Source organism: Neoroseomonas eburnea (assembly GCF_018129005.1).
Lineage (GTDB): Bacteria > Pseudomonadota > Alphaproteobacteria > Acetobacterales > Acetobacteraceae > Neoroseomonas > Neoroseomonas eburnea.
On the sequence record NZ_JAAEDL010000002.1, the window covers coordinates 1 to 54,878 of the forward strand.

Sequence of the window (54,878 nt, forward strand, 5' to 3'; positions counted from 1 at the left end):
CAACAGGCCGGACACATGACCGCAGGCAACCCGCTGCATCAGATTGCCATCCACCGCCCTTGAAGCCCGGGGGCCATCCACACATGCTATGTTGCGGCGGTCTGGATCACATCATGATCCTGCTGATCGGCGGGCCGGGCGCCTGCTCGGATCGCCTCCCGGCGCATATGATTCTTGCCAATTTTTGCCAAGCCGGAGTATTGTCTCGGCCATGACCACCATGAACGTTTCCCTGCCGGATGGGCTGAAATCCTTCGTGGATGAGCAGGTCGCCACGCGCGGCTACAGCACTAGCAGCGAGTATGTCCGCGAACTGATCCGCAAGGACCAGGAGCGCGAGCGCCTGCGAGGCCTGTTGCTGGATGGCGCCGCCTCGGCCCCGACGGCGCCCGCGGATGACGCCTATTTCAACGCGCTCCGCCGCCGCGTTCGCCAACCGCGGGCGTGACCGCCAAGCCGGTCATTCCGCGGGAGGCCGCACAGCGGGACATCGACCAAGCCACCGCCCACTACGCGGCGGAGGCGGGCGAGCCGGTCGCGTTGGCCTTCATTGACGCGTTGGAGCAGGCCTTCCGGCGGATCGCGCAGCATCCGGCGGTGGGCTCGCCACGCTTTGCCTTCGAGCTGCGGCTGGAAGGCCTCCGCGCCTGGCCGCTGCGGCGCTACCCGTATCTGGTGTTCTACGTCGAGCGGGAGGACCACCTCGACGTCTGGCGTGTGCTGCATGCGCAGCGCGACATTCCAGCCTGGATGCAGGAGCCCGAAGGGCTGTAGCTCCTGGTCTACCCTGATCCAGGACCACAGTATGGCCTGGCGTTGTCGTCGCGTGCCGCGGCGACATCGGCAAAGATGCGATCATCGCCTTCCAGCACGGCGGCCTCGCCGGTTGTCTCCTGCCAGCGCCGCACGATGACATCGGCATAGGCGGGATCGATCTCCAACAGCACGGCGCGCCGCCCCGTGCGCTCCGCCGCGATCATGGTGGTGCCCGACCCGCCGAAGCAGTCCAGCACCGTGTCGCGCGGCTTGCTGCTGTTGCGAATGGCGCGCTCGACCAGCGCCACCGGCTTCATGGTCGGATGCAGGTCGTTCCGAGCCGGCTTGTCGAAGTGCCAGACATTCCCCTGGTCGCGCGCGCCGCACCAGTAGTGCTGCGCGCCGGCCTTCCAGCCGTAGAGCATCGCCTCGAACTGCTGATGGTAATCGGCGCGGCCGAGGGCGAAGGTGTTCTTTGCCCAGATGATCGTGCTCGACCACTTCCCGCCGGCCTCCTGCCAGACGCGGTGCAGCGTCGGCCATTCGGAGGAGGACATGCAGACGTAGCAGGCGCCCTTCGTGACCGAGAGCAGGTTGGCCAGTGCAGGGCGGAGGAACTCGGGAAAGCCACCGCCGAGCGCATCATTGGCGATCGTCATCTTGGCGGCGGTACCGCCCTCATAGGCCACATTGTAGGGTGGATCGACGAAGCCCATGTCGGCCAGGTGGCCGGCGCCGAGGGCGCGCTGCACGTCGGCCAGCTTCGTCGCGTCGCCGCAGAGCAGCCGATGGTCGCCGCACCGCCAGAGGTCGCCGGTGCGGCTCACCGGCACCACCGGCGGCGGCGGGGCGGCGTCGGCATCATCGCCGAGCCCCGCGTCGGCAGCCGCCAGCAGCCGGTCGAGCTCCATGCCGGAGAAGCCGAGCACGTCCAGGTCGACCACCGCCTCGTCTCGGATGCGAGCGATCTCGGCGGCCAGCAGCGCTTCGTCCCAGCCGGAGTTCAGGGCGATCTGATTGTCGGCCAGGCGCAGGGCTCGCGCCTGCGCGGGAGAGAGGTGGCCGAGCCGCAGCACCGGCACGGAGGCGAGCCCGAGCTGCTTCGCCGCCATGACGCGGCCATGGCCGGCGATCAGCACGCCCTCGGCATCGACCAGCACCGGGTTTACGAAACCGAATTCGGCGATGGAGGCGGCGATCTGCGCCACCTGCGCCGGGGAATGCGTGCGCGCGTTCTCGGCGTAGGGGACCAGCGCTGCAACCGGCAGAGTCGAGACGACAAGGTCAGGCTGCATCGGCGGTGACCTCCGTCCGCGCCGCGGCCACGGCATCGTAATCGCGGCCGTCGTCCACCAGCGTCACCGGCAGGTCGGGATGCAGTATCCGCCAGCGGGCGATCGCCAGATCCACATACGCAGGCGCCAGTTCGATGGCGCGCACGCGGCGGCCGGTGCGCTGGCCAGCAAGGATGGTGGTGCCGCTGCCGCCGAAGGGCTCGAACACGACCTCGCCCTCATCGGTGTAGGTCCGCATCAGGAACTCGGGCAGCACCACGGGGAACACCGCGGGGTGCTCCGTCTCGATGCCGCGGCCCTTGTGGCGGGTCAGGCGCAGCACGTTGTCGGGGATCCGGAAGTCCTGCACCGGCAGGCCGGCGTGCTGGTACTCGGAGATCGTGCCATCGGCTGCGCGCAGCCCGCTGCCCTTGTTCGGCGTGCCGGCCCATTTGCAGGGCACGATCTTGTTCGCCTGACGGGCCTGGCGGTTGAAGTGGAAGACCAGCTCGAAGGCGGGGGCGAGGCGGCCGTTCCAGTCGCCCGGCAGGCCGGGCCCCTGGTCCCACGTGTACAGCCCGAAGCGGCGCCAGCCGCGGGCACGCATCCAGTCGAGCCAGCCAGCCCAATAGGGCTGCCATTCATTGTCGCGATGGATCAGCCCGAGGTTCACCAGCACCTGACCGTCCGGCCGCATGGCCGCGTCGAGATGCTGGAACACACCCTGCATCAGGGCATCCCAATCGGTACCGCCGCCGGTCGTGTAGTCCCGCTGGTTGCCGTAGGGCGGGGAGGTGAACAGCAGCGCCGCACGGTCGTCGCCCATCACGCGCGCCACGGTGGCGGCGTCCGTGCTGTCGCCGCAGAGCAGGCGATGGTCGCCCAACAGCCAGAGGTCGCCGGGACGCGTGACGGCCCGGCGCGGCGGCTCCGGTTCGGCGTCAGCGGGATCCTCCGCCGGCCCTTCATCCGTCACCGCCGCCCCAGACCCGCCGCCCCCCTCGGCGGGATCCGCGGACGGAGCCTCGGGCGCGTCGCCGTCGGACACGGCATCTCCAGCCGCCACGAGGATGTCCGCGAGCTCATCCGCCGAAAAGCCGAGCGCGCCGAGGTCGATGTCCGGCACCGCCTGCACCGCGGCTAGCGCATCGCGCAGCAGCGCCTGGTCCCAGGTCGCATTCTCCGCGATGCGATTGTCGGCGAGCCGCAGCGCCTCCTTCTGCGCTGCGGACAGGTGCCGCAGTACGATCACCGGCACCTTGGCCATGCCGAGCGCGGACGCCGCCTCGAGGCGACCATGGCCGGCGATCAGCACGCCCGCCTCGTCCACCAGCAGCGGGTTAGTGAAGCCGAAGGCCAGCATGCTGGCCTTGATCTGCTCGAGCTGCGCGGCGCTGTGGATGCGCGCGTTGCCGGCATGCGGGCGCAGCTCCGCCACCGGGCGCAGCAGGATCTTCGCCGCCATCCAGGGGAGCGTCATGATGCCGTCCGGTTTGCAGGTGGTTTGCAGGGCCGCGGTGCGGCGTCGGTTTGCAGCTAACGATCTGAAGCCGCGCGGAAAGGCTGCAAACCGCAACCCATATTTCCGGCCTGGCGCTAGCGATCTTGCGCGCTTCCGCCCCCCGCATATGCCGGGCCCGGGAAGGACCCTGCGGCTCGCGAGCCACTGTCTCGATGGAGCGACGCTGTGGCTGGCGAGCCGCGGTGCAGAAGGCTGCACCCGCAATTCGTCATCGTGGGGAGAGTCTACGAGATGCGGATTCCGCTCCGCCAGCGGGTGAATTGTAACAGCGCGCTCAGCCCGCTCTGCACCCTACGCAGAGGTCTGGAGCAGCACGCCACGCCGGCTCTTCTCTGGTGCGAACACGACACCTCCGCGCTCGAAGAAACGTTGGAGCGCGGCAAGGGTGATCGCCGGCAGCATGGTGTGGCCCGCCTCGAACATCCCCAGGTCCATCACAGGAATGCGCGCGACGAACGCCACCTCAGCCGTGTCCAGATCCAGCAGCGCGCGTGCCTCGCGGCACAGCAGCGGCGTCAGGACAGGTTCCATACCGACCGCGACCTCCCTCGTGCCCGATATCAGCCCTTCGCAGCCTTGCGCTTGGCCTTCTTCAGCCCGCCGAGCGCAGCCGCCTTCAGCGCGGGGCTCGCCTTGAACTTCACCGTCGCGCCCGCCTTCACGGCGACCTTCTCGCCCGTGCGCGGATTCAGCGCCGTCCGCTTGGCCGTCTCACGCACAGCGAAGGAGCCGAAGTCGGGGATGGTGAACCGCCCGCTGCTGACGATCTCGGCGCGGATCGCCTCGATGATGTCTCCCGCCAGCTTCGCGGAAGCGACGCCTGACAGCTCCGACGATTTCGCAATCACATCGGTCAGGAACTTCTTCGACATAGACTGGCATCTCCCTGAATGCTCTCCCGCCATAGCGGAGCCTACGCGGCCTGTCAGCCATCCAGCACTCGGTGGTTACAGCGCCTCGCGCGCCCGCTGCACCGCATCCCGCGTAGCGACCAGCGCGGCCAGGGCGATGCCCGCCTGCTTCACCGCGGCGGCTTCGTCGGGATCGACGTAGGACACCTGCTCCTCGGCATCGACGACACCGGAGGCCAGTTGCTCGTGCAACTCGTCGAGCCGGGTCTTGACGTCAGCCGGATCCGCATCCGCCTCACCAAGCCATTCGCCGACGATGATCTCGACCTCGCGGGCCATGCGGGTGGGCTGGACCCCACGCGCCGCCATGGTCTGCAGACGCACCAGCGCCGCATCGAGAGGGCGCATCGCCGCCCGCTGCCGTGCTGCCATGACTGTCCTCCTTCGTGAGCACGGATTCTCTATCATGTTCTTGTATTGTTCTCATAGGGGCGATATGGGTCCGCATGCCCGATGGCGAGCCGCCCCGCCTCCCTCCGCCGTGGCTGAGCGTCTCGACGCTGGCCGCCGCGCGGGCTGCGCGGCGACCTCCCGATCCCTTCACCAGGGTCGACACCAGCAAGGCGGTGCACGACGCCATCCTTGCCCATCATCCGGCCCTGCCATTCACGCTGATCGGCGAGGCCGCCGCCTTCGTGCTCGGCATGGAGTGACCGGTCAGGCGGCCCGCTGCCGCGGCACGAGGCCGTAGACCACCGCCAGCACGCCGAGCGCCGCCACCAACATGCCCTGGGCCTGCGCATGCCCAACGCTCCGCCCGCCCCAGCCCTGACGCAGCGCCCATTCGCGCACGGAGCATTCCAGTCCCACCACGTGCCAGGCGCAGGAACCGGCTGCGCTCTCGAAGCCGCCCAGCGCCACCATGGCATGCGCGACCTGCTCGCGTGCGGCGACCTGGCGATCAGTGAGGGAATCGCCAGAACCGCCGGGAATGCGGATCAGTGGCATAGCGCGCAGCTGATCCAGGGCCGCGACGCGGAACTGTCGGCGGAACACGGCGCCGGCGTCGTGCATCTCCTGCGTAATAGTGCCGTTGGCGAGCATCTGGCCGAGGGTGTCGACCGTGCGGCGGTGCACCACCGGCAGGCCAGTCTCGGGATCCGCCTCGCGCATCGGCTCTCCCACCGGGCCATGCTGCAGCCGCCACTTCGAGGGCATGGCCAGATCCTCGCCCTTGGGCTTCGCGGCCCTCGTCCTGCGCTTACCGGCCATGGCTGTTCTCCCCGTTGCGTCGGCCCCAGCGCCGGTTGGCTTCGTTGGTGATCGCCTGGCGCAGCCAGGGATCCGGGACGTCGTCCACAGGAATGGCGGCGACGCCGTGCCGATGCCACGCGGCGGCGCGCATGGCGTTGACCTCGGTGTCGTTCGTCGGGCTGCGCGTGCCGCGGTTGAGGCAGGAGCGGGGCGCCAGCGGTGCACCGTGCATGCTCATGCGCGGCCTCCCGTGGGCTCGGTCGCCCAGAGCAGCAGGGCAATGGCATCGGCCTCGTTGTCATCGGCAGGCAGAAAGCCGCGGGCTCGGATGGCCGCAATCATCGCCGCCTTGTCGGCATTGCCCTTGCCGGTGGCGTAGCGCTTGATCGTGCCGACCGGGACGCCCTCGTAGGGGACCTCGTGTTCCTCGCACCAGGCGGTCAGCGTGCCGAGGAAGCCGCCGTAGACATGGGCCGCGTCGGTGCCGGCGTGGCGGCGCACCTCCTCGAAGACCAGGCGGCGAATGCCGTGGGCGCGCACGGCGATCTCGACCAGCCAGTCGGTGAAGCGGAGATAGCGCATGCCGCCCCCCTCGAAGCGGCCGGGGCGGAAGGTCTGGGTGCCCGAGAGGATCGTGCTGTCGCCCATGCGCAGCGCCCAGCCCACGGTCGTGCCGAGATCGATGGCGAGGACAGTGTTCCCGGTCTGCCGCAGCGGCGGATCGATGTCGGGCGGCAGGCTTGCATTGGCGGTGGGCGCGGCGAGAGTCGTGAAAGCCATGATGGTCTCCGAAAGGGGATGATCCTGGTGAGGGCGGCGACGGCGCGGTTCTTGGCGGAGCTCGCCGTCGCTGCCCGGCTGGGATGGATGGGATCGATCCAGGGGGAGGTGGATCGCGGCCCCGTGTCCTCCGGACGAGGTGTGGTGTGCGCGCGCCATTGAGGCGCGCACGCACACCCCCGTAGGGGGTGGATGAGGCACCTAACTCCTCCCACTGCGCCAACCCTCTGAATTTGCTCGCAAAAACAGGAGTTAGGAGGAGTGAGGGAGGAGTTAGGGACCTAACTCCTCCGCGGCGCCAAGACATTGATTTCATGGCGAAGTTTTCCGGGAGGAGTGAGGAGTTAGGCCTAACTCCTCAGGAGTTAGGTCGTCCAAGACCCCTTCCGGGTAGACCCAGACCTCGGGGTTTTCGACGTCCAGCGCGTTGCCGGTCTGGGCGCATTTGAAGTGGCTGGGCAGCACCGGCTGCGCCGTGTTGGTGATCTCGCCGGTGGTCGGATCGACGCTCTCGACGCCGCCCCCAAGGGTCATGCCCTCGACGCAGAGGTAGCCGAAGCGCGAGCGCACGGCGGGGAAGCCGAATGCGCTGCCGTCGCGGCGGAACTTCACGAATCCCTTGGTGGCGAGCACGCTCAAGCGTTCGCGGATGGTGTGCTTGCTACCGAGGCCAGCCTTGTTCTCGAATGCCTCGGCGAACTGCATCATCGGGTACAGGCGCCCCTCGCTGGCCTCATCCAGCAGGATCCCGAGGATGACGTCGTGTTTGCGCAGACGCTCCGCATCGAGCTTGCGGCCGATCTCCTTGCGCACGAGCCGCTCGTCGCGGCGGTTGAGCTCGACCCAGCGCCCGGCGGCCTTGTCGATCAGCAGTGGTGAGAGCGCAGGCCCGTTGCGGAGCTCGACATGCAGTTCGCGCGGCGTCTCCTCCTCGTCCGGCCGGAACAGGATCATCCCCGAGGTGTAGAAGCCGCGCAGCGCGCTGGCGCCGGAAAGCGACAGGAAGGGATCGTCCTTGACCTGCTGCTTGCTCAGTTTCTTCGTATGGTGGGCGAGAATGATGCCGGCCTCGGGCGCGACCTGGTCGCGCAGCGCCTCGACGCGGCTCTGCAGGAAGAAAAGCATCGCCGCATTGTCGTTCTCGCCCTCGCCGCCCGGACCGCCATCGAAGAGATTGCGGATCGGGTCGATGCAGATCACGTCCGGCGGGGCGTCCGTGAAGGCCTGGCGGATAGCGGCGGCGACGAGGGGCACACCCTGCTCGTCGAGCAGCATGCGCAGCTTCGGGGTGACGACGAGGGTGTTCCGGGCACGGGCGACGACGTCGCGGTCGAGCCGGAGCTGCTGCAGACGCTCGCGCAGATAGTGGTACTGGATCTCAGCCTGCAGATAGAAGACCCGCAGCGGCCGCGGCGCGGTGAAGCGCAGGAAGGGCGCGCCGGCAGCGGCGTGGACCAGCAGGCTGATCAGGAAGTCAGATTTTCCGACCTTTGGCGCGCCGCCGAGGACCAGCATGCCGCCCGGCGTGAGCACGCGCGGACCGATCAGGTCGTCCGGCATGGGCGAGGTGTCGTCGAGCAGCGCACCGAGGGTGTGGGCCGGGACGGCAGCGGGTGATGCGCCGTCGGCGCGCAGTAGCGGCGGCCCGTTGCGATCGACGTGGAGCGCCCAGAGCGCGTCGGCCTCGGCCTTGAGCCGATCGAGCGGCCAAGCCGGACGGAGACAGGCGGCGTTGTAGCCGCAGATGGCCTCCCAGCCTTGGTCGGGCGTCTGCCGCCCCTCATGCACCTGGCGGATGAAGTGGCCGATGGCGGCACTCGCGCCCTGGAAGCGCGTCCAACCGTCCTGCGCGCCCTCACGCACTGGCGTGGTGAGGATGGCGTCGAGACCAGGCCGTTCGCCCTGGGGCGACGCCTGGTGGAGCGCATGCCCCGGCAGGTAGGGCATGGCGGCCACGGCTTCCGCGAACTCAGCCAGATCCACCTCCCGCTGCGGATCGTGCTGGCGGATGGCGACCACGCGCTCGACGCCGCCCTTACGATAGAGTGTGCCGGGGACACGGATCGGCTGGTGGGCGGAGCGGAAATGCGGATCGCCGCCGACCTTCTCGGCCATCTCCCCGCGCAGGGCGCAGAGCCGGACGAGATCCTGCCCCTCGGCCGGTTCCGTCAGCCGCCACCAGGCATGCAGCTTGGCGGCACCCTCGGCCGTGCGGCCGCCGCTCTCCACCAGCAAGGTGGGTGCGCCGACATGCTGGATGAGATGCGCGAGCTTCGCCTCGACGTCGCCAGTGTCGAGATCCACGACGACGGCCTGCATCTGCCGCACATGCTCAGCGCGGGCCTGGCCGTGCTCGGCCACCGTGCCGGGGATGACATAGACCGCCGTGCCCTCGCGTGCCGCCCAGGCGGCATAGGTGCCGAGCAGCTGCGCGGCGGAGGCATCCGCCAGGATCCAGATATTGTGCGGCCTGGTGTCGATCCCCTGGCCCTGGTCAACGAAGCCGCGGACCGGGATCAGCCCATCGCAATAGCCGAACACCACCTCGAGGAAGGTGGCGATGGCGCCGTGATTGATCGCCGCCCCGTCCTCCTCCCAGGGGAGGCTCGGCGCGTCGTTGAAATCGCCCCAGGCGCTCATGCCGGCTGCGCCCAGCAGCGCTCGGCCCAAGGGCAGAAGCGGCATTCGTGGAAGTCGCGGCTGGTGGCAATCCGCGGCAGCAAGTCGCCGGCGTCGCAGGCCCTGAGCACCCGCACCGCGCGGTCCGACATGCGCTGCGCCAGCGCGGCGTCGAAGGGCACCAGCTCATGGTGCAGCTCGGCGGTATCCTTGTTGATGGCTGTGAACAGCGCGGGATGGTCGGCGGCGCCAGGGACGGCGGCATCCATATAGGCCTGGTAGACCGCGATCTGCGCTGCGTAGATCGGCTTGGCGATGGCGACGCCCTTGCTCGACGTCTCCCGCCATGCCTTGGCGTTCATGGTCTTACATTCCCACAGCGCGGGGAAGGCCAGGCCGGGGACCGCGGGCCCGCCGGCGAGGATGCCATCGACATGGCCGCGGATGCGTCCGCCCGCGACCGCGAAGCCGAACTGCTCGCCATCCGGGCGGTTGCCGCGGCGGGTGTAGAGATCGAAGCCGGCGGCGCGCAGCCAATCGACCGCGACATCCTCCAGCGCGTGGCCGATGCCGAAGATGCGCAGGATCCGCCCGTCGAATTCCGCACCCTCATCCTTCGGGGCCTGCAGGAATTCGAACTGCAGGGCGCGCTCGCAGGCGTGGCCGAGACGGGAGCCGCCGAGATAGCTGCGTGGCGGGGTGGCTCCATTCCTCGCTACCAGCGCGGCGTCGATCGCGGCATTGACGTGCAGCGCGGTCTGCCCGCGGCTGTTGAAGTCGAGCATCAGAGGGACAGCTCCTCGATGGTCTGGCCGCGGGCAATCGCCTGCATCGCCTCCTGGAAGGCGCCGACCGCAACCTCGATCAACGTCAGCACTTGCGGCCCGGTGAGGTCCTGGAGCCGCGTGCCCCAGCCGATCTCAGCCATGATCTCGCCCAGGGGGCGCAGCGCGGCCCGCATGGCGGCCTGCTCTTGCTCGGTGAGGTCAACCACGGCGGACGACCTCCCCGCCAGGCGTGACCAGAAAGTCTGGCAGGCGATGCAGCAGAAGCAGGCCGAGAGTCGCGGCGCACTGCGCCGTGACGGGTCGAACCAGCCAAAGCCATGCGCCGGGCGGGAGCAGACGGCGCAGGGCGATTCCGGCGCGCTGATCATGGCTCATGCGGCCTGCCTCAGCGCCGCGGGCTGGGCGCTGCGCACGAGATGCTGAATGGCCTGGCGGTTGAACTTGAAGGTCAGCAGCGCCGAGGCCTGGTAGCGGGTCATGCCGAGATCGGCGCGGGCCGTAGGCGGCAAGTGCGCGAGCTGCCGCTCGGTCGGCGGCTCGCGGAGCCAGCGCCGGCTCTTATGGGCGCTCTCGTCGCTCTCGTGGGTGTTCAGCCAGTCGTCCGCTGCGGCAAGCGCCACCAGCCTCTCGCCGATGGACAGCAGGCGGGGCCGCTCCTCCTTGGCGCCGCCGACGGCGTGCCAGGCCCCGTCCAGAAAGAAGATGCCGGCCCAGCCGTTAAACCCATTGGCCAGCAGCGCCGCGTCGTCGCCGAACAGATCGCACCACTGGAAGGCCGAGCGCCGGAGAAGATCGATTTCCGTCATGATGAAGTCGGAGATCGGCGCCGTGTCCCGGCCGCGGGGCTCGAAGGCATGGCCGCAGATCGGGCACTCCATCACCGCGATCGGCACCTCGGCCTCGCAGGAGGGGCACGTCTTGGTGGGCGGCTCGCCCTCGCCGGGCCGGCTGTCGAGGTCGACGTCCTGCTCCAGGCAGCCATGGATCTGCGAGGAGGTGCCGAAGTCGAGCACGATGCAGTCGCGCTTGACGATACCAGGATGCTCGCTCGGATCGACGGTGCGCAGCCCGCGCCCGACCATCTGGATCATGGTACATTTGAAGGAACTGGGCCGGAGCAGCACGACGCAGGAGGTGGGAGGATGGTCCCAGCCCTCGGTCAGCACCGCGACATTCACGACGATGCGCGCCTCGCCCTTTGCGTAGGCGGTCAAGACGGAGCGCCGTTCGCCCTCCGGCATGCCGCCGGTCACCACGACGGTGGGGACGCCGGCGGCGTTGAAGGCGGCGGCGACATGCTCCGCATGGGCGACGGTGGAGCAGAAGGCGACGGTCTGGCGGTCACCGGCTTTCTCCTGCCAGTGCTTCACCACCGCATCGGTGACCGGCACGGTGTCCATGACGCGGGCGACCTCGCCCATGTCGAAATCATCGCCGCTGCGGCGCACGCTGCGCAGTTCGTCCTGCACACCGACGTCGATGATGAAGGTGCGGGGCGGCACCAGGTGGCCGGAGGCGATCAGCTCGCCGAGCCGGATCTGGTCGGCGACGTTGGAGAAGACGTGGCGCAGCCCGACCTTGTCGCCACGGTTCGGCGTGGCGGTGACGCCATAGATCCGGCAGTCCGGATTCCGCTGCAGTGCATGATCGATGATGCGGCGATAGCTGTCTGCGACGGCGTGATGGGCCTCGTCGATCACCAGCAGGTCCAGCGCCGGCATCGCGTCGAGGTTCGCCGCGCGCGTCAGCGTCGGCACCATGGCAAAGGTGACCTGGCCGGCCCATGACTTCTGGCCCGCATCCACGACCGAGGTGGTGATGCCGGGATTCACGCGACGGAACTTCGTCAGGTTCTGCGCCGTCAGCTCATCGCGGTGCGCGAGGATCGCAGCCTTGGCGGCGCCGCCCTCGATGTGCTCGCCCACCGCCGCCGACAGCATGATCGTCTTTCCGGCACCGGTCGGAGCGACGCCGAGGGTGTTGCCATGGGTGTCGAGCGCACGAAGGCTGCGCTCGACGAACTGCCTCTGGCGGGGGCGGAGCATCATGCGGTGGTGCTCCCCTCTCAGCGCGCCCAGGTGGGGCGCGGATCAGCAGAGGCGGCGGGCTGTTGCGCAGGCGCCGGGAAGGCACCCTGGTGCATTGCTGGTGGCGTGCTGGGCGGCTGCGGCGATGCGAGACCCTGCGGCGATCCGGCGTAGGCCGCCGAGGCCGCGTAGCCGCCGGGCGCGGTGTGTTGCCCGATCGCCTGGGCATAGCCCCGGTGATCGGGCGTCACCGCGCCGCGGATCTCGTTCTTGGCCTCGCCGTTGGTGTCGGTGCCGTGATCAATGCGGGCGATGAATTCCAGCCCATCGAGATCCGCGAAGCCGCCGATGCGGCGCGCCGCTTGCGCCTGGGGCGAGACGTCCTTGTCGGAAATGCCGCGCGCCGAGTTCAGCATGCTGCGCACGAAGCTGCGGCCCATGTTGCCCCAGTCCGGACCCTTCGGGCTGTAGAGGCCGATCAGCGTGAAGATCTTGCGCTTGGCGTAGGGGCCCTCCAGCACGGTGAACTCGCCGTTGAGATAGACGGCGCCGGTGCTGCCGCGCGTAGCGAAACCGCCGGTCCAACCCTGGCTCGGATCGTCGAAACCGCCCGGGCGGATGGTGAGGCGGACCTTCGCCAGCGTCCCCTTGGGGATCAGGTTCGGGTTGGACTGGGCGTCGTTGTAGTCGTTCCAGGAAGCCATAAGGGATCTCCTCGGATCAGGCGGTCGGGGTGTTGGCAGGCGCGGGCAGCGCGGGCGTCGGCGCCGGCAGTGCCAGGCGCTCAGCGATCGGACGGGCGGGGCCGCGGATCTTCGCGAAGAGCCGGCCAAGATGCGGCTCCTCGACCATGTCGAGCCGGCCGCTGCGGTCCTTGGCGGGGTATCCCCAAGGATTAAGCGTCTGGCACACGAGTGCGCGGCGGAGCTGGCCGTCCTCGCCCTTGATGGCGGCGAGCGTCAGCACCTCGTCGACGATGCCGGGCAGCTCCAGACCGGTCTTGCTGCCGTCGATCTGCGGCACGAAGAGCTTGCGATTGAAGTCGTCAACCTTCTCGTCGAGGATGCCCACGAAGATCACGTTCTTGCCGCGCGTGTGCTGCAACTGGGTCAGCCACGCGATCATCTCGCGGCCATGCAGCCCATAGGCGCCGCGCAGATCGGGCTTGCCGGTGCGTTCGGCGAAGGCCTCGGGCTGGCCGCGGCACCATTGCAGGCAGAGACGGCCGGCCACGGTGATGCTGTCGATGAACAGCGTCTCGTAGCGATCGAGCGAGGAGGGATCGCCGAACTTCGCGCAGACGCTGGTGTAGTGCGCCTGCGAGTAGGGCTGCTCGTCGCGCAGCGCCGGGTTCGGCCCGCCGATGAAGGCCGCGAGGTCGCGGCATTCCTCCCAGGTGCGCGGGCGGACCGTGTCGCCCGGCCATCCCTCGACGGCAAGGTCACCGGCCTCGAGGTCCCAGAAGAGCGTTGTCGTCGCCAGCAACGTCCACAGCAGACTGGTCTTGCCTTCGCCGCTGCGGCCGAAGATCGCCACCTTGATCATCCGCTCGATGGCGAGCCGCTCATCAGCGGTGATGATGCGCAGCGCCATCAGGAGATCCCTCCGGTGAAGGGGATGGCGACGCCACCGTCGCGCAGCTCGCGCTCGGTGCAGATCGTGAGCCGGTAGGTCGGCTTGCCGGTGCGCACCGTGCGCGCCGGCTCGAAGGCGCTACGGATGCGCTCCGGCCAGGCGGCATAGGCGCGCTCGCCGACCTTGAAGCTGACCTCGACATACTCATCGGGATCCTCGCCGCCGGCGCGGATCTGCTCAGCGAGCGCGGCCAGCCGTTGCTGGTCCCATTCGACCTTCTTTGGAAGGTCGGCGGTGACCTCGACGTTGCCGTCCTGGAAGCGGACGGTGCCGGTGTCTTTGCCGGCAGCGGCACGTGCACCGATGGCGCGCTGCTCGTATCGCATGGCGATGGCGCCCTCGATCCAGTCCAGCGCGCGCTTCGCGTTGTCGAGGCGAGACCGCGCCTCCTCCTGCAACAGGGCGAGATGCTCGGCCGGCAGGTCGATCACCTGGCTGATCGGCAGCAGGCGCATGTCATCGAGAGTGGGGCAGTTACGGCGGGCGGCCTCCATCACGCCGCCTCCCGGCCGAACAGATCGGCCAGCGCGCAGCCGGCGGCGCTGCGGGCGCTCAGGGGCCGTGGCCGGACGATCAGCAGATAGGCGCAGCGCCCTTCGGTGACGCGGCGCTGCACGAGATGGCCGAGACCAGCCTCCGCCATCGCCCAGACGCGCCGCGCGATGGCTTCGAGATCCTCGCGGCGCTCGGGCGGCAGCTCGGAGGCGACCTTGTCGCGATCGCGAGCGAGCAGGCCAATGTGGTAGACGATGGCATCGCCGGGCGTCGCGTCGGCAAAGCGATCGCACAGGCCGTTCTCCGTCATCACGACATCGAGCAGATCCTCAATGCTCGACATGAGTGCGGTCGACAGCAGTTCAGGGGATGTGAAGCGCATCGTGTGGGGCTCCCTTCGACGCGTGGTGCTCACTTTGTTATTTACGGATCTGCGCGAAATCCTTCTCACGGCCCCGATCGCATCGGCGCCGTCGCACGCATGGGTGCTGCCGCCGCAGGACGCACGCCGAGCGCGCGAAGCCAGCAGCGCAGGTCGTGGAGCTCGCGATAGAAGGTGGCGGGAGAGACAGCGCCGGCGTCGCGCGCCGCTGCGACATCACGGTGCAGGATGATCCGCCGCAGCAGCGCTCGCGGTGCCGGCGGCAGATCCTCGCCGACGCGCCCGAACGCGATGCCGATGTCGGGATCCGCCTGTGGCACCGCGAGCGAACTGCGGATGTCGGCAGCGAACTGGCCATCGAGGGACACGCACGCCGGCGGCGATGGCTGCCGCGCCCGATCGATGACGGCACGCCGCGCGAGCACCGCAACGAAGGTGGCCCAGGACGCCCGCGTGGCGTCGAAGCGCTGGCCCGCCTCAAGGATGACCAACAGGATGTCCTGGGTCAGGTCCTCCCGGTCCTCCCGGACCAGGCGACGCTGCCGGGCGAAACGCGCGGCGTGGAAGCGAGCCGCCGCCAGAGCCACGCGGACCTGACGTTCATCCCATTTTTCAGGAAGATGTGCCTGCGATTTCTGTTTCTCTCTCATCCCATGGCCCTTCCGGCTCGGTTGATTGCGATGAGCCGAGATCAGCGCCGCGGTCGGGGGTGCGGCTAGGGCAAGGGGGTGCGCAGGGGTGCGTTGAACGCCCCCGCCGATCATCGCACCCCATAACAACTCAATGCGTTAGCACTCCCCCTCAGTCACTTACGCACCAGGGGGTGCGGGATCGCCGCGATCACCGCACCCCCTCCCGTCGCGACCGCTGGACACCTCCACGGACGGGAACATAAAGTGAACTTACCGTTGCCCGACCATCTCTAAGCCAGGGACCTTGTTCCTATGTCCATCGCGATCGCCTATCCCGCAGCCGCGGCGCTCAGCCCGCGCCAGGACGCGGCTGCCCCAGCCATTCGTACCGTCGCCGCCCAGGTTCGGCGCCAGATCCCGCGCGAGCCCGACAGCCTCTCGCTCACCCTTCCGGCACTGATCGACGCCTGTCGCGCGGTCGAGGTGAACGGGCAGCGCCTGTCTGTGTCCTGGGAACTGGGCCGCGCGCTGCGCGACGAGTTCGGCCACACGGTGCTCGGCCTCTGCGACATCGATGCGCACGAACCGGGCTGGGCCTACATCGCGGTCAATGGACCAATGACAGCCAATCGCCCTGACCTGGCGCTGAGCACGGCGGCGCATGAGCTCGGCCATCTGCTGTTCGACGTGCCGGCCGCGCTGGCCAGGGGAGACCAGCGCTATCACGCGGTGGCCAGTTCACCGCGGGCGCTCGAACGTCAGGGTCGCGGCGCTGAAGCCCGTGCCAACGAGTTCATGGGTGCCCTGCTGGCGCCGCCTCTGCCGCTGCACACCCGGCTGCTGGCCTATGCGCGCAGCGAGGGGCTGCGGCTTTGCCGCGGGCCGCACCAGGGCCGGCCGGCCAGTCCGATCGTCGCGGCCGGCAATCCGCCCGATGTCCTGGCCGGCGTGCTGGCGGCGCTGGCCGGCGATTTCGGTGTGTCCGAGCGGTTCATCGCCGTGCGCCTGTCGCGCTACGGCCTGCTGGAAGGAGGCGTGTGATGGCGTTTGGCGATGTGGTGCGCGCCCGGCGCACGGAACTCGCAATCGGGCTCAACGATCTGGCCGAACGGATGGGGATCTCGCCCGGCTACTGGTCGCGGATCGAGCGCAACCTCGACAAGCCACCGAGCGACGAGGTGGTCCAGCGCGCTGCGGCGATCCTTGGCATTCCGCTCGACGCATTGTTCGTCGAGGCGGAGCGCCTGCCGCCCGACATGCGCAAGGACATGGGCCGCGTCGTGCTGGCCTATCGCCGCCTGCGCAGCATGCGTGCGGGCTGACGGAGGTCGCGATGGCAAACCCGCCGAAGAAGAAGGTCTTCTATCAGATCGACGAGGTGTGCGAGCGGCTCGGGCTGTCGCTGCTCGACATGTCGGTGTTGGTATCCGAGCGGAAGATCCAGCTCTGCACCGCCGTGGCTGGCCTGCTGGTGGAGGACGGCCACCACGAGGTCGCGCTCGATGGCGATGCCGCGCCGATCCCTGATAGCCGCCTTCGTGTTCAGGGCCTCGTCGACCTGAAGCCTGACGATGCGTGGTTCGTTCTGCGGCATGGATCGCAGACGATATTCTGGCTGGCTGCCGAGCCGGGTTGCTATCGGCGCCTGGTCAGCACGAGCGAGGAAGACCGCGGCTACACCGTCATCCGGGACGAGGTCGGCGTGCGCCACGAGGAACTCGCGCGTTTCGCGGCCGCCGAGGAAGCGCTGGATAGCAACGCGCTTGGCCCGAAGGCCGGAGGACGCAGCTCGCAGCCGATTTATGACTGGGATGCGGCTCGGCTCGAGGCGTGCCGGCTGATCTACTTCGAGGGCGTGCCCGACTCCTTCGGCGCCCTGATCCGGCATGTGCAGGGCTGGTTTGCCGAGAAGGGCGGCAGGGTGCCCGACGAGAGCACGATGAAACGTCGGCTGCGCGATGTCTGGGCCATCTTCGGGTCGGAGGCAAAGCGGAAGGCGGCGTGATCGGGGTGCTTCGCGTGGTGCCGTGAGAACGGCACCACCCCAAATCCGTACATAACAGGCAGGACCATGCGTGTTGGATCGCGATGCCCCTGCCGAACCCGACCAATCACCACCTCCCGCCCCACCTACGCGAGGTCTGCGACCTTCTCGCCCGCGGCCTGCTGCGGCTCCGCAGCCGCGCTGCCGAGGAAGCGGCGCGGGGTGCGGCGGACCGGGGAGAGCGGTTGCTACACTTCCCGGCCGCCCAGCGCCTGCATGCGAACCGGACCACCCGGAGAGACGCATGACGCGCGCCACGAAGCCCAAGCCCGCCACCCCGCCGGCGTTCGCCGCCCCCGCCATCCCGCCCGCCGACGTGCTCGGCCGGCTTGCCGCCCTGAAGACCGCCGCCACGCCGGCGCTGAAGCAGCAGTGGCGGGAGCTCTTCGGCACCGAGCCGCCGCCCTACAACCGGCGCTTCCTGGAAAGCCGGCTCGCCTATCGGATCCAGGAACTGGCCTATGGCGGCCTGAAGCCGGAGACGCTGGCTCGGCTAGAGGCACTCGGCGAGCAACTCGATGGCGGGAAGATCGCTGTCCGCCGCATGCGCGGCGACGACAAGCCGATCACCGGCACGCAGCTGATCCGCGAGTACCAGGGCGTCGAGCACGTCGTGACCGTCACGCGCGACGGCTACGACTATTGCGGGCGCCCTTACCAGTCGCTCTCCGCCATCGCCCGCGCCATCACCGGCACGCGGTGGAACGGGCGCGTGTTCTTCGGGCTGCGCCCGAGCCGGAGCGCGGCATGAAGCGCGTCGCGAAGCTGACCGGCGCAATGCCCGCGACCGTGCGGAAGCTCCGCTGCGCGGTCTACACCCGGAAGTCGAGCGAGGAAGGGCTCGACATGGAGTTCAACTCCCTCGACGCCCAGCGCGAAGCGTGTGAGGCGTTTATCGCCAGCCAGCGCGCGGAGGGCTGGGTGCTGGTGCGCGAGCGCTACGACGACGGCGGCATCTCTGGCGGGACGTTGGAACGCCCCGCCTTGAAGCGCCTCGTCGCTGATATCCAGGAGGGGCTGGTGGATGTGGTGGTGGTCTACAAGATCGATCGCTTGAGCCGCTCGCTGGTTGACTTCACCAAGCTCGTCGAGGTGTTCGATGCGAACAATGTTACGTTCGTGTCGGTCACGCAGAGCTTCAACACGACGACCAGCATGGGCCGGCTGACGCTGAATATCCTGCTCAGCTTTGCGCAATTTGAAAGAGAGGTCATCGGCGAGCGCATCCGCGACAAGGTCGCGGCGTCGCGCAAGCGCGGCATGTGGATGGGCGGGTTCGTGCCGCTCGGCTACGACGTGCGCGAGCGGAAGCTGATGGTGAACGACGCCGAGGCCGCGCTAGTGCGGCGGATCTTCCAGGGCTTCGTCGAGACGGAGTCATGCACCAAGCTGGTGCAGGCGCTGCGCGCCGAGGGCGCCACCACGAAGCGGGGCCGGCCGCTGACGAAGAGCGACGTCTACCGGATCCTCAGCAACCGCGTGTACCTCGGCGAGGCGGTGCACAAGGGCACGGCCTATCCCGGCGAGCACGACGCCATCGTCACCCAGGCGCAGTGGGACGCGGTGCACGCCGTCCTGCAGGTCAGCCCGCGGGTGCGGGTCAACCGGACGCGGAACACCACCGCGCCGCTGCTACGCGGGCTGATCTATGACAGCGACGGTCGCGCCATGTCGCCGAGCCACAGCCGCGGGCGGGGCGGGCAGGTGTACCGCTACTATGTCAGCCAGGCGGTGCTGAAGGGCGGCGCGACGGAGCGGCCGGCCATCGCACGGCTGCCGGCCGGCGAGATCGAGGCGGCGGTGGTCGCCCAGGTCCGCGCGCTGCTGCGACAGCCCGAGATGGTGGTCGGCACGTGGCGGGCGGCGCGCGCCACAGCGCCGGACGTGACGGAGCAGGAGGTGCTGTTGGCGCTGGAGCGGATCGAGCCGCTGTGGGACGAGTTGTTCCCCGCCGAACGGGCGCGCATCGTGCGGCTGCTGGTGGACCGGGTCGACGTCCGGGCGGAGGGCGCCGCGGTGCGGCTGCGGCTCGACGGGCTGGGCAGCCTGGTGCGGGACCTCGCTGCGCAGGCGCCCGAGGCCGGGAGGGCGGCGGCATGAGCGAAGCGGCGGCGCAGACCCTCACCGTGCTGATCCCGCTCCGGGCGAAGCCGCGCGGCGGGCGGAAGGCGATGGTCACGCCCGGCGTGCTGGCGCTGGAGCGCCGGCAGGACATCACGCTGATCAAGGCGGTGGCCCGCGCGTTCCGGTGGCGGCGGATGCTGGAGTCCGGCCAGTTCACTACGATCAAGGAGCTCGCCGCGGCCGAGAGGATCAACTCGTCCTACGTTTCGCGGCTGCTGCGGCTGACACTGCTGGCGCCGGACATCGTTGAGGCGATCCTGGACGGGCGGCAGCCGGAGGAGATGACGCTACCGGCGCTGATGGAGCCGTTTCCGGTGGAGTGGGACCGGCAGGCGTGCTCGCCAGGGGAACGCTTGCGGCTCGCACGAGCGCCAGACGTCTGATTTTGGAGCAAAATGGTCAATCTTGCTCGATGGGTCCGGCAGGCACGGATGCAAACGGTCACGGCGAAAGAAGCTCGATCACGCGATCGCCTCCCAACCGGCCGCCTGCCGGCAGGGGGCCACAATGCGCATCGGTCACTTTCGGAAGCAAAGTAACAGTGGGGTTCGTCGCGTGCTTCAAAACCAAAGGCTGATGTTTCAGAGTCTTGTCTGACGGATGCAGCGAACGCGAACCCAAGGTTTTTTGACCCGACATGGCCACACTCGACAAGCATATCCGCCGATATACCTCGATCTCAGCGGTCATCGATATCCTGCGGCGCCGGGAACTCCCATTGCTCGATCCCCAGAATTGGGACGATCGTAACGACCGCTATTTCATGGCTCGTTACAAGGAGAAGAAGGCGCTCGGCGGTCTTTACGCGCTTTGCGCGGCGAGATGCGGCGAGACCTATCACCACTGGCGCGTGTTCACCGGCACCGCGGATGGGGCATGCATCGAGATCAAGCGAGCGCCGCTCGAGAAGGCCTTGAGTAAAATCCCGGGCGTGAGCTTCGCCGAGATGAGGTACCTGCTGCTGAACCATATAGATGCTCTTACGACGGCAGACTTGGACAGTCTGCCGTTTGTGAAGCGGATTGGCTTCGCCGCGGAGGAGGAATATCGAATCGTCTATGAGACGGACGACCCGCAGGGCGCGGCCTATAGCCTCGAGTTTCCCCTCGCATGGATCAGCAGGATATACCTCAATCCGTGGCTGCCCGACCCGCTTTACGAGTCGGTGAAGGAGACGCTCCGCGCGCTGCCAGACTGCGCCAAGCTCTCCATCGTCAAATCCCGGCTTATCGATAGCGCGCGCTGGAAGAATGCGGGCGATAGGGTTATCGGCAAGGGGACGCCGCAGAAGAAGCGTGCGCTCAAGGTCCCGAGCAGTTCGAAGTCATAGGGCTCGGACGGAGTGGCGCCCCACAGATCCTGACCATCCGCTTGCCGTTCGCGGCCCGGAAGCGGGGCAAAGGGAAGCTGGTGCTGACGCCAAGCGGCATGGCGAACCGTGGCACCTCGGCCGCGGACACCACGCTGGTGAAGGCGATCGCGAGGGCGTTCCGATGGCGGCGAATGCTGGAGTCCGGGCGCTTCGGCACCATCAACGAGCTCGCCGCGGCCGAGAAGATCAACTCGTCCTACGTCTCGCGCGTGCTGCGGCTGACGCTGCTGGCGCCCGACCTCGTCGAGGCGATCTTGGACGGGCGGCAGCCGCAGGGGATGACCTTGCCGAGGTTGGTGGAGGACGTGGCGGTGGAGTGGCGCGATCATGCCGAGCGCGTCGACATGCCACGAACGCGCTGAAAACTCTCGCCTTCCTCACCCGCCGCGAGCTCTGCAGCGTTGGGAAAAACAGGGCTGCCCGGGCTCCACAACTCAGTGGCGTCGGCGTGATCGTCATAGAAGGAGGGATCGGTCGTTACCCTCAACTCCGTTCGTCCTGGAAGCAGCAGCCCGTAGCTCTGGCCATCGAGACGCCGAACCTCTGTCCCGGGAGGTAGCAGCGCAGGATCGGAGATTACCCAGTCGAGGTCGTCCAGCGTGAGCGCCGGAACCGGACGCACGGGCTCTTCGAGGTCTGATGCCACGGCAGTGTCGAGGTCGAAGCCCCCGCCCTCGGCCCGCGCCGCGTCGACTGCGCGCTCGACGTCCTCCACCGCCGCGCGTCCATCGCCCGTCAGCACTCGCTCGCCCAACAGGCGCGGCATACGCGCGAGGATGGGCTGCAACCCGCCCACTACGCTTTGGAACAGGCCGATGCGCCGCCTGAGCGCCATGTACACGTCGGCCTCTACCGTATCGGCGTAGTGAAGGTTGACGATGCGGATGCGCTCGAACCGCTGGCCGAGGCGATCAATGCGGCCGATCCGCTGCTCCACCCGCATCGGGTTCCACGGGCTGTCGTAGTTGATGAGGGCGCCGCAGAACTGAAAGTTCAGGCCCTCCGCCGCCGCGTCAGTGCAAAGCAAGATCTCGGCCGCGCCCTCGCGGAAGCGGCGCTTCACCTCGTCGCGTGAGATGACGCGCCACGTCCCGTCCTGCGACTGCACCTCGCCGCCCCGCCCGGAGAAGCACATGATCCGCGAGCCGCCGTCCGCCGACAGTTCACGCCGGAGCAAGTCCATCGTGTCGGTGAACCCGGTGAACACCATCACTTGCTCGAAGCCCTCAGCGCGAAGCGCGGCAATCTCGGCGCGCAACTTTTGCAATTTGGTGTCCGGTGGCAGGCGACGGATCATGGCAAGCAGCCGCTCGATGTCCGACTTCTCCTCTAGCGCCAGCGCCTGCTTGGCGAGGCGCTCCGCCTCGTCCTCCTCGGGCGCGTCGGCCTCGTCCTCGTCCACCTCCTCGTCCAGTTCGGCGGCGAGCAGCGCCCCTGCCTTCGCCGGGTCCGCGATGGAGGCCATGTGCGCTTCCAAGGTGCAGCGGAGCGCGTGGAAGGACGAGGCGAGGCGACGGCGATAGATCGTCATCACGAAGCCGACTGCGCTCCGCTCCTGCGCGGTCGCACCGCGCGCAGCAACGGCGTTGTAGGTGGAGGAGATGTAGTCCTCCACGGCGTCGTAGATGATGCGCTCATCGGCCGAGAGTTCAATGAACTCGTCGCGCACATCGCGGTCCGCGATACGCGTCGAGAGTTTGCCCTGCTTATGGTAACGCCGGAGTAGGTCGCGGGTGTGGCGGCTCACCAGCCGCGCCACCGGGCTGTTGCGCCGCATAAGCGCCACCGCCGCACGTCGCTGGTCGGCCTCCAACTGACGACGTGGGACGCTGGCAGGATCGCGGAGCGCCGCCAGCACCTTGCGGGCACGTAGCGCGCTGGTGAGCCCGAGCGACTGCAAGGCGGCGGGTTCCACCTCGCCAAAGGCACGCTCAGCCGCGCGGAACAGCACCGCCATCCGATCTAGTGCCTCGTGGCTCGGATTGTCCTTCGCCGCGTCCTCGAAGAAGCGGAGGAACGCGCCCTCCGACCATTCGGGTGGCAGGCCGAGAAGTTGAAGCAGGTCCCAGACCTCCACGGGGTGAACCTGCATGGGTGTGGCCGTCAGCAGCACCAGCCCCTGCGTCCGCGCTCTCAACCCGCGCATGAGCCTCAGCAGCGCGTTGGGTCCGCTCTCCTGCGCGCTGCCCGCGCCGCGCCGCCTCGCATGGTGCGCCTCGTCCAGCACGACGAGATCCCACGGGTCGGCGGCCTCCAACACCTCACGCTGGCGCTCTGTCCGGCGCAGCAGATGCGACGAGACGAGGACGAACGGCTCCTTGTGCCAATCGGCGCGGGACACGGCGCGCTCGTGGCCGCCCGCCATCGCCGGGCTCGGGAACCAGCACAACTTGCCACCGTCGTAGATTGGCCAGTTGAGGTTCAACTTCTCCCGCAACTCGATCTGCCACTGCTTGACCACCGCTTTCGGCGCCATCAGCAGGATGCGCTTCGCACGGCCAGCGAGCATGGCCTGACGCATCACCAGCCCGGCTTGAAGCGACTTGCCCAAGCCGACCTCATCCGCGATCAGGAGTCTCGGGGGCCAAGCCCGATACATGCGCTCGAAGGCACGGACCTGATGCGGCCAAGGTGTCACCGTGCTGGTCGCTTCTGCTACGCGCTCGCCACCGACCGGCTGAAGCGGCGCGCGTGCGATAGCCGCCCAGACACGCCGACGCCGATCTACCGGAGGGACCGCCACAGGAGCGGACTCTGGCTCTGGCGCTGCCACCGGCTCGGGCTTTGGCGTCGCCTGCTTCGTCTTTGCCGCCTTCATCGCGGCAGGCAGTTCACCGGGATCTGGCAGGAATCGCAGCAGGTCCTCGCGGGCCGCCTGCGGCACATCCACCACGAGCGCACGCTTCGCCTTGTCGGCCCACAATTTGGCGAAGTGCTCCTCCTCCAGCGCGACACGCGCCGGATCGCCCCACGAGGTGAAGACGTGCAGGCTCTCGAAATTCTGCGTCCACCCCGCCGCCGTCTCGTTGAGGCTGCCGCTGAAGGCGACCTTCTGACCGGTCTTGTCCTCCACGATCCCCGCCTTCTCGTGGAAGATGGCGGTCCCGGAGAGGGGCCTGCGATTGCTGTCGCAGGGCACCGCGACTTTCACCTCCAGCCGCCCCTGTTCAACCAGCCACGCGAGGATCTCCAGACCCTGCCGCGCAGCGTCATCGCCGGGTTCGAGCGGTAGCGCCGTCAGGCGCCGCCCAACGGCTGTGCGCAGCGCCTCGCCCCTCTCAATGGCCGCTACTTCGTCCGGACCGAGCGTGCAGCCGACCACGAGGCGCATGGACCCGTTGTTCAGTGCCAGCCCTTCAATGCCGCGCGCGGCGAGCGCGAGGGCCGTTGCCGAGAAGTAGCCGGTGAGCCGGTCATACCGCTCAGCGCACGACAACAGCGGCACGTAGAGGCCCGCCACAAGGTCGCCGTCCTCCGGCGTGTAGCGGAGCCTCCACTGGAAGTCCGAGAGGACCGGCACGGCTTATGCGGCCTCCTCCGCGAACAGTTTCAACTGCTCGGGCTCAGGCACGCGGTCGGAGAGCGCGAGGCGGCGAAGGTTCTCCAGCGCCTCGAAGTCGCCCGCTGCCGCCGCAAGGTCGCCGTCGAGCGAGAGCCCAGAGAAGGTGCGCGAAGGCGGCAGCACCTCCAGCGCGTAGGTCAGAGCCTGCTGGAAGGCAGGGTCGGTCAGCAGGCCCGCGCGCTCGGCCATTTCCTTCGCTGCCGCCAGCGTCTTGGAACGGGCGGCGTTGGCAATGTGGTGCAGCGCATCCACCATCGCTCGTCCTCCGTCCGGCGAGCCGAGGGCGGCCTTGGCGGCGCGCTTCGCGCTGTCCCACAGGATGAGGTCGCTGCCCTTCTTCTCGGCCAGCGTGCCGACCACCTGCGCGTCGAGGTCCACTCCCACCGCACGGGCAAGGCGCAAGCCTTCGTCGTAAGGGAACTGCGGAGCCTTGAAGGCGTCCCATGCGAGGACGAAGAAACTCGTCAGCGGATCAAGGGCGCCGGGTGCGGACTTCCGAGCCAATTGCTCCAACCGCCACTGCTTCACCTCGCGCCTCGCGGCATCGAGCGCGTCCTCAGGCGTCACGGCGTAGGGGTCGTATTCCTCCTCGAACAGCGCAGTCTGGCGCAAGCGCTTCTTCGCCTCTGGCGTCGGGCGCGGCGTGCCGCGCTTTAAGGGCCAGTGGCGGGAGAACTCCTCCAAGGCGGGACCGAAGCAGGCGAGATAGAGATCGACGCCACCAATTCCTGCCTTCTGGAACTCCTCCACGCGGTGGCGCACGGCGCGAGCAACGAGGGGCTCCACATCCTCCCAATACTCCTGCGCGCTGTCTGCTGGCGCTGCCTCGCGCGGGCGACAGACAAGGAAGATGGTGCTGTTGGCCGCAGATCTATTCCGGATGTGCGTACTGCTCTCGGCCTCGGTGTTGATGGGCCACGAAGCGGTGATGACGAAGCCTGCCTCCATCAGCCCCTTGGTAAGGGCATCCCAAGCGCCAGTTGCCTTGTGGGTGAACATTAGCGTCATGATGCCGTTGGGCTTCAGGACGCGACGGCACTCCTCGAAGATCCGGGCCATGCGTTGCTGATAGTCCCGGCCCGCTAGCGCCTTCGCACCCTTTTGGCCGTCGAACTTGGCCGGGTTAGCGACAGCCTCGTTGTCCTTGTCGGTCAGGCGGCGGGTGAAGAGTTCAGGATAGACCTGCCCTGCGGTGCGCTTGAGCCAGACGTAGAAGAAGTCTGACAACTCCGCATACATGACGTTATCGTAATAAGGGGGGTCCATCACCACGATGTCTACGCTGCCGTCCACGACATGAAGGAGTTGGTCGGCGGAACTGCAGGTGACCGTGACGGGTGGATGCTTCACGGGTGTGCCGGCACCCAACAGCCCCCCATCGTTGACGGTGTCTGGACGAGCAAGTTCGACTAGTTCACCGATGCATTTCTCCACCTGACCGGTCACCCATTGGTAGCCGCTGCTGGTGATGGCGGGCGCCATCTCCGCAAAAGACCACCGAAGAGCAAAGTCATGTCTGGCGAAGGTATGGCCGATTGCCTGCTTCGATGCCTCCCACGTGCTGGCGCGGCTGCTGTAGTCGAGCATCTTATCGAGGCTGAAGGCCAAGTAGACGAACGCCGCTTTGGTTACGTCGTCCAGTCTTCCTGCTGCTCGATGTTCATCGAGCAATTCGCGGAATACCTCAACGCCCGTTCCGTGGCCGAGGAGTTGGCGCGGGTTGAACAGATCGCGCCAACGCCGTATGCCGTATCGCATTGGCTCTGTCGTCTTATTGCCATCCGGCAGAGACTCGCCCGGAACGAAGTCCAGCGCTTCCCACTCGGGCATCTTCTCGGCCAAACGCGCGGCGATTTCGGCGCTGTTGTCGTCCTCCGGACGCGGGGCGCGGTAGCCGCGCTCCCACTTGTCGCGCCCTTTCTTGCCCGCCCTAGTCCGGGTTTCAATCCGGCGCTTGAACACGATGGCAAACAACTGTTCGCCCATCTCACCCTGCAGGGCCTGCGTCTTGATGCTGTCGCCCTCGATGACGCGCTTACAGTCTGGGTAGGGGCAAAGGCCATCTCCACCCGAGACGGTTCCCTCCGATTGCTGCTTTACATCTTCAACAATCTCGAAGGTGCACCGCCTGTCCGGGTCACCGGGGCCAGCACCGCAATGCGTCAGCAACCGAACGCCTGCGCCATCTTGGTCCAACCGCCAGTTAGGAGACAGCGGCACCAATCCTTCGCAATGGGGGCAGCGTATTGTGCGTGCCCAGAGATAGGCCAAGACCTGCGTATCTGTAGACTCTGAGGGATAAACGCCGCGAAGGCGGACCGTGGAGCGCCGGATGAAATCTGCCGCCAGCCGCTGGAACGCAGGCTGAAGTTCCGCGCCGTGGTTCAGCGGGAACTCCACCGTGGCCTTCTCCAACAGCGCGGCGACGGGATTCAAGTCGTTGGCTAAGGTCGAAAGCCCGAGCCGAACCGACTCGAATGGGATAGCGCCACCTCCGGCAGTCGGATCAAGGGCCGTCAGTTCCGGCCCAACTCGATTCTCTCCAAACCAGCGACGATCCTCCGTGTCAGGGCACCAACTGAACGCACGCGCGTAGCCGTAGGGGTTGAGGCCAAGGTTCTCGCCAGTGCGCTTTGCTGCATCAATCCTGCGGCGGACCGCTATCGGATCGCCGTGTATCCCGAGGGCTCGCAAGAAACTCTTCCGGCTTGCATCGGCTGGAAGGGCTGATGCGAGCAAGGCTGCGCGACTAGCAACAAGCGGCCTGCGTGCCCACCACACATGAAGGTAATAAACTGGAGGAAGCGCCTGCAGCGAGCGCCGCTCCCGCGCGCTTTCCTCACCAAGCGCAGCGATGGGCAGCCACCGCTCGATCAGCCGAGTGTCGGAACTACTACCCGCCCGCGCCCCCGACGCCCCCTGCACTCCGTCCATTGTCACCCCCGGTCCAAATCAGCCGCTCAGCGGCGGCCTGTTCTGGGAACGCTATCACGGCTTTGGGTCTGGGCGCAGGAGGGCAGCGCCTCGGTCGCCGCGCCGCCAGACTACAGGGAGGCCCGGAGAACGGTCGGGCAGAGCACAGGGCCATCGGGCGCTAGTGTCCTCCGAGGCAGCCTGCCATTCTACAAGTAACCGGGACGACGAGCACCTCCACATGACCAGCCCACTGCCGCCGACCATCTTCGACCTGTGCGAGCCGCGCGACGACGTGGCCAAGGGGACATCATCGGACGCTGACTTCGCGGCCAACCTCGCTCGCGTCCTGCGCGGCGGTTCGGAAGCACCGAAGGAATATGCTGAGCCAGCACGTTTCTTTGCGAATACGTTTCCCACACGAGGCTTGAAGGACCTGCTTCGGAACGTCTGCGGGCGCCTCTCGGGCAACGGTGGATCGGTCGCTGCCATCTTCCGCCTCGACACCACCTTCGGCGGCGGCAAGACGCACGGCCTGATCGCCCTCGTCCATGCGGCGCGGGGCATGCCCGGCGTGGCGAATCCAGAGGAGTTTGTGGACCCGGACCTGCTGCCCAAGGGCGAGGTCCGAATCGCCGCATTCGACGGGGAAAACGCCGACCCCGCCAATGGCCGCCGCATGGCCCCGGACGTGCTGGCCTACACCCCGTGGGGCGAGATCGCTTACGCGCTGGCTGGGCGCGAGGGCTACGAGCGCGTCCGCCGCTCCGACGAGACCGGGGTGGCGCCGGGGGCGGAGACGCTGGCCGAACTGTTCGGCGGCCAACCCGCCCTCATCCTCATGGATGAGTTGGCGATCTACCTGCGGAAGGTGGCGAACCGGCCGGGCGCGAAGGATCAACTGACGGCGTTTCTCACTGCGCTCTTCACCGCTGTGGAGTCCTCGCCAAAGGCCGCCCTCGTCTACACGCTGGCGGTCGGCAAGGACGGACGCGCGGGTGACGCCTATTCCGACGAGAATCAATTCGTGGCCGACCGCATGGCGGAGGCGATGAGCGTCTCGGCGCGCAAGGCCACGCTGCTCAACCCGACCGAGGACGACGAGACGGTGCAGGTGCTGCTGCGCCGCCTCTTCGCTCGCGTGGACCGGACGCGCGCGCCGGAGGTGGTGGCGGCCTACAAGGAAGCGTGGAGCAAGAATCGCGAGGCGCTGGCCATTGAGGCCGCGAAGCCGAAGACGCTGGAAGACTTCGCCGCCAGTTACCCGCTGCACCCGGAGGTGCTGGAGACGCTGACCGCGAAGACCGCGACGCTGGCTGACTTCCAGCGGGTTCGTGGCATGTTGCGCCTGCTCGGACGCGCGGTGCAGCGCCTTTGGCAGGAGAAGCCCGCCGACGCGCACGCCATCCATCTGCACCACATCGACCCCGGCTTTGAGCCGATCCGCATGGAGATCACCACGCGGCTCGGCCAGACCATGTATGTCCCCGCCATCCGGTCTGACGTGGCGGGTGAAGGCGGGACGCTCGCGCTGGGGCAGGAGATCGACGCGAAGAACCACAAGGGGCTGCCGCCCTTCGCCACCTACGTGGCGCGCACGATCCTGATGCACACGCTGGCCTTCAACGAGGCGCTGAAGGGCTTGTCGCCGGAGCGGCTGCGCTACGCGGTCATCGGCCCCGCTCTTGACCTCGCCTTCGTGGAGGAGGCGCGGAAGGCATTCGTCTCGCAGTCCGCCTACCTTGATGATCGGCCCGGTGTGCCGATGCGATTCTTGGTGGAGGCGAACCTCACCCAGATCATCCGCCGCGAAGAGCAGAACGTTGATCCGGGTGAGGCCCGGTCGCAGTTGAACGACCTGATCAAGGGCATCTTCAAGGGGCAGACCTTGGAGATGGTGCCCTTCCCCTCCGGACCGTGGGAGGTTCCGGACGAGGTGGGCGAAGGGAAGCCGCTGCTCGTGGTGATGTCACCCGACGCGGTCTCGGTCGGGGCGTTAGTGGAGGAGGTGCCCGAACTCATCGGGCGCATCTACGAACGGAAGGGCTCGGACGGCACGGCTTACCGGCTGCTGCGGAACAACGTGCTCTTCGTTGTGGCCGAAGACGGGCGCGTTGACGCGATGCGCGCCAAGATGACGCGCCGCCTCGCGCTGCGGGCTCTGAAGTCGCCTTCGCGGCTTGGGGAACTGGCGGAGCACCAGCAGGCCACGGTGCGCGAGCAAGAGGCGAAATCCGAGGCGGAGGTCGCCATCGCCGTTCAGCAATGCTTCCGACACATCTTCTTCCCGTCCAACCTCCGCATCGGCAGCAGCACCGTGTCGCTGGCGCATACGGCACTGGAGGTCCACGGTGCATCGGAGAAGCCCGGCGCGGGGCAGCAGCAGGTGGTTCGGCAGTTGCGCGAGGCACGGAAACTGCGGACGGCCGAAGACGAGCCAGACGCGCCCGCCTACGTCCGTGACCGGACGCCGCTGCGAAAGGGCCAGATCACCACGGCTGCGCTGCGCGAGCAGTTCAGGCAGGACGCCACGCTGCCGATGCTCGTTGGCGATGACGTTTTCGTTCGCGGCATCCGGCTCGGCGTGGATCGTGGCGAGTTCGTCTACAGGAAGGGTGACCTTCTCTACGGCAAGGGCGATCCGCACACGCCGATCTCTGTCGAGGAGGAGGCCGTCGTGTTCACGATGGCCTACGCGGTGGAGCACAACATCTGGCCGCGCGCCGAGAAGAAGGCGGCGCCCGGCGCGGAGGGGGCGACCGGCGGATCGTCGGGCAGCACGACCTTCACCCAGCCCGAGGGGAAGGGAGGAGGTGCCGCTGAGGGCGGAGGTGCGGCCCCAACGCTGGGCGAGGGTGGAGGCGGGACAACGACCGCTCCGCCGCCTCAACACGAACTCCTGCACGCCGAAGGCGTGCTGAAGGAGGCCCTGAACCGAATCTTCGAGCAGGCGTCTGCACGCAAGGTCGCGGCCATCTCTCGGCTGACAGTGCGCGTATTTGAACCGGCGGATGGCTTCCGTCTGCTCGGCGTCGTCGGCGCCATCCGCAATGCCGAGATCCGCGCGAGCATCAAGGGCGAATTCGAGACGGCGGCCGGAAGCACGGTCGTGGTCGGGTTCGAGGGGGTGCCTCAGGATGCCCTGCCGCTTCGGGACTTCCTCGACCCGCAATTGAAATTGGCGGCCGAGAAGGACGTCACCTTCGTCCTGAGTCTCGGCTACAAGGAGGGCTTGCCCACCTCAGGTGAGGCGCCCGTGAAACTGGTCGAACAGTTGACGCGCTTCGTGACCGGAGCCGCCTATGTTGAGGCCACTGCCGAGCCGAAGCCATGAACATCGCCCGCCTGCCCTCGCGCCAGCCGACTGAGCCCTCCTCCGCGCCACTCTACGAGGCGCGGATCGTCCGCCACGGCGCGGGCGATACCGAGATCGAGGTGTGGCAGTTGCCCTCCGCCGCGAGCCCGCAATTGGCCGCGCCGCGCCGCCTTGCCGGGCTTCGGGGTCGTAACCTCGACCTTGTGGAGCACCGGGTCCTGAAGTCGCTGGCGGCGGCCGGGGTGAAGTTCGCCCCGCTGGCGGGTCGGCGAGAGGCGCGGCCCTTAGGGGAGGACGCGGCGCTGCGGCTCGGCCTTCTGTTCCGGACCCTCGCCCCCATGCGGAACCGCGACTCCATGCGAGCTGTGGCGGAGGGTATCGAGGCGATGGGGCGCGAGGAGGCGGGCTACTGGCTCGGCATGGCCATGCACCGGCGGAACCCCCGCCGAGTCCTAACCGCCCTGCGCTACCTGATGACGGACCCAAGGCAGAAGTAGCCCAGTGACAATTGATCGAATGCGCCGCGGCCGACATGCGCGGTGCGTAGCGGCACTTTTCGGGGTGTTCGCGCACTAAGTACGGATTTCGGGCAAGTGGTGTTCGAACCAAAGCAAATCGCGACCACGCAGAAAGCCACGAACTACCTAACTTTTCAACTTCCGTACTAAATCGGCCAGGTCAACGGGCTCGGAGAGAACACGGCGCCGGAGAGCGATTTTCGGCCGTTTCCGCGTCAAGCCAGTCAACAGGTCTACTCTGAAAACCCCAAGAAACCTGCCAGTCAGCGCGGCGGTCGATCTGTCGGAGAGCGGGACGCCCAATGGAACTGGCGGACAGGGTGGGATTCGAACCCACGATACGCTTTTGACGTATACGCACTTTCCAGGCGCGCGCCTTCGACCGCTCGGCCACCTGTCCGGAGGGCGCGGAACATAGTCAGGGTGCGGCCGCAGGGCAACCCGTCGGCCGCACCCTTTTTCACATCAATCGGCGAACTGTCCCGCCGCCTGGATCAGCGGCCTCCACTTGGCGATTTCCGCCTGCCAGAACGCGCGATGGACCTCCGGCGTGGCGCGCGCAACCGCTACCGGCGCAGTGCCCAGGTCGGCGAATCGCCGGGCGATGCCCGGGTCCTCCAGCGCCTTCACCAGCGCCTGGTTCAGCCGCGCCACGATCGGCGCCGGCGTGCCGCGCGGGGCATAGAGTCCGTGCCACACGCTCACCTCGAAGCCCGGCAGGCCACCCTGGGCGGAGGTCGGCAGGTCGGGCAGCGCGGGGATGCGCTCGGGCGTCGTCACCGCGAAGGCGCGCACGGTGCCGGCGCGGATCTGCTCGGTCGTATTGGTGGTCTGGTCGCACATCACGTCCACCGTGCCGGCGACCAGGTCGTTCATCGCCGGCCCGGTGCCGCGATAGGGCACCGTGGTCATGCGCGTATCGACCGCCTTCATCAGCAGAAGACCGCAGAGATGGCTCGCCGCGCCGATACCCGCATTGGCGTAGTTCAGCCCCTCGCCGCGCTGGCGGATCAGCGCGACCAGTTCCTGCAGCGAATTCGCCTCGATGTTGCGCCGCGCGATGAGCGTCATCGGCACCTCGGTCACCAGGCCGAGCGTCTCGAAGCCATTGACGGCGTCATAGGCGAGACGGCGATAGAGCGTCGGGATCGTCGCCATGCCGATGTGGTGCAGCAGGACGGTGTGGCCATCCGGCCGCGCCAGGGCCGTACGCTGCGCGCCGAGCGTGCCGCCCGCGCCGCCCACATTCTCCACCACCACGGGCTGACCGAGATCGGCACTCATCGCCTGCGCGATCAGGCGCCCGACCGTGTCCGTCGGGCCACCCGCGGCAAAGGGGATGATCATGGTAACCGGGCGCGACGGGAAGGTGCCCTGCGCGAGGGCAGGCGCTCCGAGGCCGGCAATGGCGAGAGTCGCCGCAACGACGCGACGGGTGATCCTGGACATGGCGCCCTCCTGGCTCGACGGACGCGACCGGTCCGCCCTTCGTTGTGATGACAAGTGATCCTGGGGGGCGATGGATCAAGCCAAGCCGAAGGTAAATTCACAGGAGCGTGAGAACAGCAAGAAAACGCCTGTATCGCGGCACGCCGGACGGAGCGGCAACCGCACGGCCCGCCGGCGAGGAGGCCGGCGGCACCGGCCGCGTCAGGCGTCCATCTTGAGCGCGGCGATGAAGGCGCTCTGCGGAATCTCGACCTTGCCGAACTGGCGCATGCGCTTCTTGCCCTCCTTCTGCTTCTCGAGGAGCTTGCGCTTGCGGCTGATGTCGCCGCCGTAGCACTTGGCGGTGACGTCCTTCGACAGGGCGCCGATCGTCTCGCGGGCGATGACGCGCCCGCCGATCGCCGCCTGGATGGGGATCTTGAAGAGCTGACGGGGGATCAGGTCCTTCAGCTTCTCGCAGATCTGCCGGCCGCGACGCTCGGCCTGGCTGCGATGGGCCATGAAGGACAGCGCATCCACCGGCTCGTTGTTCACCAGGATCGAGATCTTCACGAGATCCCCGTCCTCGTACCCGTCCATCTGGTAGTCGAAGGAGGCATAGCCGCGGCTGACGGATTTCAGCCGATCGTAGAAGTCGAAGACCACCTCATTCAGCGGCAGGCGATAGACCAGCATCGCGCGGGTGCCGACATAGGTCAGCTCCACCTGCTGCCCACGCCGCTCGTTGCACAGCGCCAGCACCGGGCCGAGATAATCGTCCGGCAGCATGATGGTCGCCTTGATCCACGGCTCCTCGATGTGGTCGAGCACGCTGCCATCCGGCATGTCGGCCGGGTTGTGCAGTTCGAACATCTCGCCGTTCGTCTTGTGCACCTTGTAGACGACCGAGGGCGCGGTTGCGATCAGGTCGAGGTCGAATTCGCGCGACAGCCGTTCCTGGATGATCTCCAGATGCAGCAGCCCGAGGAAGCCGCAGCGGAAGCCGAAGCCCAGCGCCGCCGAGGTCTCCGTCTCGTAGTGGAAGGACGCGTCGTTCAGCCGCAGCTTGCCGAGCGATTCGCGCAGCTTCTCGAAATCATCGGCATCGACGGGATAGAGGCCGCACCAAACCACGGGGATGGAGGGCTTGAAGCCCGGCAGCGGCTCGGCCGCCGGGTTGCGGTCGTCGGTGATGGTGTCGCCGACATTGGTGTCGGCCACAGTCTTGATGGCGGCGGTGACATAGCCCATCTCGCCGGGCCCGAGGCTGTCGGTCGGCGTCAGCTTGGGCGAGAAGACGCCGACCTGCTCGATGGTGTGCACCGCGCCGTTCGACATCATGCGGATGCGCTGGCCCTTGCGCAGGAAGCCGTCCTTCACCCGCACCAGGATGATCACGCCGAGATAGGCGTCGTACCAGGAATCGACCAGCAGCGCCTTGGTGGTCGCAGCCGGATCGCCCTTGGGCGGCGGCAGGCGCTGCACGATCGCCTCCAGCACGCCCTCGATGTTGAGCCCGGTCTTGGCGCTGATCTCGACCGCGTCGGAGGTGTCCAGCCCGATCACATCCTCGATCTGCTGCTTCACGCGGGCGGGCTCGGCGGCCGGCAGGTCGATCTTGTTGAGCACCGGCACGATCTCGTGCCCCGCGTCGATCGCCTGGTAGACATTGGCGAGCGTCTGCGCCTCGACCCCCTGGGAGGCATCGACGACCAGCAGCGACCCCTCGCAGGCGGCGAGCGACCGCGAGACTTCGTAGGCGAAGTCCACATGGCCCGGCGTGTCCATCAGGTTGAGGACGTAGGTCCTGCCGTCCTTCGCCGGGTAGGTCAGGCGCACGGTCTGCGCCTTGATGGTGATGCCGCGCTCGCGCTCGATCTCCATGTTGTCAAGCACCTGCTCCTTCATCTCGCGCGCGGTCAGCGCCCCGGTCTGCTGGATCAGGCGATCGGCGAGCGTGGACTTCCCATGGTCGATATGGGCGATGATGGAGAAATTGCGGATCAGTTCGAGCGGGGTGTCGGTCATGGGAATCCAGTGGCGGCGAGGCAGTGGCGTGCCCGCATCTCTGCGGGGGGACATAGGGCAGACGGCCCGCAAGTCAAAGCGTCTTGGCGCCCTGGCGCTGGTCCTGGCCGTTCTGGGCTGTGCCGGCGCCGACCGGGGGATCAATCCGGCGCTGGCCCCCGGTGCCCGGAACGACGGCTATGGCCTCGATGAGGTCAATGCCTCGGGCGGACGATCCGATGTGCTGATCTTCGTCGCCTTCTCGGGTGGAGGGAAGCGCTCGGCGGCCTTCGCCCATGGCGCGCTGCGCGGCATGCGGGAGGTGCCGGTCCATCTCGGGGGCCCGCCCTCCAACCTGCTGGCCGAGATCGACCAGATCGCGGGGGTCTCAGGCGGCAGTTTCACCGCGGCGCACTATGCGCTCTATGGCGAACGGTCCTTCCAGACCTTCCCCGGGGAGTTCCTCCACCGGGACATCGCCGCCTATGTCTGGGGCACCTATCTCCTGCCCTGGCAATGGGGCTGGCTGGTGGATCCGGCCGTCGGGACCAATGACCGCATGACGGAGGTCTATGACGCCCTCATGTTCCGCGGCGCGACCTTCCGGGACCTGGTGGCGCGTCGCCGGCCCCGCCTGTCCATCAACGCAACCGACCTCGCCAGCGGATCGGCCTTTCCCTTCCTGCCCCACGCCTTCGACGTGATCTGTTCCGACCTGGCCCAGTTCTCGGTGGCGCGCGCGGTCGCGGCTTCGAACGGGTTTCCGCTGCTGTTCACGCCGATCACGCTGGCGAACCACCGCGGCCCGGATTGCACCGCGCCGCTGCCGGTCAATCTCTCGGTCATGCCGATGCTGGCGGAGTACAATCGCCGCCGGCTGCTCGAGATCGTCGGCCGCATGGCCGATCGCGACAGGACGCCTTGGATCCACCTGCTGGATGGCGGCATCTCGGACAATCTCGCCCTGCGGGTGACGCTGAACTTCGCCATCCTGGGCGGCGTCGACGTGCCGGATTTCGCCGCCCGCATCCGAATGGTGCGGCGCGTCCTGATGATCAGCGTGGATGGCCAGTCCGCGACCGATCCCGCCCTCTCCCGCCAGCGCATGGTCAACGGCCTGGTGCAGATCTTCGACGCCGTCTCGGGCGGGCAGATCGACAACTACAACCTCGAAACCCTCGCCGTGACGGCGGCCGAGGTGAACCGCATGGTGGACCGCCAGCGCGAGAACCGCTGCGGCCACGCCCCGGTCATCGACGGCTGGCCCTGCGACGACGTCGGGGGCCTGCTGGTACATGTCTCCCTGGCCGACCATCCGGACGCGGTGCTGCGGGACCGGCTGCGCCGGATCCCGACCGGCCTGACCCTGCCGCGCGACGATGTGGACCTGCTGGTGGCCGCCGGGGAAACGGTGATCCGCGGCAATCGGGAACTCGCCGCCTTCCTCGCCGGCGATCCCGCTACGGCGGCGGCGCGGCGCGCGCGGGGCCGGCGATGACGCGCGGCACCTCCAGCATCGGCGCCAGCCGCCACATGGCGACCGCGCCGAGCAGGGGTCCTATCCCCAGCAGCGCGAAGCCCGTACCCGGCCCCAGCGCCTGCATCGCGACCGGCAGCAGCCCGATGGTCCCGACGGTCAGCAGGAAGCCCAGCGAGGTCTGCACCGTGAGCATCGTCCCGACATAGTCCGGCGGCGAGAGGGTCACGACGCAGGCCGAGAACTGCGCGGAATCCGCCACCACCGTGAAGCCCCAGAGGAAGGCGAGCCCGAGCGCCAGCGCCGGCCAAGCGGAGGCCGGCCCGATCAGCACCGCGCAGCCGCCGGAGACGACCATGCAGAGCGCGGCGACCCTGGCACGGTTCCACCGGTCCGCCGCGATCCCCGCCAGCACGCAGCCCGCGGCCCCGGCCGCCAGCACCCCGAATACCCAGGCCCCCACATCCGGCCGCCCCAGCACGGAGGCCAGGAAGACCCCGATCCAGGCCCACATCGCATAGAGTTCCCACATGTGCCCCAGGTAGCCGAGGTTCGCGAGGCGCAGCCCCCTGTTCCGCCAGGCCTCCAGCGCCTGGCCCGGCCGGAAGGGCGGGCGCGCCCCGAGCAGCGGCCCGGGGCGGAAGGGCAGGATCAGCACGCCCCCCGCCGCCGCCAGCACCCCTGCCCCGGCATAGGCGCTGCGCCAGTCGAGCGAGCCGACCAGATCCGGCAGCAGGTGCGGCAGGCCCGAGCCGAGCGTCACCGCCCCCACCACGATGCCGATCAGCAGCCCGAGGTCACCCCTCGCCCAGGACGCCGCCAGCTTCATGCCGACCGGATAGACGCCCGCCATCGCCGCGCCGGCGACGCAGCGCAGCACCAGCGCCGCCGCGCCGGCCGGCGCCACCTGCGTCTGCGCCAGCGTCGCGACGGCCGCGAGCAGCGCGCAGCCCAGGAACAGCCGCCGCGCATCCACCCGATCCGCCAGCGACAGCACGGCGCTGACCAGCGTGCCGGCGACGAAGCCGAGCTGCACGCAGGCCGTCAGCCAAGCCGCCCGCCCCGGCGAGATCAGCCCCTGCCCGATCAGCGACGGCACCGCCACGGTGCCGGCAAACCACACCGACAGCACCAGCACGATCGCCGCGGCCAGCAGCGCCAGGTTCAGGCGCTTGGCCGCGGCAGGCGCGTTCATGCCCGCAGCACCGCCCCCGTGGCCTTGGCCACCGCCGCCACCACGCGGTCGGCGATGGCCTCGATCTGCGTGTCGGTCAGCGTCGCCTCGCGCGGCTGGATGGTGACCTGGATGGCCAGGCTCTTCGCCCCGTCCGGCACGCCCTTGCCCTGGTAGAGGTCGAACAGCGCCACGTCGGTGATCAGCGCCTTGTCGGCGCCGCGCGCGGCGCGCAGCACGGCCTCGGCGGCGACCTTGTCCTCGACGATGAAGGCGAAGTCGCGCCGCAGCGGCTGGAAGGCCGGCAGGTCGGGCGCACCCTTCTTCCGGCGCTTGGGCTCGGGCACGGCGTCGAGGAACACCTCAAAGGCCACCGCCGGGCCCGGCAGGTCGAGCGCTTCCATCACCTTCGGGTGGATCTCCCCGAAGGTCGCCAGCACGGTCTTCGGCCCCTGCCGCACCACGCCGGAACGGCCCGGGTGGTAGAAGCGCGGCGCATCGGTCGTCACCTGCAGCGCCGCCATCGGCACGCCGAGCGCGACCAGCACCGCCAGCGCATCGCCCTTCGCGTCCATCGCATCCACGCCGCGCGCAGGGACATCCCAGTGGCGCGGCGTCGATCCATGCCGCACGCCGGCGGCCACCTGCGCCTGTCCGTCCGGCGTGATGTCGCGATATGCGGCGCCGAGTTCGGCCAGCGCCACATCGCCGAAGCCGCGCGCCGCGTTGCGCGCGGCCGCCAGCAGCAGGGAGGCAACCGGAGTGGGGCGCATCTGGTCGAGGTCGGCCGCGATCGGGTTGACCAGCCGCAGCGCCTCCGGCGTGGCGCCGAACAGCGCCGCGGTCTTCGTCTCCATGAAGGCAAAGGTCACGGTCTCGAGCATGCCCCGCGCGGCCAGCACGCGCCGCGCCAGCGCCGCCCGGGACTGCCTCGGCGTGAAGGCCGGCGGCGGGATGACGGCGAGCGCCGGCAGCGAGACCGCCGGCACCGCATCCAGCCCGCCGAGGCGCAGCACTTCCTCCACCAGGTCGGCTTCCGGCTCCACCGCCGCGCAGCCTTCGGCCGCCTTGGCCGCGCGGGCCGGGTCCAGCCCCTCGAACTGCGTCAGCGCGCCGCCGCCGGCACGGTAGGCGGACAGATCGGCCGCGACATCGTTGCGCCAGGACGGCACGGCGACGGTGACGGAGGCCGCATCGCGCGCCTGCACCGCGAAGCCGAGGCGTTCCAGCCGCCCCACCGCCTCATCCGCCGGCAGGTCGAGGCCACCCAGGCCCGCCACGCGCTCGAAGCGCAGCGTCGCCGACCGCTTCCAGGCGGGCTCCGCACCGGCGGTGCTGATCTCGCTCGCCTCGCCGCCGCAGAGCTCGATGATCATGCGCGTCGCCGCCTCCAGCGCATCCGGCAGGAAGGCGGGGTCGAGGCCGCGTTCGAAGCGCGCGCGCGCATCGGTGCGCACGTCGTGGCGACGGCCCGACAGCGCGATCCGCACCGGGTCGAATAGCGCGCATTCGATGAAGCATTCGGTGGTGGTCTCGTCGCAACCCGAATGCGTGCCGCCGATGACGCCGCCGAGCGCCTCGGCCCCGGCCGCATCCGCGATCACGCCGTCCTCCGGCGTCAGCGCATAGTCCTTGCCGTTCAGCGCGGCGAGCGTCTCGCCCTCCCGCGCCATGCGCATGGTCAGGTCCGTGCCCTGCACCTTCGCCACGTCGAAGACGTGCAATGGGCGGCCAAGGTCGAAGGTGAAGAAATTGGTGATGTCGACGAGCGCGCTGATCGGCCGCAGGCCGATCGCCGTGAGGCGGTCCTGCAGCCATTTCGGGCTCGGCCCGTTCTTCACGCCGCGCACGGCACGGCCGAGCACCCAGAGGCAGGCCCTCGGGTCCTCGATCTTCCAGTTCAATGGCGACTTGTAGGCCGGTGCCGCAGCCGGTGCCGACCACGGCTTCAGCCTGCCGAGGCCCGAGGCCGCCAGGTCCCGCGCGACGCCGCGCACGGACAGCGCATCGCCACGGTTCGGCGTGACGCTGATCTCGATGATCGGGTCGTCGAGCCCCGCCCACTTCACGTAGGATTCGCCGAGCGGCGCATCCGCAGGCAGGTCCACGATGCCGGAGTGATCGTCGCCGAGGCCCATCTCGCGGGCCGACAGCATCATCGCTTCCGACTTCACGCCGCGGATCTCGCCGACCTTCAGCGTGACGCCGGTGCCGGGGACGTATTCGCCCGGCAGCGCCGCGACGCCCATCATGCCCGTGCGCGCGTTCGGCGCGCCGCAGACAACGGACCGCTCGACGCCGTCACCCACATCCACGCGCAGGTGGCGCAGGCGGTCGGCATTGGGGTGCTGCACCGCCTCGATGACACGGGCGATGCGGAAGGATGCGAGGGCTGCGCCACGATCCTCGATGCCCTCGACCTCGAGGCCGATGGCGTTCAGGCGACGGGCGATCTCGTCGACGCCGGCATCGGTGTCGAGATGGTCGCGGAGCCAGGACAGGGTGAACTTCATCGGGTCAGCCTCGCATCAAGGGTCCTGGAGGGGCCTTGCCCCTCCAGACCACCCCACCAAAGGCCGAAAGGCCTTCGGAAACCGTCACTTGGCACCGCCCCCGGCGGAACCGCCCAACGGCCAAAAATAGAACGGGGATTCGGGAGAATACTTTCCCCCGACCGGAGGGGTTTGGGGAGGGCGGAGCTCTCCCCAGTCGCGTCAAACCCCCTCATGCAGCGTCGCCGGCGCCAAGGGATCGGCGCCGTAGTGGCGCAGCCAGCGGACATCCGCCTCGTAGAACGGCCGCAGGTCGGGAATGCCGTGCTTGAGCATGGTGATGCGCTCGATGCCCATGCCGAAGGCGAAGCCCTGCCACTCGCGCGGGTCGATGCCGCAATTGGCCAGCACCTTCGGGTGGACCATGCCGGAGCCGAGGATTTCCAGCCAATCGCCGCCCTTGCCGAGCTCGCCGGTCTTGCGCGACCAGCCGATGTCGACCTCCATCGAGGGCTCGGTGAAGGGGAAGTAGGACGACCGGAAGCGCACAGGCAGGTCGGCGATGCCGAAGAAGGCGCGCAGGAAGTCGATCAGGCAGCCCTTGAGATGGCCGAGCGTGATGCCGCGGTCGATCACCAGCCCTTCGACCTGGTGGAACATCGGCGAATGCGTCGCGTCATGGTCGGCGCGGTAGGTGCGGCCCGGCACGATGACGCGGATCGGCGGTTCCTGCGCGATCATGGTGCGGATCTGCACCGGGGAGGTGTGGGTGCGCAGCACCGGGCGGCGGCCGTTCACCTCGGGCAGATAGAAGGTGTCGTGGTCCTGCCGCGCCGGGTGGTGGTCGGGGATGTTGAGCGCGCCGAAATTGAACCAGTCGCCCTCGATGTCCGGCCCCTCGGCGACCTTGAAGCCCATGGCGCCGAACAGGGCCGTCAGCTCTTCCATGGTCCGCGCGATCGGGTGGATGCCGCCATCGGCCGCGGTGCCGGGCGCGAAGGGGCGCGGCGGCAGGGTCACGTCCAGGCGCTCGGCGGCGAGCCGGGCGTCCAGCGCGGCGGCGTCGAGCACCACGCGGCGGGCATCGATCGCGGCCTCGATCGCGGTCTTCAGCCGGTTGAGCGCGGCGCCGCGTTCCTTCCGCTGGTCCGCCGGCACGGCGCCGAGTCCCTTGAGCAGCGCGGTCAGGCTGCCGGACTTGCCCATCACGCCGACGCGCACGGCGTCGAGGGCACGCAGGTCGGCGGCGGCGGCAAGCGCCGCCTCGGTCTCGGCCTGCAGGGAAGCGAGGTCGTCGGTCATGCACCCACTGTCCGGAAAAATGCGAAGGGCCGCGCCCCGGTCGTCCCGGGATGCGGCCCTCTGCTAAACGCTGAAACGACGCAGGGGAACCCCCGCGCCGAGGGGTTCAGGCCAGCTTCGCCTTCGCCTGCTCGACCAGCGCCGCGAAGGCCGCCGGTTCGTCGAAGGCCAGCGCCGCCATCACCTTGCGGTCCATCTCGATCCCCGCCGCCTTGATGCCGGCGATGAAGCGGGAATAGGTCAGGCCGTGCTCACGGACCGCGGCGTTGATACGCTGGATCCAGAGGCCGCGGAACTCGCGCTTCTTGTTGCGGCGGTCGCGGTAGGCATACTGCAGCGCCTTCTCGACGCGCTCGAGCGCGGGGCGATAGGCGGAACCGGAGCGGCCGACATACCCCTCGGCGAGCTTCAGGACCTTCTTGTGACGGGCGTGCTTGGTGACGCCGCGCTTGACACGAGCCATGGTGCGTCCCCTTCCTTACCGATCCAGCCCGTAGGGCAGCCACTGCTTCACGGTATCCCCGTCCTGCTTGTCCAGGACGAACATGCCGCGATTCTGGCGCTTCATCTTGTTGGTCTTGGCCGTGAGCATGTGGCGCTTGTTGCCGGCGCCGGCCTTGACCTTGCCCGTGGCGGTCAGTCGGAAGCGCTTCTTCACGCTCGACTTCGTCTTCATCTTGGACATTTGGCCCTCCTTGGGGTCGGCACGTCCCGCTTCGCTCCCGGAGGCCGGGGCCGCACCATGCGGCGGGGACGCGTGTTCCCGGCCGGGCATGTCCACGGGGCCACGACGCGGGAGGCGGGCGTATAGACCCCTGCCCTGCCCGCTGCAACCCCGGCCCGCCGCAACGGACCCTTTATCCTCCCTGGTGTCTGATGGGCGCTTCCCCTGCCCGAGGCCCGCCCGTGCCGCCAGAGACCGCCGAGACGATCCGCGCCGCCCTCGCCCCCGACTTCGCCGCGCTGCGCGCCTTCATGGACCGCCGCATCGCCGAGCTCAGCGCGGAGGTCGCCGCCTCCGTCCAGCTCGCCGGCATGACCGAGGAGAACCTCGCCACCCGCATCGCGGAGGTGCACAGCCAGATCGCCCGGCTGATCGCCATCCCGGCCTCCGGCGCCCGCAATTCGGGGCTGGAGCTGGAAGCCGTGGTGCAGGCCACGGAAGCCGCCGCCGAGACCATCCTCGAAGCCGCCGAGGCGATCCAGCGATGGTTGGATGACGGCGCCCAGGACACCGCCTCCATCGCCGCCCTGACCGAGCGGGTGAATGCCATTTTCCAGGCCTGCTCCTTCCAGGACCTGACCGGCCAGCGCATCCGCCGCGCCATCCGCCAGTTGCAGCAGGTGGAAACCATGCTCGAAGGCCTGGTGCCCGGCACCGTGGCGCCGGACGTCCCCCGGCTGGAGGTGCGCGGCGCCGCCTCGACCGTGGCTGACCCGGTGGCGGCCGGTCCGGACCTTGCCCAGGCCGAGATCGACCGGCTGCTGAACGGCTGAACGCCGCGCGGGGCAGTCCCGCGCGCGAAGCCCTTGGATCGTGGGGCCCGGCGAGGCATATCCGCTCCGTGATGGTCCCCTTCCGCAAGATGCACGGCCTGGGCAACGACTTCGTCGTGCTCGACGCGCGCGCCGCCAAGCTGCCGGTCACCCCGGCGCGTGCCGCCGCCATCGCCGACCGGCATTTCGGCATCGGCTGCGACCAGTTCATCATCATGGAAAAGCCGCCCGCCGGCGCCGATGTCTTCATGCGCATCCGCAACCCCGACGGCTCGGAGGCGGGGGCCTGCGGCAATGCGACGCGCTGCATCGCCTCCCTGGTCGCGGAGGAACGCGGCGCCGACCGCGTGGTGGTGCGCACCATCGCCGGCGACCTGCCGGTGGAACGCCTGCCCGGCGGCCTCTGGCGCGCCGACATGGGCCCGGCGCGGCTGCGCTGGGACGACGTGCCGCTGGCGCGCAAGGTGGATACGCTGCACCTGCCCCTCGCCCTCGGGCCGGTCTCGGACCCGGCGGCCTGCTCCATGGGCAATCCGCACGCGACCTTCTTCGTCGACGACCTCGATGCCATCCCGGTGGCGGAACTCGGGCCGAAGCTCGAACACGACCCGATCTTCCCGGACCGGGCGAATATCGGCTTCGCGCAGGTGCTCTCGCCCGAGCACCTTCGGCTGGTGATCTGGGAACGCGGCGCGGGGCTGACGCTGGCCTGCGGCTCCGGCGCCTGCGCGGGCATCGTGAACGCGGTGCGCCGCGGCCTGACCGGCCGGCGGGCGACCGTCACCATGCCCGGCGGCGACCTGCAGATGGAATGGCGCCAGACCGACGGCCACGTGCTGATGACCGGTCCCGTCGCCACCGCCTTCACCGGCACGCTCGACCTCGAGGCCTACGGGTCATGACCCCGGACGCCGAAGACCGCCGGGCACAGCAGGCCGCCGCAAACAACGGAAGCCTGGATCATGCCGGTGCGTCCGTCAGCGTCCTCACCTTCGGCTGCCGCCTCAATACATACGAATCCGAGGCGATGCGCGACCTGGCGACGCGCGCCCTGGCGGGTAGCGCCGCGCAGGCCGGCCATGCCGGCGCCATCGTGGTGAACACCTGCGCCGTCACCGCCGAGGCCGAACGCCAGGCCCGCCAGGCGATCCGGAAGGCGCATCGCGACAACCCCGGCGCGCGCATCATCGTCACCGGCTGCGCCGCGCAGATCGCCCCGGAGAAGTGGGCCGCCATCCCCGGCGTGGAGCGCGTCATCGGCAATGCCGACAAGCTGAAGCCCGAGACCTGGGCGGCGCTCGACGCCCCCCCTGCCCCGGTCACCGACATCATGGCGGCGACCGAGACGGCGGCGCATCTGGTGACCGAATTCGCCGGCCGCGCCCGCGCCTTCGTCCAGGTGCAGCAGGGCTGCGACCATCGCTGCACCTTCTGCGTGATCCCCTTCGGCCGCGGTCCGTCGCGTTCCGTGCCGATCGGCGCGATCGTCGAACAGGTGCGCGCGCTCGTTGCCGCCGGCTACCGGGAAGTGGTGCTGACCGGGGTGGACATCACCTCCTATGGGCCGGACCTGCCCGGAAAGCCGAGCCTCGGGCAGATGGTGCGGCGGCTGCTGGCCCTGGTGCCGGAATTGCCCCGGCTGCGGCTCTCCTCGCTCGACCCCGTGGAGGTGGATGAGGACCTCTGGCGCCTGATCGCCGAGGAACCGCGCCTGATGCCGCATCTGCACCTGTCCCTGCAGCACGGCGCGGACCTGATCCTCAAGCGCATGAAGCGGCGGCACCTGCGCGCGGATGCGATCGCGCTGGCCGAACGCGCCCGCCGCCTGCGCCCGGACATGGTGTTCGGCGCCGACCTTATCGCCGGCTTCCCGACCGAGACCGAGGCGCATTTCGCCGAAACGCTCGCGCTGGTGGAGGAGTGCGGCCTCTCCTTCCTGCACGTCTTCCCCTATTCGGAACGGCCGGATACGCCGGCCGCGCGCATGCCGCAGCTTCCGGTGCCGCTGCGCAAGGAACGCGCCGCGCGTCTGCGGGAGGCCGGCGCCCGCGCCGCGGCGCGGCTGTTCACCGCGCGCATCGGCCAGGAGGAAGCGGTCCTGTTCGAGCACGCCGACCGCGGCCATACGGAACACTTCGCGCCCCTGCGCCTCGCGCGCGGCATGGCGAGCCCCGGTGAGATCCGCCGCCTGCGCGTGACCGGCGCCACCCCGGATGCCCTGCTGGCGGAGGCTGCCTGATGGTGCTCAAGAGCCTGTTCAGCCGATTCCGTGGCGGCGACGCGGCGCAGGAGCCGCGCCCGCCCGAACTTCCCATCCCCGGCCCGCCCGAGGCGCCGCCTTCCGGCCCCGAGACCCCGGAGCCAGGCCCGGCCGAGACGCCGCCCTTCATCCCCGAGCCCACGCCCGAGCCGTTCCCGATCGAGATCCCGCCACCGACGGGTCTGGCGAGGGCCGACGGGCCAGCCCGGGCGGCCATCGCCGAAGCGGCAAGCCCGGCGGCCTTTCAGCCGGCGCCGGTCCCGACCCGCGCGGAGGCACCCCTGACGGTCGCGCAGGTGCCGGCGCCCCCGGTCGGCATGCAAGCCCCGCAGCGGCCGCCTGCCGACGCGCAGCCCGCCCCGGCGCCGCCGGAGAACGAAGGGCGCCAGGGCTGGTTCTCCCGCCTCAAGGCCGGGCTGGCGCGCTCCACGGCGAAGCTCACCGACAGCGTCACCGCGCTTTTCACCAAGCGGAAGCTGGACGATGAGGCGCTGGAGGAGCTCGAGGAGACGCTGATCGCCGCCGACCTCGGCGTGGCGGCGTCGCGGCGCATCGTCGAGGGCTTCCGCAGGACGCGCTTCGGCAAGGAAGTGACGGACGAGGAGGTGAAGGCGACGCTCGCCGAGGAGATCGCCGCCATCCTCGCCCCCGTCGCGCAGCCGATGACCATCGAACCCGCCCGCGCTCCGCATGTCGTGCTGGTGGTGGGCGTGAACGGCACCGGCAAGACGACGACCATCGCCAAGCTCGGCCGCCAGTACCGCGACGCCGGGCTGAAGGCCGGCTTCGTCGCCGGCGACACCTTCCGCGCCGCCGCCGTCGAGCAGCTCCAGGTCTGGGCCGAGCGCACCGGCGCGCGCTTCTTCCCGCCGGCCAAGCCGGGCGCCGACGCGGCGGGCCTCGCCTTCGACGCGCTGGGCACCGCGCGGGCCGAGGGCCTCGACGTGCTGCTGGTCGACACCGCCGGCCGCCTGCACAACAAGTCCGCGCTGATGGAGGAATTGCGGAAGGTCATCCGCGTCATCCGCCGCGTGGACGAGACCGCGCCGCATTCCGTGCTGCTGGTGCTCGATGCCACCACCGGCCAGAACGCGCTGCAGCAGGTCAAGGTGTTCAAGGAGATGGTGGACGTCTCCGGCCTCGCGGTGACCAAGCTGGACGGTTCCGCCAAGGGCGGCGTCGTGGTGGCGCTGGCGCAGGAATTCGGCCTGCCGGTGCATGTGGTCGGCGTCGGCGAGAAGGCCGAGGATCTGCGCCCCTTCGAAGCGCGCGACTTCGCGCGCGGGCTGCTGGGACTGGACTGACCCCGCCGCTTGGCGCCATCGTCCGCGCCATGAAGAACAAGCCAGTCGCCCGCACCCCGATCCCCGACCTCGACACCCTGCCCGAGGATATCCGCTCGCGGATCCTGACGGTGCAGGAGAAGTCGGGCTTCATCCCGAACGTCTTCCTGATGCTCGCGCATCGCCCGGAGGAATTCCGCGCCTTCATGGCCTATCACGACACGCTGATGGACAAGTCGGAAGGCCTGACCAAGGCGGAGCGCGAGATGATCGTGGTCGCCGTCTCGGCGCTGAACCAGTGCCAGTACTGCGTCGTCGCGCACGGGGCCATTCTGCGCATCCGCGCCAAGAACCCGCTGATCGCCGACCAGGTCGCCGCCAACTGGCGCAAGGCCGACATCACGCCGAAGCAGAAGGCGATGCTGGAATTCGCCGTCAAGGTGACGCTGCGCGCCAACGAGGTGAATGACGCCGACCATGACGCCCTGCGCCAGGCCGGTTTCGATGATGAGGCGATCTGGGACATCGCCGCCATCGCCGCCTTCTTCGGCATGTCCAACCGGCTCGCGAACGTGACCAACCTGCGCCCGAATGACGAATTCTACGCCATGGGAAGGGGCTGACGCCCGATGACCGAAGTTCGCTGGGAACGGCTGACGGCGCCGGAGCTGCGCGCGCTCGCGGAACGCGACGCCGTGGTGGTGGTGCCGGTGGCGAGCATCGAACAGCACGGGCCGCACCTGCCGGTCTGGACCGACAGCTTCATCGGGCATTCGGTGTCCGTCCGCGCGTCGGAACTCTGCGCCGACCTGCCGGCGGTGGTGCTGCCGCCGATGTGGCTCGGCCTGTCCGAGCACCACTTCCCCTTCGGCGGCACGATCAGCGTCGACTACGCGACCTTCGCCGGCATCCTGCGCTGCATCGTGCGGTCGCTGCTGGCGGACGGCTTCTCCAAGGTGATGTTCTTCAACAGCCATGGCGGGAACAACGACCCGCTGGCCGTGGCGACGCGCGAACTCGCGCATGAATTCGGCATCCCGGTGCTGACCACCAGCATCACCCGGGTGGCGCCGAAGGAGATCGCCGCCGCGCTGACCGCGCAGACCGGCATCCACCACGCCTGCGAGGGCGAGACCAGCCTGTGGATGCATCTCGATCCGGGCCAGGTGCGCATGGAGGAGATCGCCAACTCCGTCTCGCCGGGGAATTTCGACGCCTCGAGCCAGGCGGTGACGCGCTTCTGGTCCTTCTCCGAACGCGCGCCGGTGACCGGCGTGCGCGGCGATGCCCGCGCGGCGACGCCGGAGAAGGGCCGCGCGATCTTCGAGGCGATGGCCGCCGGTCTCGCGCGGGAACTGCGCGACCCGGCAAGCTGGTCGAAGCCGGATGACGTGTGGCGGCGCGGGCGGGCGCAGGGCCCGCGGTGATCCCGCCCTATTTCGGCCAGTGGGAGTCGGCGGACTGCATCGCCGACATCATCACCGGAACGCTGAAGGCGGAGGAGGACCCGCTCTGGGCCGCCTCCGGCGCGAGGGATGCGGCGGAATACGCGGAATGGGCGGACCATCTCTGCGGCGTCGCCTGCCTGCGCATGGCGCTCGGCGCGCGCGGCATCGCACCGCCGCGCGCCTTCGACCTGGCGCGGGAACTCACCGGGCGCGGCGGCTACGTGGTGCGGCCGGACGGCTCCATCCGTGGCCTGATCTACGCCCCAGCCGCAACCTGGCTGCGCGAGGCGCACGGCATCGCCGCCGAGGTGCGCGTCGATGTGCCGGCGGAGGACATCCCATCGCTGCTCGCCGACCGGGGCATGTTCATCGCCTCCGTGCACCCGGCGGTGCGGCGCCCCGAGACCGAACCTCCGGCGCGGGGCGGGCACCTGGTGCTGGTGTTCGGGACGGCGGAGGAGAAGCTGCGCTTCCACAACCCGTCGGGGCACGATGCGGCAAGCCAGACGGACGCGCGGCTGGCGGTGGATGCATTCGCGCGGTTCTACGCGGGGCGCGGGATCTGGCTGCCAGGCTGACGGGAGGGGTGCCACCCCGAAGGGCGTCAACTTCTCACGCCGCCGTTCGGAGAGGGGCTCTGCCCCTGTTCGAACCTCACCCCGCCAGGGTGCGGGGCACCCTGGACCGGCCGGTACTTGGTGCCGGGCATGATGGCCGCGCCGGCGCGGGAAAGTGCGCTGCGGACACGACGCCCGGAAGGAAATCCGACCTTCGAGCGTGGCGCTTCCTTGGTTGCCGCGGAATACCTGCTCTGCCCGACACCAGGTGATGGTTTCCAAAGGCCTTTCGGCCTTTGGTGGGGTGGCCCGGAGGGGCGACGCCCCTCCGGTGCGCTTGCCACCTTCCGGTGCCTCGCCCATCTCCTGCCCATGTCCGACCTTCTCCGCGTCAAGCCCGACCCCAGCGACCCGCGCCTGACGCGTCGCGTCACCGGCGTGGACCACACCGGCGCGCCGATCGAGACCTCCGTCACGGTCGAGCGCCCGCTGACGCTGTTCCTCAACGGCCAGGAGATCGTCACCATGATGACGATCGGCGACCGGCCGGAGGATCTCGCCCTCGGCTACCTGCTGAACCAGGGCATGCTGAAGCAGGATGCGGTCGTCACCGGCGTCGACTACGACGACGACCTCGGCGTCGTCATCGTGCGCACGCCGGAGCGGACCGACTTCGAGGAGAAGCTGCGCAAGAAGACGCTGACCTCCGGCTGCGCGCAGGGCACGGCCTTCGGCGACCTGATGGAGGGCTTCGCCCAGGTGCGCCTGCCGAAGACGGAGTTGCGCACCTCCTGGCTCTACCGCCTGCTGCACCGCATCAACACGCTGCCGACGCTGTATCTGGAGGCCGGCGCGATCCATGGCTGCGCGCTCTGCCTGCGCGACCAGCCGGTCGTCTACATGGAGGATGTCGGCCGCCACAACGCGGTGGACAAGATCGCGGGCTGGATGTTCCGCGAGCGCGAAAGCCCCGGCGACAAGATCTTCTACACCACGGGTCGGCTGACCTCGGAGATGGTCATCAAGACCGTGCGCATGGGCATCCCGATCCTGGTGTCGCGTTCCGGCTTCACCGCCTGGGGTGTGGAACTGGCGAAGGAGGCCGGGCTGACGCTGATCGGCCGCTGCAAGGGCAAGCGCTTCGTGGCGCTCTCGGGCGAGGAGCGCATCGTCTTCGATGCCGACCTGAACTACGTCGAGGAGGAGGCCGCCAAGCACTGGCGCAAGAACAGCGCCGAGGCGATGGCGGCGACCGACGATGCCGGCTGAGAGGCGGGGCGTCGCGCCGGAGGCGCGCGGGAGCGATCCAGCGGCGCCGGAGGCGCGCGGGAGCGATCCAACGGCGCCGCAGGCACGCCGGAGCGATCCAGCGGCGCCGGAGGCGCGCGGGATACGCGACACCACCGCATCGGACGGCGCGGATCGCGCCGGGACGCAGCGGGCGAGCGGAAGCCCCGACGGTATGCCGACGGCCCATGCGATGCCCGACGGAGCGGCGCAGGCGCGCGGAACCCTGGGCTGCGTCCTCGCTGGCGGCCTGGCACGCCGCATGGGCGGCGGAGACAAGCCGCTGCGGACACTCGGCGGCAGACCGATGCTCGACCACGCGCTGGCGCGGCTCGCGCCGCAGGTCGCGGCGGTGGTGCTGAACGCGAACGGCGATCCGGCACGCTTCGCGTCCTATGGGCTGCCGGTGGTGGCAGATGGGTTGCCGGATTATCCGGGGCCGCTGGCGGGGATCCTTGCCGCGATGGACTGGGCGGCGGCGGAACGGCCCGACCTGCCCTGGATCGCTTCCGTGCCGGGGGATTCGCCCTTCATCCCGGACGATCTGGTGGCGCGGCTGCATGCGGCGCGGGAAGCGGCGAGCGTGCCGTTCGCCTGCGCCCGTTCGGGCGGCCAGACCCATCCGCCGGTCGGGTTGTGGCCGGTGGCGCTGCGGGAGGAACTGCGCGCCGCGCTGCTCGCCGGGGAACGCAAGATCGACCGCTGGACGGCCCGCCACGGCTGCACCCATGCCGACTGGCCGGACAATCCCGTCGACCCCTTCTTCAACGCCAATGCGCCCGAAGACCTGGCAATCGCGGAGCGCCTGCTGCCCCTGTTGCAAACCCCCCAACGCAGCGCCATAGACAAGGACAGTCGCGATTGCGGGGAGCGCCACGCATGAAGGCCATCATCTCGGGCATCGTCATCGCCGCCATCGTCGCGGTCGGCGCGGCCTATGTCCTCGACACCAGGGTGCAGGAAACGGTCCAGGTCGCCTTCGCGACCGGCGGCGTACGGCTCTGATCGGGTCGAGGGGGCGCTGCCCCCTCGAACTCCCCCGGCAGGGGACACGGCCCCCTGCACCCGCGGAAACGTGTCGTCAGGGCTTCCAAAGGCAACAAGCCTTTGGCAAGGAAAGTTCGAGTGGGGCAGAGCCCCTCTCAGGCCAGTCAGTTGAACAATTCCCTCACGCCGACCGCCAGCAGTACGGCCGTGAAGGCTAGGCTGACCACCATGCCGACGCCGCTCACCACCTCGACGCCGTGCGATGGCGCCTTGGGGTTGTAGACAATGGTCACCGGCATGGAGCCGATGGGAAACCCCCGATTCCTGCTGCCCACGGCCGGCGCGCTGACGGCACTGCCATCAGGCAGGCAGAAGTCGAAGCGGGATCCGCCGAGCCCCTTGTGCGTGACGGCGACAGCGCGCGTCCGGCGCCAGAAGATCCGGCGCAGGACGGAGCGCAGATCCCGGTACAGAAGCACAGCACCGATGCTGCAGATGACGATTCCGGAAGCGACGGCCATCAGAGGATCCCGGCGAAGGGAAGCACGGTCACGCGCTCGCCGGGAGTGACCTGCGTCACGGCCTCGGGCAGTTCCGCAAAGCCCTGGGACTGGGTCAGCGAGGACAGCAGTCCCGCTCCTTCGCGCGCGAACTTCCGCGCGGTCGTCGTGCCATGCGCGGTCTCCAACGTGACGCGCACGTATTCCCGTCGCCCGGCCTTCTTGCGGTAGGCGAAATCCGCCGTGGCGGCAAAACGCGGCAGGGCCTGGTCCGCCGCGCCGGCGAGGCGCAGCAGCAGCGGCCGCGCCAGATGCAGGAAGCACACCACCGCCGCCACCGGATTGCCCGGCAGGCCCAGCACGGGCGTGCCCGCCACCACCCCCATCGCCGCCGGCCGGCCCGGCTTCACCGCAAGCCGCCAGAAGACCAGGCTGCCGCCGGCCTCGATCGCGGCGCGGACGTGGTCCTCCTCGCCGCCGGAGACGCCGCCGCTGGTCAGCAGCAGGTCGTGGTCGCGCGCGGCCGAAGCGAGCGCCGCCGCAGTGCGTGGCGCATCGTCGGGCAGGATGCCGAGGTCGGTCGCCTCGCACGGCAGGCCGGCCAGCAGCGCGAGCAGGGTGAAGCGGTTGCTGTCATAGGTCTGCGCCGGGCCAAGACCCCCTCCCGGCTCGGCCAGTTCGTCGCCCGTCGAAAAGACGCCGATCCGCGGCAGCCGCCGCACGACAAGGCTGCGCTGCCCGAGCGCCGCCGCCATCCCGATCTCGGCCGGGCCTAGCCGCTGCCCGGCCCTCAGCGCCACCGCGCCGCGCTCCACGTCCTCGCCCGCCGGGCGGGCATTGGCGCCGCGCCTGAGGCCCGCCAGGACGAGGATGGCGCTGCCCTCGCGCGTCACGTCCTCCTGCATCACGCAGGTGTCGGTGCCGGCCGGCATGGGTGCTCCGGTGAAGACGCGCACCGCCTCCCCGGCGCCGGCGGGGCGGGCCGGCGCATGGCCCGCGGCAACGCGGCCGGTCTCGAGCAGCCGCGTCGGAGCGCCCGGCGCCAGATCCTCATGACGGAGAGCCCAGCCATCCACGGCAGCATTCGCGAAGGGCGGCAGCGGCATGGGCGCCACCAGGTCATGCGCCAGCACGCGGCCACGGGCGGCGGTCAGCGGCACCTCCTCCTCGCCCACAGGTTCGGGAATGCGCGCGGCGATCAGCGCTTGCGCCTCCTCCACCGACATCAGCGCCCCGCCGAAGGCGAAGCAGTCGTCGCTGAGTTGGGCCATCAGGCCTCCTGCCGCACCGCCCAATCGATCGCGGCGAGCGGGGCAGCGTGGGCGAGGACAATGTCCGCGATCGCCTCGACATCGTCGAGATGCGCCTGTGGCAGCTCATAGGGCGCCGGGATGTCGGAGGCGACGGCGACGATCCCCGGCATGTCCGGCCGCATCCACGGCTTGCCGTTGGCCGCGCGGTGCACCTCGATCTTCGGATGGGCATCGCGCTTGTAGCCCTCGACGATCACCAGGTCCGCAGGGTCCATGCGCGCGATCAGTTCCGGCAGCGTCGGCTCGCGCGCCGTACGGAGTTCCGTCATCAGTGCCCAGCGCGCACCGGAGGCGACCATCACCTGCTGCGCGCCGGCCTTGCGGTGTTCCCAGGAATCCTTGCCCGGCACGTCCACGTCGAAGCGGTGATGCGCGTGCTTCAGCGTGGAAACCGAAAGGCCCCGCCCGATCAGGCAGGGCAGCAGCCTGACCATCAGCGTGGTCTTGCCGGCCCCGCTCCAGCCGGCGAGGCCGATGATGCGCGTCACGTCGGCGTTTCCCTCAAAAGCGACGGGCGCAAGGCCTTCGCCATGCGCCCGCGCGTCCATACCACCGGTGGGCCGCGGCGTCAGTCCGCGCCGGCGGCCTTGGCGCCGGTCGGCGGGCTGGCGGCACGGCCCTTCGCCAGTTCCTCCTCGACCCAGAGGTTGTGGTGCTGCTTGGCCCAGTTGAGGTCCACCTGGCCGGTGGTCATGGCCTCGACCGCGCCCTCCATCCCCATCGTGCCGATGTAGATATGCGCGAGCATCACCGCGATCATCAGCACCGCGACGATGCTGTGGATCATGTGGCTGAGCTGCATGCCGGCGATGTCGGTGAAGAAGAAGGGGAAGACCAGCATGTAGCCGGTAAAGGCCACCGCCGCGCCGCCGAGCACCGTGATCCAGAAGATGCCCTTCTGGCCCGCGTTGAAGCGCTCGCTATCCGGATGCGCGTTGCCGACCAGCCCGCCGCCCGTCTTCAGCCAGCGGATGTCGGTGCCGTTCGGGATGTTGTCCTTGATCCAGAGCAGCAGCATGAAGACGAGGCCGAGAGTGAAAGGGAAGGCCAGGAAGTTATGGGCCAGCTTCCCCCAGAGGCTGACTTCGGTGAACGCCTCGGGGCCAATCACAGGCAGCAGGACATGCCGGCCGAAGGTGAGGTTGAGGCCCGAGAGCGCGAGGATGATGAAGCAGGACGCCACCATCCAGTGATTGACGCGCTCGAAGGCGTTGAAGCGCTGGATGGTGCGGCCGGAAGGCCCGCCCTCGATCGGGATGCGGCCCTTCGCCACGCGGAAGACGACCAGCAGGGCGAGCATGCCCAGCACCGCGACACCGCCCACCCAGGCCAGCGTCACATTGTGGAATTCACGCCATTCGCGCCCCTGCGGCTGGATCAGGTTGGCCGCGCGCTGGTCGGGGATGGTGATGCGGCCATGCACGGTCTCGCCGCGCAGCAAGGCCTGGATCGCCATCTCGTCGGCGACGGAAGGCGCCTGCGAGCTGCCCTGCGCGAATGCCGGCAGGCCCGCCACGCCAATGAACAGCGCGGCGAGCAGGGCGAGGATGCGGATCTTCATCGCGGCGCTCCTCAGATCGCGACGGTTTCGCGGTAGGCGGTGCGCCAGCCCCAGGCGCCGGCGCCGTAACCGCGCCGCTGCACGCGCTCGCGGTAGATCTGGGCAATCACCTCCCCGTCGCCGGCGAGCAGCGCCTTGGTCGAGCACATCTCCGCGCAGAGCGGCAGCTTGCCCTCCGCGATGCGGTTGGCGCCGTACTGGATGTACTCGGCCCCGGTGTTGTCGGCCTGCGGGCCGCCGGCGCAATAGGTGCACTTGTCCATCTTGCCCCGGCTGCCGAAGTTGCCGATGCGCGGATACTGCGGCGCGCCGAAGGGGCAGGCGTAGAAGCAGTAGCCGCAGCCGATGCACAGATCCTTGTCGTGCAGCACGATCGCATCCGCGGTCGTGTAGAAGCAGGACACCGGACAGACCGCCGCGCAGGGCGCGTCGGTGCAGTGCATGCAGGCCATCGAGACCGAGCGTTCGCCCGGCTTGCCGTCATTGATGGTGACGACGCGCCGGCGGTTGATGCCCCAGGGCACCTCGTGCTCGTTCTTGCACGCCGTGACGCAGGCGTTGCACTCGATGCAGCGGTCGGAGTCGAGAAGGAACTTCATGCGGGCCATGTGTCGCGCCTCCTCTTACGCCGCGCGGATCTGGCAGAGGGTGACCTTCGTTTCCTGCATGAAGGTCACCGGGTCGTAGCCGTAGGTCGTCACCGCGTTGACGGATTCACCGAGCACGATCGGGTCGGTGCCCTGCGGGTATTTGCCTCGCTGGTCCTCCTGCATGAACCAGCCGGCGAAGTGGAAGGGCATCCAGGCGACGCCGGCGCCGACGCGCTCGGTCACCAGCGCCTTCACGCGCACCTGCTTGTCGCGCGGCATCTCCGGACCCTGCACCAGCACCCACTGGCCGTCGCGGACGTTGCGCGCCGCCGCGTCCTGCGGGTTGATCTCGATGAACATGTCCTGTTGCAGCTCGGCGAGCCAGCGGTTGGAGCGCGTCTCCTCGCCGCCGCCCTCGTATTCCACCAGGCGGCCGGAGGTGAGGATGATCGGGAAATTCGGCGCCACCTCGCGCGAGCGGTTCTGCACGCTCTGCCCGAGATGCGGCAGGCGGAAGCCGCGCCGGTCCGGCAGTGTCGGATACTGCGCGATCAGGTCGGTGCGCGGCGTGTAGATCGGCTCGCGATGCACCGGCACCGGATCGGGCAGGTTCCAGGCATTGGCGCGGGCCTTGGCGTTGCCGTAGGCCATCACGCCATGTTCCATGGTCACGCGGATGATGCCCATGGACAGGTCCGTGGCCCAGGAGGCCGTGCCGCCCTGGCGCTGGATGGAAGCCTTCTCCTCCGCCGTCAGCTCGGCATCCCAGCCGAGACGGGCCATCACCGCGGTGGTGAATTCCGGATAGCCGTCCGTCAGCTCGGAGCCTTTCGAGAAGGATCCTTCCGCCA

General features: G+C 69.0%; 56 protein-coding genes, 1 tRNA gene and 1 pseudogene (1 of these 58 running past the window's edge). 24 read left to right on the plus strand and 34 right to left on the minus strand.

What is annotated here, in order from left to right:
• Positions 1 to 211: 211 nt before the first annotated feature.
• Entirely contained in the window at positions 212 to 448 is a 237-nt protein-coding gene (locus tag GXW74_RS02315) for a type II toxin-antitoxin system ParD family antitoxin (protein WP_246522781.1), read from the plus strand.
• Positions 445 to 774 (plus strand): type II toxin-antitoxin system RelE/ParE family toxin, encoded by a 330-nt coding sequence (locus tag GXW74_RS02320; protein ID WP_211844674.1) that lies wholly within the window; start codon positions 445 to 447, stop codon positions 772 to 774. Before GXW74_RS02315 ends, GXW74_RS02320 begins: the two co-directional genes overlap by 4 nt.
• An 8-nt stretch (positions 775 to 782) precedes the next feature.
• On the opposite strand, the gene GXW74_RS02325 is transcribed toward GXW74_RS02320, so the two are convergent.
• The 5 genes from GXW74_RS02325 to GXW74_RS02345 all read right to left on the minus strand — a co-directional run bounded on the left by GXW74_RS02325 (position 783) and on the right by GXW74_RS02345 (position 4,835).
• Complete coding sequence (locus GXW74_RS02325; RefSeq protein ID WP_211844675.1) at positions 783 to 2,051, minus strand: site-specific DNA-methyltransferase; 1,269 nt, start codon at positions 2,049 to 2,051, stop codon at positions 783 to 785.
• Positions 2,041 to 3,510, minus strand: a complete 1,470-nt coding sequence (locus GXW74_RS02330; protein ID WP_211844676.1) for a site-specific DNA-methyltransferase — start codon at positions 3,508 to 3,510, stop codon at positions 2,041 to 2,043. The genes GXW74_RS02325 and GXW74_RS02330 overlap by 11 nt, the downstream gene beginning before the upstream one ends.
• 333 nt (positions 3,511 to 3,843) lie before the next feature.
• Positions 3,844 to 4,083 carry a hypothetical protein gene (locus tag GXW74_RS02335; RefSeq protein WP_211844677.1) on the minus strand — a complete coding sequence of 80 codons (240 nt, stop codon included), beginning with the start codon at positions 4,081 to 4,083 and terminating at the stop codon, positions 3,844 to 3,846.
• A gap of 29 nt (positions 4,084 to 4,112) precedes the next feature.
• Complete coding sequence (locus GXW74_RS02340; RefSeq protein ID WP_211844678.1) at positions 4,113 to 4,424, minus strand: HU family DNA-binding protein; 312 nt, start codon at positions 4,422 to 4,424, stop codon at positions 4,113 to 4,115.
• Between the two features lie 75 nt (positions 4,425 to 4,499).
• A complete protein-coding gene (locus GXW74_RS02345) occupies positions 4,500 to 4,835 on the minus strand; it encodes a hypothetical protein (protein ID WP_211844679.1) in 336 nt (111 codons plus the stop codon).
• Between the two features lie 74 nt (positions 4,836 to 4,909).
• On the opposite strand from GXW74_RS02345, the gene GXW74_RS02350 reads away from it, so the two are divergent.
• Positions 4,910 to 5,116 (plus strand): hypothetical protein, encoded by a 207-nt coding sequence (locus GXW74_RS02350; RefSeq protein WP_109873409.1) that lies wholly within the window; start codon positions 4,910 to 4,912, stop codon positions 5,114 to 5,116.
• Between the two features lie 4 nt (positions 5,117 to 5,120).
• Here GXW74_RS02350 and GXW74_RS02355 read toward each other — a convergent pair whose 3' ends face one another.
• From GXW74_RS02355 to GXW74_RS02410, 12 genes are all read right to left on the minus strand, one after another.
• A complete protein-coding gene (locus GXW74_RS02355) occupies positions 5,121 to 5,675 on the minus strand; it encodes a hypothetical protein (protein ID WP_211844680.1) in 555 nt (184 codons plus the stop codon).
• Positions 5,665 to 5,895 carry a hypothetical protein gene (locus GXW74_RS02360; RefSeq protein ID WP_211844681.1) on the minus strand — a complete coding sequence of 77 codons (231 nt, stop codon included), beginning with the start codon at positions 5,893 to 5,895 and terminating at the stop codon, positions 5,665 to 5,667. Before GXW74_RS02360 ends, GXW74_RS02355 begins: the two co-directional genes overlap by 11 nt.
• Positions 5,892 to 6,437: a hypothetical protein gene (locus GXW74_RS02365; RefSeq protein ID WP_211844682.1), complete on the minus strand. Its 546-nt coding sequence runs from the start codon at positions 6,435 to 6,437 to the stop codon at positions 5,892 to 5,894. Before GXW74_RS02365 ends, GXW74_RS02360 begins: the two co-directional genes overlap by 4 nt.
• Positions 6,438 to 6,749: 312 nt before the next feature.
• Complete coding sequence (locus GXW74_RS02370; RefSeq protein WP_211844683.1) at positions 6,750 to 9,077, minus strand: AAA family ATPase; 2,328 nt, start codon at positions 9,075 to 9,077, stop codon at positions 6,750 to 6,752.
• Positions 9,074 to 9,841 carry a hypothetical protein gene (locus tag GXW74_RS02375; RefSeq protein WP_211844684.1) on the minus strand — a complete coding sequence of 256 codons (768 nt, stop codon included), beginning with the start codon at positions 9,839 to 9,841 and terminating at the stop codon, positions 9,074 to 9,076. The genes GXW74_RS02370 and GXW74_RS02375 overlap by 4 nt, the downstream gene beginning before the upstream one ends.
• The gene (locus GXW74_RS28565) at positions 9,841 to 10,050 is read right to left on the minus strand and encodes a DUF6511 domain-containing protein (RefSeq protein ID WP_338148113.1); all 210 of its coding nucleotides are present in this window, start codon (positions 10,048 to 10,050) and stop codon (positions 9,841 to 9,843) included. The genes GXW74_RS02375 and GXW74_RS28565 overlap by 1 nt, the downstream gene beginning before the upstream one ends.
• 165 nt (positions 10,051 to 10,215) lie before the next feature.
• A complete protein-coding gene (locus GXW74_RS02385) occupies positions 10,216 to 11,892 on the minus strand; it encodes a DEAD/DEAH box helicase (protein ID WP_211844686.1) in 1,677 nt (558 codons plus the stop codon).
• Positions 11,893 to 11,909: 17 nt separating this feature from the next.
• Complete coding sequence (locus GXW74_RS02390) at positions 11,910 to 12,575, minus strand: hypothetical protein (protein WP_211844687.1); 666 nt, start codon at positions 12,573 to 12,575, stop codon at positions 11,910 to 11,912.
• Between the two features lie 16 nt (positions 12,576 to 12,591).
• Positions 12,592 to 13,464 carry an ATP-binding protein gene (locus GXW74_RS02395; RefSeq protein WP_211844688.1) on the minus strand — a complete coding sequence of 291 codons (873 nt, stop codon included), beginning with the start codon at positions 13,462 to 13,464 and terminating at the stop codon, positions 12,592 to 12,594.
• Entirely contained in the window at positions 13,464 to 14,000 is a 537-nt protein-coding gene (locus tag GXW74_RS02400) for a hypothetical protein (RefSeq protein ID WP_211844689.1), read from the minus strand. Before GXW74_RS02400 ends, GXW74_RS02395 begins: the two co-directional genes overlap by 1 nt.
• A complete protein-coding gene (locus tag GXW74_RS02405) occupies positions 14,000 to 14,416 on the minus strand; it encodes a hypothetical protein (RefSeq protein WP_211844690.1) in 417 nt (138 codons plus the stop codon). The genes GXW74_RS02400 and GXW74_RS02405 overlap by 1 nt, the downstream gene beginning before the upstream one ends.
• A 32-nt stretch (positions 14,417 to 14,448) precedes the next feature.
• Positions 14,449 to 15,033 carry a sigma factor gene (locus GXW74_RS02410; RefSeq protein ID WP_211844691.1) on the minus strand — a complete coding sequence of 195 codons (585 nt, stop codon included), beginning with the start codon at positions 15,031 to 15,033 and terminating at the stop codon, positions 14,449 to 14,451.
• A gap of 294 nt (positions 15,034 to 15,327) precedes the next feature.
• Between GXW74_RS02410 and GXW74_RS02415 the strand changes: the two genes are divergently transcribed.
• The 8 genes from GXW74_RS02415 (at position 15,328) to GXW74_RS02450 (ending at position 20,917) form a co-directional block, all read left to right on the plus strand.
• On the plus strand, positions 15,328 to 16,056 hold the full coding sequence (locus GXW74_RS02415) for an ImmA/IrrE family metallo-endopeptidase (protein ID WP_211844692.1): 729 nt from the start codon (positions 15,328 to 15,330) through the stop codon (positions 16,054 to 16,056).
• Positions 16,056 to 16,337, plus strand: coding sequence for a helix-turn-helix domain-containing protein (locus GXW74_RS02420; RefSeq protein ID WP_137126662.1), 282 nt, complete (start codon positions 16,056 to 16,058; stop codon positions 16,335 to 16,337). Before GXW74_RS02415 ends, GXW74_RS02420 begins: the two co-directional genes overlap by 1 nt.
• An 11-nt stretch (positions 16,338 to 16,348) precedes the next feature.
• On the plus strand, positions 16,349 to 17,020 hold the full coding sequence (locus GXW74_RS02425; protein WP_211844693.1) for a hypothetical protein: 672 nt from the start codon (positions 16,349 to 16,351) through the stop codon (positions 17,018 to 17,020).
• A gap of 283 nt (positions 17,021 to 17,303) precedes the next feature.
• The gene (locus GXW74_RS02430) at positions 17,304 to 17,810 is read left to right on the plus strand and encodes a DUF2924 domain-containing protein (RefSeq protein ID WP_211844694.1); all 507 of its coding nucleotides are present in this window, start codon (positions 17,304 to 17,306) and stop codon (positions 17,808 to 17,810) included.
• Complete coding sequence (locus tag GXW74_RS02435; protein WP_211844695.1) at positions 17,807 to 19,159, plus strand: recombinase family protein; 1,353 nt, start codon at positions 17,807 to 17,809, stop codon at positions 19,157 to 19,159. Before GXW74_RS02430 ends, GXW74_RS02435 begins: the two co-directional genes overlap by 4 nt.
• The gene (locus GXW74_RS02440; protein ID WP_211844696.1) at positions 19,156 to 19,566 is read left to right on the plus strand and encodes a hypothetical protein; all 411 of its coding nucleotides are present in this window, start codon (positions 19,156 to 19,158) and stop codon (positions 19,564 to 19,566) included. The genes GXW74_RS02435 and GXW74_RS02440 overlap by 4 nt, the downstream gene beginning before the upstream one ends.
• A 254-nt stretch (positions 19,567 to 19,820) precedes the next feature.
• Positions 19,821 to 20,513, plus strand: coding sequence for a hypothetical protein (locus tag GXW74_RS02445; RefSeq protein WP_211844697.1), 693 nt, complete (start codon positions 19,821 to 19,823; stop codon positions 20,511 to 20,513).
• Positions 20,514 to 20,593: 80 nt separating this feature from the next.
• The gene (locus GXW74_RS02450; protein WP_338148114.1) at positions 20,594 to 20,917 is read left to right on the plus strand and encodes a hypothetical protein; all 324 of its coding nucleotides are present in this window, start codon (positions 20,594 to 20,596) and stop codon (positions 20,915 to 20,917) included.
• On the opposite strand, the gene GXW74_RS02455 is transcribed toward GXW74_RS02450, so the two are convergent.
• From GXW74_RS02455 to GXW74_RS28740, 3 genes and pseudogenes are all read right to left on the minus strand, one after another.
• Positions 20,881 to 24,075: a DEAD/DEAH box helicase gene (locus GXW74_RS02455; protein WP_211844698.1), complete on the minus strand. Its 3,195-nt coding sequence runs from the start codon at positions 24,073 to 24,075 to the stop codon at positions 20,881 to 20,883. The genes GXW74_RS02450 and GXW74_RS02455 overlap by 37 nt on opposite strands.
• A 3-nt stretch (positions 24,076 to 24,078) precedes the next feature.
• Positions 24,079 to 26,553 (minus strand): DUF1156 domain-containing protein, encoded by a 2,475-nt coding sequence (locus GXW74_RS02460; protein WP_246522782.1) that lies wholly within the window; start codon positions 26,551 to 26,553, stop codon positions 24,079 to 24,081.
• Between the two features lie 288 nt (positions 26,554 to 26,841).
• A pseudogene (locus tag GXW74_RS28740) lies at positions 26,842 to 27,051 on the minus strand (DUF1156 domain-containing protein); the annotation flags it as partial.
• Positions 27,052 to 27,271: 220 nt separating this feature from the next.
• On the opposite strand from GXW74_RS28740, the gene GXW74_RS02465 reads away from it, so the two are divergent.
• Entirely contained in the window at positions 27,272 to 30,364 is a 3,093-nt protein-coding gene (locus tag GXW74_RS02465; protein WP_211844700.1) for an ATP-binding protein, read from the plus strand.
• A complete protein-coding gene (locus tag GXW74_RS02470; protein WP_211844701.1) occupies positions 30,361 to 30,843 on the plus strand; it encodes a DUF7680 family protein in 483 nt (160 codons plus the stop codon). The genes GXW74_RS02465 and GXW74_RS02470 overlap by 4 nt, the downstream gene beginning before the upstream one ends.
• Before the next feature lie 330 nt (positions 30,844 to 31,173).
• On the opposite strand, the gene GXW74_RS02475 is transcribed toward GXW74_RS02470, so the two are convergent.
• From GXW74_RS02475 to lepA, 3 genes are all read right to left on the minus strand, one after another.
• Positions 31,174 to 31,264, minus strand: a tRNA-Ser gene (locus GXW74_RS02475).
• A gap of 65 nt (positions 31,265 to 31,329) precedes the next feature.
• Entirely contained in the window at positions 31,330 to 32,313 is a 984-nt protein-coding gene (locus GXW74_RS02480) for a tripartite tricarboxylate transporter substrate-binding protein (protein WP_211844702.1), read from the minus strand.
• Between the two features lie 201 nt (positions 32,314 to 32,514).
• Positions 32,515 to 34,320 (minus strand): translation elongation factor 4, encoded by a 1,806-nt coding sequence (gene lepA, locus GXW74_RS02485; RefSeq protein WP_211844703.1) that lies wholly within the window; start codon positions 34,318 to 34,320, stop codon positions 32,515 to 32,517.
• Between the two features lie 28 nt (positions 34,321 to 34,348).
• Here lepA and GXW74_RS02490 point away from each other — a divergent pair, with 28 nt between their 5' ends.
• Complete coding sequence (locus GXW74_RS02490; protein ID WP_211844704.1) at positions 34,349 to 35,797, plus strand: patatin-like phospholipase family protein; 1,449 nt, start codon at positions 34,349 to 34,351, stop codon at positions 35,795 to 35,797.
• Here the strand turns inward: GXW74_RS02490 and GXW74_RS02495 are convergent.
• The 5 genes from GXW74_RS02495 to rpmI form a co-directional block, all read right to left on the minus strand.
• A complete protein-coding gene (locus GXW74_RS02495) occupies positions 35,760 to 36,971 on the minus strand; it encodes an MFS transporter (RefSeq protein WP_211844705.1) in 1,212 nt (403 codons plus the stop codon). The two genes, GXW74_RS02490 and GXW74_RS02495, sit on opposite strands and share 38 nt — an antisense overlap.
• On the minus strand, positions 36,968 to 39,463 hold the full coding sequence (gene pheT, locus GXW74_RS02500; RefSeq protein ID WP_211844706.1) for a phenylalanine--tRNA ligase subunit beta: 2,496 nt from the start codon (positions 39,461 to 39,463) through the stop codon (positions 36,968 to 36,970). The genes GXW74_RS02495 and pheT overlap by 4 nt, the downstream gene beginning before the upstream one ends.
• A gap of 201 nt (positions 39,464 to 39,664) precedes the next feature.
• The gene (pheS, locus tag GXW74_RS02505) at positions 39,665 to 40,744 is read right to left on the minus strand and encodes a phenylalanine--tRNA ligase subunit alpha (protein WP_211844707.1); all 1,080 of its coding nucleotides are present in this window, start codon (positions 40,742 to 40,744) and stop codon (positions 39,665 to 39,667) included.
• Between the two features lie 106 nt (positions 40,745 to 40,850).
• The gene (gene rplT / locus GXW74_RS02510; protein ID WP_211844708.1) at positions 40,851 to 41,207 is read right to left on the minus strand and encodes a 50S ribosomal protein L20; all 357 of its coding nucleotides are present in this window, start codon (positions 41,205 to 41,207) and stop codon (positions 40,851 to 40,853) included.
• Positions 41,208 to 41,222: 15 nt separating this feature from the next.
• Positions 41,223 to 41,429 (minus strand): 50S ribosomal protein L35, encoded by a 207-nt coding sequence (gene rpmI, locus GXW74_RS02515; protein ID WP_211844709.1) that lies wholly within the window; start codon positions 41,427 to 41,429, stop codon positions 41,223 to 41,225.
• A 221-nt stretch (positions 41,430 to 41,650) separates the two neighbouring features.
• Between rpmI and GXW74_RS02520 the strand changes: the two genes are divergently transcribed.
• The 10 genes from GXW74_RS02520 to GXW74_RS28305 all read left to right on the plus strand — a co-directional run bounded on the left by GXW74_RS02520 (position 41,651) and on the right by GXW74_RS28305 (position 50,081).
• Positions 41,651 to 42,241: a protein phosphatase CheZ gene (locus tag GXW74_RS02520; protein WP_211844710.1), complete on the plus strand. Its 591-nt coding sequence runs from the start codon at positions 41,651 to 41,653 to the stop codon at positions 42,239 to 42,241.
• Positions 42,242 to 42,312: 71 nt separating this feature from the next.
• Positions 42,313 to 43,143 (plus strand): diaminopimelate epimerase, encoded by an 831-nt coding sequence (gene dapF, locus GXW74_RS02525; RefSeq protein ID WP_211844966.1) that lies wholly within the window; start codon positions 42,313 to 42,315, stop codon positions 43,141 to 43,143.
• Complete coding sequence (gene mtaB, locus GXW74_RS02530) at positions 43,140 to 44,480, plus strand: tRNA (N(6)-L-threonylcarbamoyladenosine(37)-C(2))-methylthiotransferase MtaB (RefSeq protein WP_211844711.1); 1,341 nt, start codon at positions 43,140 to 43,142, stop codon at positions 44,478 to 44,480. The genes dapF and mtaB overlap by 4 nt, the downstream gene beginning before the upstream one ends.
• A 338-nt stretch (positions 44,481 to 44,818) precedes the next feature.
• Positions 44,819 to 45,805 carry a signal recognition particle-docking protein FtsY gene (gene ftsY, locus GXW74_RS02535; protein WP_246522817.1) on the plus strand — a complete coding sequence of 329 codons (987 nt, stop codon included), beginning with the start codon at positions 44,819 to 44,821 and terminating at the stop codon, positions 45,803 to 45,805.
• A gap of 29 nt (positions 45,806 to 45,834) precedes the next feature.
• Positions 45,835 to 46,407 carry a peroxidase-related enzyme gene (locus GXW74_RS02540; RefSeq protein ID WP_211844713.1) on the plus strand — a complete coding sequence of 191 codons (573 nt, stop codon included), beginning with the start codon at positions 45,835 to 45,837 and terminating at the stop codon, positions 46,405 to 46,407.
• Positions 46,408 to 46,413: 6 nt separating this feature from the next.
• Positions 46,414 to 47,211, plus strand: coding sequence for a creatininase family protein (locus GXW74_RS02545; protein WP_211844714.1), 798 nt, complete (start codon positions 46,414 to 46,416; stop codon positions 47,209 to 47,211).
• Positions 47,208 to 47,810 carry a C39 family peptidase gene (locus GXW74_RS02550; RefSeq protein ID WP_246522783.1) on the plus strand — a complete coding sequence of 201 codons (603 nt, stop codon included), beginning with the start codon at positions 47,208 to 47,210 and terminating at the stop codon, positions 47,808 to 47,810. Before GXW74_RS02545 ends, GXW74_RS02550 begins: the two co-directional genes overlap by 4 nt.
• 351 nt (positions 47,811 to 48,161) lie before the next feature.
• Complete coding sequence (fdhD, locus tag GXW74_RS02555; protein WP_211844716.1) at positions 48,162 to 49,058, plus strand: formate dehydrogenase accessory sulfurtransferase FdhD; 897 nt, start codon at positions 48,162 to 48,164, stop codon at positions 49,056 to 49,058.
• 193 nt (positions 49,059 to 49,251) lie between these two features.
• Positions 49,252 to 49,959: a molybdenum cofactor guanylyltransferase MobA gene (gene mobA / locus GXW74_RS02560; protein WP_246522784.1), complete on the plus strand. Its 708-nt coding sequence runs from the start codon at positions 49,252 to 49,254 to the stop codon at positions 49,957 to 49,959.
• Positions 49,956 to 50,081: a hypothetical protein gene (locus GXW74_RS28305; RefSeq protein WP_272877217.1), complete on the plus strand. Its 126-nt coding sequence runs from the start codon at positions 49,956 to 49,958 to the stop codon at positions 50,079 to 50,081. The genes mobA and GXW74_RS28305 overlap by 4 nt, the downstream gene beginning before the upstream one ends.
• Positions 50,082 to 50,227: 146 nt before the next feature.
• Here the strand turns inward: GXW74_RS28305 and GXW74_RS02565 are convergent, their stop codons facing one another.
• From GXW74_RS02565 to GXW74_RS02590, 6 genes are all read right to left on the minus strand, one after another.
• Complete coding sequence (locus GXW74_RS02565) at positions 50,228 to 50,584, minus strand: DUF3592 domain-containing protein (protein ID WP_211844717.1); 357 nt, start codon at positions 50,582 to 50,584, stop codon at positions 50,228 to 50,230.
• Positions 50,584 to 51,834, minus strand: a complete 1,251-nt coding sequence (locus GXW74_RS02570; RefSeq protein WP_211844718.1) for a molybdopterin molybdotransferase MoeA — start codon at positions 51,832 to 51,834, stop codon at positions 50,584 to 50,586. The genes GXW74_RS02565 and GXW74_RS02570 overlap by 1 nt, the downstream gene beginning before the upstream one ends.
• Positions 51,834 to 52,364 carry a molybdopterin-guanine dinucleotide biosynthesis protein B gene (gene mobB, locus GXW74_RS02575; protein ID WP_338148116.1) on the minus strand — a complete coding sequence of 177 codons (531 nt, stop codon included), beginning with the start codon at positions 52,362 to 52,364 and terminating at the stop codon, positions 51,834 to 51,836. The genes GXW74_RS02570 and mobB overlap by 1 nt, the downstream gene beginning before the upstream one ends.
• A gap of 80 nt (positions 52,365 to 52,444) precedes the next feature.
• Entirely contained in the window at positions 52,445 to 53,437 is a 993-nt protein-coding gene (locus tag GXW74_RS02580; RefSeq protein WP_211844720.1) for a formate dehydrogenase subunit gamma, read from the minus strand.
• Between the two features lie 11 nt (positions 53,438 to 53,448).
• A complete protein-coding gene (gene fdh3B, locus GXW74_RS02585; RefSeq protein ID WP_211844721.1) occupies positions 53,449 to 54,045 on the minus strand; it encodes a formate dehydrogenase FDH3 subunit beta in 597 nt (198 codons plus the stop codon).
• 15 nt (positions 54,046 to 54,060) lie between these two features.
• A protein-coding gene (locus GXW74_RS02590; RefSeq protein ID WP_211844722.1) for a formate dehydrogenase subunit alpha crosses the window boundary here: on the minus strand, positions 54,061 to 54,878 show its final stretch. Its footprint extends 2,110 nt past the window's final position; the window shows 818 of its 2,928 coding nt (coding positions 2,111–2,928); the start codon falls outside the window, past its right edge; the stop codon is at positions 54,061 to 54,063.

What these genes read in the sequence shown, in the direction of transcription:
- GXW74_RS02315 (WP_246522781.1), top strand. Translation starts at nt 212, where the DNA reads ATGACCACCATGAACGTTTCCCTGCCGGATGGGCTGAAATCCTTCGTG.
- GXW74_RS02325 (WP_211844675.1), bottom strand. Translation starts at nt 2,051, where the DNA reads ATGCAGCCTGACCTTGTCGTCTCGACTCTGCCGGTTGCAGCGCTGGTC.
- GXW74_RS02330 (WP_211844676.1), bottom strand. Translation starts at nt 3,510, where the DNA reads ATGACGCTCCCCTGGATGGCGGCGAAGATCCTGCTGCGCCCGGTGGCG.
- GXW74_RS02335 (WP_211844677.1), bottom strand. Translation starts at nt 4,083, where the DNA reads ATGGAACCTGTCCTGACGCCGCTGCTGTGCCGCGAGGCACGCGCGCTG.
- GXW74_RS02340 (WP_211844678.1), bottom strand. Translation starts at nt 4,424, where the DNA reads ATGTCGAAGAAGTTCCTGACCGATGTGATTGCGAAATCGTCGGAGCTG.
- GXW74_RS02345 (WP_211844679.1), bottom strand. Translation starts at nt 4,835, where the DNA reads ATGGCAGCACGGCAGCGGGCGGCGATGCGCCCTCTCGATGCGGCGCTG.
- GXW74_RS02350 (WP_109873409.1), top strand. Translation starts at nt 4,910, where the DNA reads ATGCCCGATGGCGAGCCGCCCCGCCTCCCTCCGCCGTGGCTGAGCGTC.
- GXW74_RS02355 (WP_211844680.1), bottom strand. Translation starts at nt 5,675, where the DNA reads ATGGCCGGTAAGCGCAGGACGAGGGCCGCGAAGCCCAAGGGCGAGGAT.
- GXW74_RS02360 (WP_211844681.1), bottom strand. Translation starts at nt 5,895, where the DNA reads ATGAGCATGCACGGTGCACCGCTGGCGCCCCGCTCCTGCCTCAACCGC.
- GXW74_RS02365 (WP_211844682.1), bottom strand. Translation starts at nt 6,437, where the DNA reads ATGGCTTTCACGACTCTCGCCGCGCCCACCGCCAATGCAAGCCTGCCG.
- GXW74_RS02370 (WP_211844683.1), bottom strand. Translation starts at nt 9,077, where the DNA reads ATGAGCGCCTGGGGCGATTTCAACGACGCGCCGAGCCTCCCCTGGGAG.
- GXW74_RS02375 (WP_211844684.1), bottom strand. Translation starts at nt 9,841, where the DNA reads ATGCTCGACTTCAACAGCCGCGGGCAGACCGCGCTGCACGTCAATGCC.
- GXW74_RS02385 (WP_211844686.1), bottom strand. Translation starts at nt 11,892, where the DNA reads ATGATGCTCCGCCCCCGCCAGAGGCAGTTCGTCGAGCGCAGCCTTCGT.
- GXW74_RS02390 (WP_211844687.1), bottom strand. Translation starts at nt 12,575, where the DNA reads ATGGCTTCCTGGAACGACTACAACGACGCCCAGTCCAACCCGAACCTG.
- GXW74_RS02395 (WP_211844688.1), bottom strand. Translation starts at nt 13,464, where the DNA reads ATGGCGCTGCGCATCATCACCGCTGATGAGCGGCTCGCCATCGAGCGG.
- GXW74_RS02400 (WP_211844689.1), bottom strand. Translation starts at nt 14,000, where the DNA reads ATGGAGGCCGCCCGCCGTAACTGCCCCACTCTCGATGACATGCGCCTG.
- GXW74_RS02410 (WP_211844691.1), bottom strand. Translation starts at nt 15,033, where the DNA reads ATGAGAGAGAAACAGAAATCGCAGGCACATCTTCCTGAAAAATGGGAT.
- GXW74_RS02415 (WP_211844692.1), top strand. Translation starts at nt 15,328, where the DNA reads ATGTCCATCGCGATCGCCTATCCCGCAGCCGCGGCGCTCAGCCCGCGC.
- GXW74_RS02420 (WP_137126662.1), top strand. Translation starts at nt 16,056, where the DNA reads ATGGCGTTTGGCGATGTGGTGCGCGCCCGGCGCACGGAACTCGCAATC.
- GXW74_RS02425 (WP_211844693.1), top strand. Translation starts at nt 16,349, where the DNA reads ATGGCAAACCCGCCGAAGAAGAAGGTCTTCTATCAGATCGACGAGGTG.
- GXW74_RS02430 (WP_211844694.1), top strand. Translation starts at nt 17,304, where the DNA reads ATGACGCGCGCCACGAAGCCCAAGCCCGCCACCCCGCCGGCGTTCGCC.
- GXW74_RS02435 (WP_211844695.1), top strand. Translation starts at nt 17,807, where the DNA reads ATGAAGCGCGTCGCGAAGCTGACCGGCGCAATGCCCGCGACCGTGCGG.
- GXW74_RS02440 (WP_211844696.1), top strand. Translation starts at nt 19,156, where the DNA reads ATGAGCGAAGCGGCGGCGCAGACCCTCACCGTGCTGATCCCGCTCCGG.
- GXW74_RS02445 (WP_211844697.1), top strand. Translation starts at nt 19,821, where the DNA reads ATGGCCACACTCGACAAGCATATCCGCCGATATACCTCGATCTCAGCG.
- GXW74_RS02465 (WP_211844700.1), top strand. Translation starts at nt 27,272, where the DNA reads ATGACCAGCCCACTGCCGCCGACCATCTTCGACCTGTGCGAGCCGCGC.
- GXW74_RS02470 (WP_211844701.1), top strand. Translation starts at nt 30,361, where the DNA reads ATGAACATCGCCCGCCTGCCCTCGCGCCAGCCGACTGAGCCCTCCTCC.
- GXW74_RS02480 (WP_211844702.1), bottom strand. Translation starts at nt 32,313, where the DNA reads ATGTCCAGGATCACCCGTCGCGTCGTTGCGGCGACTCTCGCCATTGCC.
- lepA (WP_211844703.1), bottom strand. Translation starts at nt 34,320, where the DNA reads ATGACCGACACCCCGCTCGAACTGATCCGCAATTTCTCCATCATCGCC.
- GXW74_RS02495 (WP_211844705.1), bottom strand. Translation starts at nt 36,971, where the DNA reads ATGAACGCGCCTGCCGCGGCCAAGCGCCTGAACCTGGCGCTGCTGGCC.
- pheT (WP_211844706.1), bottom strand. Translation starts at nt 39,463, where the DNA reads ATGAAGTTCACCCTGTCCTGGCTCCGCGACCATCTCGACACCGATGCC.
- pheS (WP_211844707.1), bottom strand. Translation starts at nt 40,744, where the DNA reads ATGACCGACGACCTCGCTTCCCTGCAGGCCGAGACCGAGGCGGCGCTT.
- rplT (WP_211844708.1), bottom strand. Translation starts at nt 41,207, where the DNA reads ATGGCTCGTGTCAAGCGCGGCGTCACCAAGCACGCCCGTCACAAGAAG.
- rpmI (WP_211844709.1), bottom strand. Translation starts at nt 41,429, where the DNA reads ATGTCCAAGATGAAGACGAAGTCGAGCGTGAAGAAGCGCTTCCGACTG.
- dapF (WP_211844966.1), top strand. Translation starts at nt 42,313, where the DNA reads ATGGTCCCCTTCCGCAAGATGCACGGCCTGGGCAACGACTTCGTCGTG.
- mtaB (WP_211844711.1), top strand. Translation starts at nt 43,140, where the DNA reads ATGACCCCGGACGCCGAAGACCGCCGGGCACAGCAGGCCGCCGCAAAC.
- ftsY (WP_246522817.1), top strand. Translation starts at nt 44,819, where the DNA reads ATGCAAGCCCCGCAGCGGCCGCCTGCCGACGCGCAGCCCGCCCCGGCG.
- GXW74_RS02540 (WP_211844713.1), top strand. Translation starts at nt 45,835, where the DNA reads ATGAAGAACAAGCCAGTCGCCCGCACCCCGATCCCCGACCTCGACACC.
- GXW74_RS02545 (WP_211844714.1), top strand. Translation starts at nt 46,414, where the DNA reads ATGACCGAAGTTCGCTGGGAACGGCTGACGGCGCCGGAGCTGCGCGCG.
- fdhD (WP_211844716.1), top strand. Translation starts at nt 48,162, where the DNA reads ATGTCCGACCTTCTCCGCGTCAAGCCCGACCCCAGCGACCCGCGCCTG.
- mobA (WP_246522784.1), top strand. Translation starts at nt 49,252, where the DNA reads ATGCCGACGGCCCATGCGATGCCCGACGGAGCGGCGCAGGCGCGCGGA.
- GXW74_RS28305 (WP_272877217.1), top strand. Translation starts at nt 49,956, where the DNA reads ATGAAGGCCATCATCTCGGGCATCGTCATCGCCGCCATCGTCGCGGTC.
- GXW74_RS02565 (WP_211844717.1), bottom strand. Translation starts at nt 50,584, where the DNA reads ATGGCCGTCGCTTCCGGAATCGTCATCTGCAGCATCGGTGCTGTGCTT.
- GXW74_RS02570 (WP_211844718.1), bottom strand. Translation starts at nt 51,834, where the DNA reads ATGGCCCAACTCAGCGACGACTGCTTCGCCTTCGGCGGGGCGCTGATG.
- GXW74_RS02580 (WP_211844720.1), bottom strand. Translation starts at nt 53,437, where the DNA reads ATGAAGATCCGCATCCTCGCCCTGCTCGCCGCGCTGTTCATTGGCGTG.
- fdh3B (WP_211844721.1), bottom strand. Translation starts at nt 54,045, where the DNA reads ATGGCCCGCATGAAGTTCCTTCTCGACTCCGACCGCTGCATCGAGTGC.